Source organism: Rhodobacter aestuarii, assembly GCF_900156655.1.
In the GTDB taxonomy this organism is placed as follows: Bacteria; Pseudomonadota; Alphaproteobacteria; order Rhodobacterales; family Rhodobacteraceae; genus Rhodobacter; species Rhodobacter aestuarii.
On record NZ_FTOG01000007.1, the window covers coordinates 221,806 to 262,259 of the forward strand.

The window sequence follows — 40,454 nt, forward strand, 5'->3', positions numbered from 1 at the left end:
GGAATGCATCAAAGCGGTTTCAAGCCCCTCCACCGCCACGCGTGGCAGGGTCAGCGCGACCGCGCCCGCCGCTGTGGGTAGGGCAGCGGCAAACAAATCCGGGGCGGCGGTGCCGACCGACCAAATCACCGCCTCGGGGGCAACGCCCGCTGCCGCCAAGCGCCGCGCTTCCTTGCGCCATGCGGCGACGGTGCCGATCCGGGGCAGCACCACCTGCATCAGAAAAGGCTCAACTGTTCGGGCGGCGGGGCAAAGCGCGCGCGCAGGTTCGCATCATCTGGCAGGCCACGCGGCGACCAGCCGGGTAGGGTGATGAATGGCTCTGCATTACGGATCACGCAGCCAATCGCGACCAAATCTTCATAGCGCAGGGTGCGATAGCGCCGCGCTTTCAAAATCCGCTCCACGCTACGGGTGCCAATCCCCGGCACGCGCAAAAGCATTTCACGCGGCGCACGGTTCACATCCAGCGGGAAGTGCTGCCGGTTCGCCAAGGCCCAAGCCAGCTTCGGGTCAATTTCCAGATCAAGGTTCTTGCCCGGCGCGGCAATCTCGGGCGCGTCAAACCCATAGTTCCGCATCAGCCAATCGGCTTGATAAAGCCGATGCTCGCGCACCAAGGGCGGGCGGATCAGCGGCAGCATTTTGGACGCATCCGGGATTGGTGAAAACGCCGAATAATAGACACGGCGCAAAGCATAATCGCCATAAAGCCGGGCGGAGCGGTGCAAAATCTCCCCGTCGCTTGCGGGGTCGGCGCCAATGATCATTTGCGTCGATTGCCCGGCTGGCGCAAAGCGTGGCGCGCGGGTGCCGCGTTTGGTGCGGTCTTTTGCGGCTTCGCCACGCGCTTTCACCTCGGCCATTGCGCCGTGGATCGTGTGCACGGATTTCTCGGGCGCCAAACTGCTCAGCGCGTCTTCGGTCGGCAGTTCCACATTGATCGACAGCCGATCCGCCCATTTTCCCGCCTCGGCAATCAGTTCGGGCGCGGCATCGGGAATGGTTTTCAGGTGGATATAGCCGCGAAAATGCTCCCGCTCGCGCAAGGTGCGGGCAACGCGCACCATATCGGCCATTGTCTCATCCGGCGAACGGATGATGCCGGATGAGAGAAACAACCCCTCAATATAGTTGCGCCGGTAAAACTCGAGCGTCAGCGTCACAACCTCTTCCACAGTGAAGCGCGCGCGCTCCACCCCGCTGGAGGCGCGGTTGATGCAATAGGCGCAGTCGTAAATGCAGAAATTCGTCAGCAGGATTTTCAAAAGCGAAATGCACCGCCCATCCGGCGCCCAAGCGTGGCAGATGCCCGCCCCCGTCGTCGAACCAAGGCTTTTGCCCGCACGCGAATTGCGCCGCTCGCCCCCCGACGAGGCGCAGGAGGCATCATATTTCGCAGCATCAGCAAGGATCGCGAGTTTTTCTGAAAGCGCTTTCTGGGCCATTTGTTCATATTATGTTCTTGCCCCTTTTCGCGCAAGACGGTGCGTGTCGCAGGCTCCGTTTAAGGAAAAAACAACGGTGTCGCCCTAATCATGCTGCCAATCCGCCTCGATGCCGGGGCTCCCTCATAGGTTCTTCATGCGCCTTGCTCGTCAGATGATGTCCAGATCCAGATGCGCAGGCGCAGCGGAATGCTGCGAGGGTCTCATGTTAACTAGTCTTCTCTAGAACAGCGATACGCCATGTCTCTGATCAAACGTTTGCTTCTTCCGGTGATGCTGCTCACCGTTTTCGGCTGCATCATTGTGGCAATCCTGTCTTGGCAGGCTTATGCGCTCGGCGGCGAATTGCGGCGCCTGTCTGAGCTGTCGCGCGCGGCGGTTCATGATGCGGTGCAAATTGAAAGCGACTTTCGCGCAGCAGAAGAGGGTTTGCGCATCGCGCTCGACCGTCCCTCGGATCGCGCGATTGAAGACTTTGCCGAGCAAGAGGCTGTGTTGAACGGCCATCTCGAAGGGTTTGCGGTTTACTATTTTGCCAATCAAATCAAACCAGAACTGACCGCTTTGGGCGCCGAGATCGCGCAATGGCATGAACGGGCAAGTGCTCTGCTGGCTGCGGCTGAGCCTGATCCGGCGCAGCTACAAGCCTACGAAAAAGCGCGCGTCGCCGCCGAGGCGCGGTTGGGCAACTTCGATACGCTCGTGGGCGAAGCGGCTGCAAAAAGTGAAGCGGCCAGCGTGTCGCGCGCGGGCTGGAACCTTGTGATTGTGGTATTGCTCGCGGCTTCGGTGATGCTGGGCATGGTCATTGTTTCCATGGTGCTTTCGCGCCGCGTGTCGCGCGCCGTTGTTTGCGTCTCGGATCGGTTGGAAACCATCGCCGAACTGCCGCAAGAGGTGCGCACCGGCTTTGAACTCGACCGGATTTTGCGTGCGGTCGAAGCACTCGAATCAGCCTTGGCCGAGCGTGCGCGCCTGACCGAAAGCCTGCATCAAAGCGAGCAAGAGCAAGCTCAGATGATCCGCGCTGAGGCTGAGGCGAAGCAAAAGCTGATGAAAAGCGAGATCGAGGAAGCCGAGCGGCGGATGGAAGAAACCCGCCAGCGCGAGGCTGAACGTGCCCGGGTTGAAGCGGAACGTCTGGCCGAACGCGAAGCCCAGCAACAGGTGGTGGACCATCTGGCGGCCTCACTGCGCTCTTTGGCCGATGGCAATTTGGATGTCGTGATCAACGAATTCTTCGCCGAGAGCTACAAGAAGCTGCGGATGGATTTCAACGCAGCGGTGCTGTCGCTTAAGAGCATCGTGGCCGAAATTTCGGAATCTGCCACAACGATTGGTGCAGATAGTTCTGCGATCAGCAGTGCGCTGGAAGACCTGTCCAAACGGACGGAGGATTCGGCGGCCTCAATCAACCAAACCTCCGAAAACATGGCGCAGATGAACACGCTTGTGGGGGATACCACTGCGGGCATCCAAGCGGTGCGCGACCTGACCGGCACCGCTGCGCAGCAAGCCGAGGCCAGCATTTCCACGATCCGCCGCACCGAAGAGGTGATGATGCGGATTGAAAGCTCGTCCGAGGCGATCACGCGCATCATTGGCGTGATCGACGATATCGCATTCCAAACCAATTTGCTGGCACTGAACGCCGGGGTTGAGGCCGCGCGCGCGGGCGAATCTGGGCGTGGCTTTGCGGTTGTGGCGTCCGAAGTGCGGGCGCTGGCGCAGCGCGCCGCGGAATCCGCGCATGAGATTGGTGAGCTGATCTCTGAATCGAGCCGCCATGTGAAAGAGGGTGTCGGCGCGGTGCGCGAAAGCGGCACGGCAATGGAAACGGTCACCCGGTCGGTGGGCTCGATTTCTCAGCAGGTGCAGGCGCTCGCCTCTTCGGCCACCGCGCAAAAAGACGGGATTTCAGAGGTCAACCAAGCCGTCGGCATGCTGGATGCCGCCACCAAGCAAAACGCCGCGATGTTCGAAGAAACCTCTGCCGCGACCTATTCGCTCAAACATTCTGTGGCCGAACTCAACGCCCTCGTCAGCCGGTTCCACGGCTGGCAAGATGTGCACAAGGTTGACCGACAAGACGCAGCTTGATGCGCGCACTATCAACCAAAAACGCCCCGGTATCCCGGGGCGCTTTTGTTTTAGCTGTCTGATTTCGGCGCGTCACTGGGCAGGTTGAAGCCGTGTTTATCCATATAGGGGCGGAAGTAGTCGCGGAACGCCTCAAACCCTTCCGTTAGCATCAGGAACTCGGCGCGGTTCATCACCAAAACCTTGGTGTCTTCTTTCGCGCGCACCGTGGTGCGCCGCCGCGTGGCCCCCAAAATGATCCGCTCGCCGAAATGATCGCCGGGGCCAATGATCCGGGTGGTCATTTCGCCGGTTTCCGGATCGGGGCGTTCCATTTCCACCGCGCCCGAAATCACCGTGTAGAACCCATCCGAGCGATCGCCCATCTCGTAAATACGGTCGCCCGCGCGGTAATAAACATAGCGCATCGGCGGTTTGCGGAAGGTGCGCAACTGCACCAAAGACCGCGCCCCGATCAAATCCAGCGTCCAGTTCATCATCACGCGGATCTTGGTGCCAAGCCCGGGCAGCAGCGCCAGATAGTAAGACCGCCAAACAAACCACGCCGGGAAGCCCGTGACCGAGCGGCCCATCAGATCGGCCACGCCACGTTTTGCGCCCAGCGAGGCAAGCGAGCCGCGCGAGGAATAGGCAAAGATCCCGGGCGTCTTGCCCTTGATCGTCGCGGCAATGTTCTTCGCCACGCGCTTCGCCTCACGCACCGCGAATTGCGCGGTGGGCGGGGCAAAATCATGCCGATCTGCCGCGCCCTCTTTCAGTGGGATCAGCGCGCAATCACCCAGTGCCCAAACATCGGGGCGGCTCGGCACTTTCAGGCTGCGGTCCACGATGATCCGGCCCTTGTCCATCGGCAGGCCCATCCGCGTCACCACCGGCAGCGGCGCATTGCCGATCGTCGCGACGATCGTGCGCGTGTCGATCACCTCGCCATCGCTCGTCACCAATTGGCGATGGGTGCAGCTTTTCACCCCAGTTTTCAGCATCAGTTCGATGCCGTGTTTCTTCAGATGCTCGCTTGCGTAATCGGCCAGCTCTTGCGGCATCTCATTCAATATACGCGGCGCATATTCGACCATCAGCACCCGCACTTCCGACGGGTCGATATTGGAGTAGAAGGGCAGCGAGCGGTCGATGAGTTCTTTCATCTCGCCCACGGTTTCCACACCCGAGAAGCCGCCGCCCACCACGGTAAAGGTCAGCGCGCCGCGTTTGGTGTCGGGCAGCGCGGTCACCTGCGCATGTTCCAACTGCTCAATCACATGCTCACGCAGGCGGCGGGCATCTTCGAGCGTTTTCATTTTCAGCGCATGTTCTTCAAGCCCCGGCATGCGCGAGAAATCGGTGCCTTGGCCAAGCGCGATTACGAGGTGATCATAGGGCACCTCGGTCGGGCGGCGCTGAATGCCTTGGAAAACGGTGACCACCTTGCGGTCAAAGTCGACGCTGTCGACCACCGCTTTGCGCACGGCGACGCCCTTGAGGATGAACCGCAAGGGTGACACGGCATGGGCGGGGGTAATCGAGCCCGCGCCCACTTCTGGCAAAAGCGGTTGGAAGACGAAGTAGTTTTCCGCGTTGATGATCTCAATCTCGGCCTTGCGCCCCAATGTGCGCCGCAGCGCCCGGGCCGTATACATGCCGCCGAAACCGCCCCCAAGAACGACTACCCGCATCTGCTCATGCCTCCATGTTGCTGCGCCGCAGCGATAAGGGAAGGATGCTGGGCCGCCGGTGCCCCTTATCTATGCCGTAAGGGCAGCTTTGTCCAACATCCGCGCGGTGTTGGCGCTCACGAAATCAGCACTGCCCTAAAATCGTTCACATTGGTCAGGGTGGGGCCCGTGATCACCTGCGCCCCAAGCGCCGCAAAGAACGGGTGCGCGTCGTTTGCCTCCAGTATCGCGCGGGGGGATAGGCCAAGCGCACGCGCTTGTGCGAGCGTTTCGGGGCTGATCAGCGCGCCCGCCACCTCTGCTGCGCCATCAACGCCATCGGTATCGCCCGCCAGCGCGTAAACGTCGGGCATCCCCTCCAGCGCGAGCGCGAGGGCGAGCAGAAACTCCACATTGCGCCCGCCGTTGCCAGAACCACGCACCGTCACCGTGGTTTCGCCGCCAGACAGCAAAACACACGGCCGGGGGAAGGGCTGGCCGTGGCGCAGAACTTGGCGCGTCATCGCCGCGATCACTTTGGCCACATCGCGCGCCTCTCCTTCCAGCGCATCACCCAGAATATACGCCGGCAGACCTGCCGCACGCGCCACCTGCGCCGCCGCTTCCAGCGCGCCTTGGGGCGTGGCGATCAGATGCGCCGCGTTGCGGGCAAGGCGCGGATCATCGGGTTTGATGCTTTCCAAGGCGCCCGCCGCAAGGGCCGCTTGCAGCCCCTCGGGCAAGGGGATCGCGTAGCGCTCCAGCACCTCCAGCGCATCGGCGCAGGTCGTGGCATCGCCCACCGTCGGGCCAGAGGCGATGATGCACGGCGCATCGCACGGCACGTCAGAAATCATCAGCGTGATCACCCGCGCGGGGGCGCAGGCCGCTGCAAGCCGCCCGCCTTTGATCGCGGACAGATGCCGCCGCACCGTGTTCATTTCACCAATCGTCGCGCCGCTTTTCAAAAGCGCGCGATTGATCTCTTGCTTTTGTGCAAGGTCGAGCCCCGGCGCGGGCAGGGGCAAAAGCGCAGAGCCGCCTCCCGAAATGAGGCATAAAACCGTGTCATCCGCACTTAGGTTGTGCGCCAAATCCAACATCCGCCGCGCGGCCTCTTCGCCCGCCGCATCGGGTACCGGATGCGCGGCCTCAACCACCTCAATCCCTTGGCAGGGCACTGCATGGCCGTAGCGGGTGACCACCAACCCTTCCAGCGGGCGACCGTAATGCGCCTCAACCACCCGCGCCATTTCAGCCGAGGCTTTGCCCGCGCCCAAAACCACCAACCGCCCCCGTTCGGGCCAAGGCGGCAAAAACGGCGGCAGGCATTGCGCGGGTTGGGCCGAAGCAATCGCCGCATCAAAAAGTGCGCGCAACAAGGTTTCAGGATCGGTCATAGGAAAGGCTCCCTTTCCCTCTTCTAAACATCGTGATGGCCCTGCGCCAAGATGCACGCGCCTTCGCCTTGACAGGTGCGGGTGTTCCGCCTCAATAGCGGTCTGCGCGCGCGCCGTGCCGCGCCTGATCCGAACGCATGAGGTTCCGATGAAGCTGCCGTCTTTGATCCCCTGCCTCATTCCCTTGGCTCTTGCGGCTTGTGGCGGTGACGACATGCGGCTTTACCCGCTTGCGGGGCCGATTGCTGCGGAAAACCCGGCGCTTGTGATCCCGGTGACGCTAAGCAGTGATACCGAAACCTCGGGCAAGATCAGCTTCCGTTTGCCAAAGCCTGCGCAAAGCAAATGCACCGGCACTTGGACAAGCGTGGCGCCGCGCGTTACCACACATGAGCGGGGCTTTTCGCTCGGGCTCAAGAATATTGGCGGTAAATACACCAACGCCACCTCCGATGTGGGCGGCGTCAACTCGGGCGAGTTCTATGCGGTGTGCAAAGATGGCACTCGGCTTGAGGGCAGCTTCATCATGGGGTCCGGCACGCAAAGCGGCACAGGCACGGTGAGTGACACGCGCGGCAACAGCTACAAACTGCTGTTCTAAGCCCCTTAGCCCGGCGTCGGCAGCCCCAGTGCAACGGCACAGGTGGCACGATCCAGCGGACGGCTCCACAGATAGCCCTGACCGATGTCAAAACCAAAATCGCGCATCATGCCCGCGGTTTCTTCGGTCTCAACGCCTTCGACCACGGTTTCAATGCCAAGCGCGGCGGCCATCCGCTGCATCGATTCCAAAATCGCGCGGCAGGCCGGCCCTCTGGTCAAACCGCTGACAAAGCTCTTGTCGATTTTCAGCTTATGCACCGGGTGGCGCGCCAAAGAGGCAAGCGATGCATAGCCCGTGCCGAAATCATCAAGCACCAGCCCAACGCCCAGCACACGCAGCGCCGCCAAAGTCTCCGCCGCGTCAGACACATGGGCCAGCGCCGTATCTTCGGTGATTTCGATGTCGAGCAGGTTCGGGGGAAGCCCTGTTTCCTTCAGCACGGTGCTGACCAGTGCGGGCAGAATCTTGCGATCAAATTGCCGGGGGAAGATATTCACGGCAATGGTCAGCGGGCGCGCAAGGTCGCGGTTCCATGCGGCGACTTGCCGACAGGCTTCACGAAGCACCCATTCGCCCACCTGCAAAGACAAGACGCTGTCGCCCAGCACATCCATGAAATCGGCGGGCATCAACAGCCCCCAATCGGGGTGTCGCCAGCGCAAAAGCGCCTCCAGCGCGACCACTTCACCCGTCGCCAGATCGACCTGCGGTTGATAATGCAGTTCAAACTGATCTTGCGCGATCGCGTGGCGCAGGTTCAACAGCACGCGGTTGCGATGCTCCACCTGACTGCGCAGCCCGTGATCATAGGCGACCGGGCTTTTGCGATTTTCAAGCGAAGCTTGCAGCGCCAGCGCGGCATTGGCCAACAGCGCCTCGGCACCAATCCCATCATTGGGGCGGCAGGCATAGCCAACACCAGCATCCAGATGCAAAAGGTTCGGTCCAATGCGCAGTGGCTCCATCAAGGCGGTGCCAAGTGCGGCAAGGGCGCGTTCGGGCGGTTGATGCGGACGCGGCAACACGACGAGGAAGGCGAACCGATTTTCGCCCGCGCGATACAGCCGGATGTGGCGCCCCTGCACGCTGCGCAGGCGCGTCGCGCAGGCCAGCGCCAGCATTTCCGCATGGCGGGTTTCTTCCGTGGCGCGATATTGGGCGAGTTGCTCAAGCTCCGTCAGGATCACCCAAATCGAGCCTTCGCAAGCGGCGCGGTCTGCAAGCAGATCGGCCAAATCTTTGCGCAACCGCTCGGGGCCGGGCAGATGTGTCGGGTCGCCCGGTAAGCCCGCCGGACGGTGCCCAAGCCCCGTGGCTTCTTCAACCGGAAGCATAAAGACGAAATAGCGCCCAGAGCTATCATTGCGCCGCAGCATGAGCTGCATCGGAAAATCATGCCCGTCACTGTGGCGAGCCCGCACAAGCCGCAGCTTGGCGGACGCGGCCTTTTCCGGATCCACTGTCGTCAGCGCGCTACGCAGTTTGGCGTGGCGGTCGCTGCTGCATTGCGGCACCAGTGTCTCGATCATACGCCCAACAAGCGCGCCCTTGGCGTAGCCAAACATCGCTGTTGCCGCAGGATTTGCATAATCAATGCGCCCATGGGCATCCACGCCGATCACGCCATCTGTTGGCGCGCCGCGAAAGGGCCAAGAGAAGTCCATTGCGAATCCGTCAGAGTTTCGGGGGAGGGGACCGACACACTCGTTGCAATACACTCAAGGGTTGTGCCTTGATCTGCGCAGTGAAGCAACACCCAAAAGCCTCGTGATGGATGTCACACTGACGCAGGCGTCAACTTTTTGGCACCTTTCGCCGTTGTTCGCCTCCAAAAGAGGCTGGCCTAAGGCGGGGAGGCAGGATAAACGGCGGCAACCATCGGAAAATTAGCCCTATCGGGGCCAAAACAGCGGGAAAAGGTCATGGCGCGGCATCTCATCACCTCGGCGATTCCCTATATCAACGGCATCAAGCACCTTGGTAACCTTGTGGGCAGCCAGCTGCCGGCCGATCTTTATGCGCGCTACCTGCGTGGGCGCGGCAACGAGGTGATGTTCATCTGCGCCACCGATGAACACGGCACGCCCGCAGAACTGGCCGCCGCAAAAGCGGAAAAGCCCGTCGCGGATTATTGCGCCGAGATGCACGACGTTCAGGCCGAGATTGCGGCGGGCTTCCGGCTGAGCTTTGACCATTTTGGCCGCTCGTCTTCCGCGCAAAACCGCGCGCTTACACAGCATTTCGCGAAGGTGCTGGCCGAGCAGGGCCTGATCCGCGAAGTGACCGAGCAGCAGATGTATTCGAAGGCCGATGGCCGCTTCCTGCCCGACCGCTACATCGAGGGCACCTGCCCGAACTGCGGTTACGACTCGGCGCGTGGCGACCAATGCGACAATTGCACCAAGCAGCTTGACCCGGTCGACCTGATCAACCCGCGTTCGGTGATTTCGGGTTCGACCGATCTGGAGATGCGCGAAACCAAGCATCTGTTCCTGCGCCAATCTGCGATGAAAGACAAACTCGCCGCTTGGATCGACAGCAAAGCTGACTGGCCGGTGCTGACGACCTCGATTGCGAAGAAATGGCTCTTTGATGGTGACGGCCTGCAAGACCGTGGCATCACCCGCGATCTGAGCTGGGGCGTGCCCGCGCAATTTGAGGGTGCGCCTTGGGAAGGCATGGAAGGCAAAGTCTTCTATGTGTGGTTCGATGCGCCGATCGAATATATCGCGGCCACGCAAGAGCTCAGCGCGCAAGACGGCACCGATTGGGCGCGCTGGTGGCGCACCGATGCGGGCGCCGAAGACGTGACCTACACCCAGTTCATGGGCAAAGATAACGTGCCGTTCCATACGCTGAGCTTCCCGGCCACGATCCTTGGTGTGAACGCCGCCGAGGGCGAAAACTGGAAGCTGGTCGATTACATCAAATCGTTCAACTACCTGAACTATGACGGCGGCCAATTCTCCACCTCGCGCGGGCGCGGCGTGTTCATGGATCAGGCGCTGAGCCTCTTGCCGGCCGATTACTGGCGCTGGTGGCTGCTGAGCCACGCGCCCGAAAGTGCTGACAGCGAGTTCACTTGGGAGAACTTCCAAACCTCTGTGAACAAAGACTTGGCAGACGTTCTGGGCAACCTTGTGAGCCGCGTCACCAAATTCTGTAATTCCAAATTTGGCACCGAAGTGCCCGCCGAAGTTGTGCTGACCGAACGCGAAGAGGCGCTGCTGGCGCAATTCCGCGAGGGGCTGGCGGCTTATGAAAAGGCGATGGATGCGATCCAAGTGCGCCGCTCGGCAGAAGAGTTGCGCGCGCTTTGGGTGCTGGGCAATGAATATCTGCAGGCCGCTGCACCGTGGAGCGTGGTCAAAACCGACGAGGCTGCCGCGCGCGGGATCATCGTTTTTGCGCTCAACCTGATCCGGCTTTATGCGGTGCTGTCGCGCCCCTTCATCCCGGATGCGGCGCAAGCGATTATGACGGCGCTCGATTGCGAAGATTGGTCTTGGCCCGAAGATCTCGACGCGGCGATCCGCACGCTTCCCGCAGGCCACGCTTTCACCGTGCCGGAAAACCTGTTCCGAAAAGTGACAGATGACGAACGCGAAGACTGGGCCAACCGCTTCGCCGGGCGGCGCGACTAAGCATCGGGGGGCACGGCCCCCCTTTTCTTTGGCCAGCCCCCGCCTAGCTATGCCGCAAAGGAGAGTGCCATGAGCCAAACCTGCATCTTGATCGGGGCGCCTGTGGACAGCGGGCAAAAGCGGGCGGGTTGCCTGATGGGGCCAGCCGCTTTCCGCGTTGCGGGACTGGCCGAGGCGCTCACCGGGCTGGGCTATAAGGTGATTGATCGCGGCGATGTCGTGCCGCGACCGCATCCACCGATGGATCACCCAAACCTTGCCGTGCATCACTTGGCCGAAACCCTGGGCTGGACCGAAGCTTTGACCGAGGTCGGGCAGGCGGCAGGTGCGCTTGGCTTTCCAATCTTTTTAGGCGGCGATCATTCGCTCTCGCTTGGGTCCGTCGCGGGGATGGCCGCGCGGGCGCAGGCTTTCGGGCGTCCGCTCTTTCTTTTGTGGCTCGACGCGCATACTGATTTTCACACCCCCGACACCACGCAATCGGGCAATCTGCACGGCATACCGGTCGCTTATATCGCCGGGCGCACGGGGTTTGAGATGTTCCCGCCTTTCCCCGCGCCGCTGCCGGGGCACCGGATCTGCATGTTGGGCATCCGCTCGGTGGACCCAGAGGAACATGCCGCGCTGATCCCCGAAGAGATCGAGATCGCCGATATGCGGGTGCTGGATGAGCGCGGCATTGGCGCGCCGTTGCGCGATTTTCTAGACCGGGTGCGGGCCGAAAACGGGATGCTGCATGTCTCGCTCGATGTCGATTTTCTGGACCCGTCGATCGCGCCTGCCGTGGGCACCACCGTGCCCGGTGGCACCACCTTCCGCGAAGCCCATCTGGTGATGGAACTCTTGCACGAATCCGGGCTTGTGACCTCGCTCGACCTTGTGGAGTTGAACCCCTTCTTGGATGAGCGGGGCCGTACCGCGCGGCTGATGGTGGAGCTTGTTGCTTCGCTGATGGGCCGCAAGGTGTTTGATCGCCCCACGCGCCAATTCTAAGGCCCGTCTCGCGCCAAAAGCTCTGTCAACGCGGGGTTGTCGGGGCGGACTGCGCCCGCGACCGTTTGCGGCGCATCGGTCGGCACCGAGGTGCGGTTGCGGTAATAATGCGCCTCGCGTGCGCCGAAGTAGAACCCGACAATCGCACCCAAAAGCCACCAAAGCGGCTCTGGCACATAGTTGAGCCCCACCATCCGCTGTGCGAACCCCACCGGCTCCACCATCGCATAGACAAACAATCCCAAGGTGCCCAAGGCGAGCATTGGCCGGGGCAGGCGGTTGAGCCCGTTCACGAACCGATCAAAAAGCCCCGGCCGTGCAAATTGAAACTCCGCCCCGTGTTCATCCAAAGCCGCCAGATAGGCCGCGGCATCAGCTTCCATCTTTTTCGTGGCATTGGGGGTGAACACCTCGGCCACGCTGCTCACCGCCCCGCCAAGCGCGGTTGTGGCGGCGGGGCCGCCCAGAACTTTGCCAATCAACCCCATGCCGCCACCTTTGCGCGATGCTCGGCCTCACTCAAATGAAAGCGGGGGGAGATGAACTCTTCCGCGCGGCGAATCCAGCCGCCCTTTTGGCCCTGCTTCGTGGTGGCATATTTGCGGCTTTTGGGGCGGCGCGCGGCCAGATCGTAATAGTAATTGCGTTGCGCAATTCCGTAGGCATCGGCAAAAAGCGGCGGGTCCGGGGCAGCAGCCTGATGTGCGGCGGCGGCGGTTTGCGGGCCAATGGCCCCATCCACGCTGACCGTATGCCCGGTCTCATTCAAAAGCTTTTGCAAAATGCGCACCGCATTCGCGCCGGCATTCACCTGCATGTCAAAGACCGAGGCTTGTACCGCTTCGGGCAAGAGCTGGATTTGCGGCCGCTCATAGTAATGGCGGATGAAGATCTGCACGGCTTGCGCTCGGCTGAGAAGCTTCACATCCGCCGCGCTCACCACCCCGTCATGGTTCAAATCCACCCCAAGCGCTTGCAATGTGCCAAGCGTCACGCCCCATTTCGTGGCCCCACCAGGGTCATCCGGGTCGTTCACATAGCCGCCTTCGCGGGCAACAATCTCTTGGGCAATCTGTTCAACGGTTTTCATCGTTTTCCCCTTCTTGCGTAAGGGGAAAGGGTGCTTAAAACCCGTTAAAAGAGTTCAGCGGCAGCGCGCGCTTAGCTGTTCGGGTCGCGGTAGACGCCCTGCTCTTTAAGCGCGTCGGTCACTTCTTTGGGCATGTAATTCTCGTCATGTTTGGCAAGAATTTCGCGCGCCACAAAGACGCCATCCACCATCGTGCCAGTGCCGACCATGCCTTTGTCTTCGCCAAAAAGATCGGGCAGCACGCCGGTGAATTTAACGGGGATCGAGGCCCCGCCATCGGTCACCGAAAAGGTGATGTCTTCGCCTTGGCCGCGCACCAACGTGCCGGTTTCAACAAGCCCGCCCAAGCGGAATACTTCCCCTTCGGCGGGCGGCGCGGCCACCACTTCGGCGGGCGAGCGGAAGAAGTTGATCCCGTCTTTGAAGCCATAGCCGATCAGCCCCGTCGCCAAGACCAGCGCAAACCCGGCTGCAATCAGCACTTGGATCCGCCGCTTCTTCTTCAGGTTCTTCATCGCCTCGCCTCCCGTTACGCGCTGCGCCCCAAAAGGCGCATGCGCGATAGATATTCCCTGACAGAGATCAAGGGAAGACCGGGGCCAACATCAAGCCCATGGTTTCCGGCAGGCCCAGCATCAGGTTGGCGTTCTGGATCGCTTGGCCCGAAGAGCCCTTGGTGAGGTTGTCAATCGCCACGGTCACAATGGCGCGGCCCGGCAAACGGTCGCCCGTCACGCCCAAATGCACGAAGTTCGACCCCGCGACCGAGCGGGTCGAGGCAAGCGTGCCAAAGGGCAGCACTTCAAGGAACACTTCCTCGGCATAGCGCGCGGCCAAGGCGGCGTGAATTTCCTCAGCATTTCCGCGCACATAAACGGTGCCCAAAATGCCCCGGTTGAACGGCATCAGGTGCGGCGTGAACTGCACCAAAACCGGGCGGCCCGCGAGTTTGGAAAACTCCTGGTCGAACTCGCCCAAATGCCGATGCTTGCCGCCCGCCGAATAGGGCATGGTCCCGCCCGACAATTCGGCATGAAGAAGGTTCTCTTTCAGGCTGCGGCCCGCGCCGGAAACGCCCGCTTTGAGGTCGATCACGATCTCGTCAAGGTCGATCACACCCGCCTCAATCAGCGGACGGATCGCATATTGCCCCGCCGCCGCGTTGCAGCCGGTGCCCGCGCACAGCCGCGCGGCGCGAATCTCATCACGGTAAAACTCGGTCAGCCCGTAGACGGCCTCTTTTTGCAACTCGACCGCGCTATGCGGCTTGCCATACCATTTTTCATATTCCGCCGGATTGCGCAGCCGGAAGTCGGCGGACAGGTCCACCACTTTCTGATCCAGCGGCAGTTCCGCAATCACCGCTTGCGAAGTAGCATGAGGCAGGGCGCAAAACGCCAAATCGACGTTTGAGAAGTCGATCTCTTCGATTTTGCACAGATCGGGCAGGCCAAGGTGGCGCAGATGCGGAAAGACCTCGCCCATTTTCATGCCCGCCTTTCGGTCCCCCGACAGCGCGACGATCTCCATTTCTGGATGGGTGGCGATGATCCGGGCAAGCTCTGCCCCGGTATAGCCCGAAGCCCCGAGGATGGCGATTTTCTGGGTCATTTCAGTCTCCGCAGTTGTGACCCTGTGTTGCCTCAGGCTAAGTTGCCACGCAAGCAAAGTTTGCATGAGGATCTCGATGACGAAGGCGTGGCATTACGCGTGGCAGGGCAAATCCGAAGGCCCGGTGGATGAAGCCATGATGGGCGATTTGATCCGAGCCGGGCGGGTGCGGGCCGATACGCTCATTTGGGCGGAGGGGATGGGAGATTGGGAGCGCGCCGATGTGCATTTCCCCTTTGCTCCCGTGCGGCCTGCTGCCCCCGCCTATGTGCCGCCTCCGCCCGCAGGGCCGCCGCCACTGGGGCGCGAGAGCGCATATGGCCCCTATGAGGGGGCGCCGCCGCGCGATTTCATTGAAGCGATCAAGGTCTGTTTTCGCAAATATGCCACCTTCAAAGGCCGGGCGAGCCGGTCGGAATTTTGGTGGTTTCAGCTGTTCATCATTGGTGGGTCACTCCTGACCGGGCTTTTGGAAAACGGCATGGGCCGTGACGGAGCGGTGCTCAACGGGTTGTTTTCGTTGGCCACTTTCCTGCCTGCGCTCTCCGTGCAGGTGCGCCGCTTGCACGACACAGACCGATCCGGCTGGTGGATCGGTGGCTTCTATCTGGCGATCATCCCTGGGGTCGTGGTGTTGGGAGTGCTCGCCGCGATGGTCGAAGGCGGTGGTGGCAACGATATGGCATTGGGCGCCATCGCCATTGCAATGGGCGTCGCGGTGCTCGTCTATTCGATCTTGATGTTGGTCTTTCTGGCCAGCCGCAGCACGCCCGGCCCGAACCGCTTTGGTTAAGCGGCCTCAAAGGTGATCTGGCGGCGAAGGAACTGCGTCGCATGCACCGAAACCGAGGCCGGATCGCCGGTGGTCAGATATTTTGATACCTGTCCCGCGCCTTTGAAATCGGGCCGCCGCTCCAGATAATCGGCCAAGCTTTCCGCCACGAGGTTGGCTTGGCTATAAACCTTCACCTGCTCGCCAAGCGCCTGCTGGAAGGTTTCTTGCATCAGCGGGTAATGGGTGCAGCCCAGAATCGCCGCCTCCGGATGCGGCATCCGCCGTTTGAGCGCCTCGACATGGCTTTTCACCAAAGCCTCGGCCAGAATTTCATCGCCCGCTTCAATCGCATCGACCACGCCGCCGCAGGGCTGCGCCTCTACATCCACGCCAATTGCGCGATAGGCCAATTCGCGCTGAAAGGCACGGCTGGCCACTGTGGCGGGGGTGGCGAACAAAGCCACATGCTTCACCGCCACTTCGCGCGGCGGGGAGTTGTCGCCCCATTTGCGTTCGGTCAGGGCCTCAATCATCGGCACAAACACACCCAAAACCCGCTTGTTCTTCGGAATCCAGGTTTCCTGCATTCGTTTGAGCGCCGCCGCAGAGGCGGTGTTACAGGCCAAGATCACCAGATCGCAGCCCTCATCCCAAAGCCGCTCAACGCCTTTGCAGGTCAGTTGGAAAATGTCTTCGGCATCGCGCACGCCATAGGGGGCGTGTTGGTTGTCGCCGTAATAGACAAAGGCCATGTCCGGCAGCCGCTTTGAAACCGCCTGATGTACGGTCAGCCCACCGAGACCACTGTCAAAAACGCCTACCGCCATGCCTGCCTCCACACCTGCCGCTACAGCCTTTGCGGCCTTTCTTCCGTTCTAAGCCTCTCTCAGACGGAAATAAACGCCTATTGCATCCGCATCTGTGCCGCGACTGCCCGCTGCGGTGCAGATGCGCCGCAGCTACGAAAAAAGTTTAGGCGCTAACAAGGAATTCGGTTGAAAGGCATTTGTTAAATCCGAGAGGTTTAGATATGCAACGGACGCAAGACTGGTATGAAAAGGCGCGCGCGTGCAGGGAATGGACTGGGACAAGCTGAGAATATTTCACGCGGTGGCCGATGCGGGCTCCCTGACCCATGCCGGTGACGCGCTGCACTTATCGCAATCGGCGGTTAGCCGTCAAATTCGTGCGCTGGAAGATTCGCTTGGAACCACGTTGTTTCACCGCCATGCGCGCGGGCTGATCTTGACCGAACAGGGGGAACTGCTGTTCGACGCCACCTCCACCATGGCGAAAAAGCTCGATTCTGCCGCTGCGCGCATTCGTGACAGCGAAGAGGAAGTCTTTGGCGAATTGCGTGTCACCACGACGGTGGGCTTTGGCACGATGTGGCTCGCGCCGCGCCTCGTGAAGCTTTACGAGCGCTATCCGGAACTAAAAATCGACCTGCTGCTGGAAGAGCGCGTGTTGGATTTGCCGATGCGGGAGGCCGATGTGGCGATCCGCATGAAGGAGCCGGCGCAGGCGGACCTTGTGCGCAAGCGGCTTTTGAACATCCGCATGCGGCTTTACGCAACGCCGGAATATTTGGCGCGCGCTGGGCGACCGAGCCGGATCGAAGAGTTTGGTGCGCATCGGTTGATCTGTCAGAACCCGGCCACGCCGCAGGTTCAGGCTGGCGCGCATCTAACGCAAAGTGTGATGGCGCATGGCGTGCATTCCACGCTGATGGTGAATAACTACTTCGGCGTTTTGCAGGGTGTGCTGAACCATGTCGGCATTGGTGTGCTGCCCGATTATCTTACGGCGGATTTCCCGCTGCTTGAGCGGGTGCTGCCCGAGGTGGAATCGGTCGAGGTTCCGGTGTTCCTTGCCTACCCCGAAGAGCTGCGCTCCTCGCGCCGGGTCAACGCTTTCCGCGATTTCGTGCAGGAAGAAATTCTCGCCTATCGCCGTGCGCAAAGCGGCGAAGCCGCGGTCGAGTGACAAGAGCGACACTTTAAAGAAGCCAACCGACGGTTGCGTTTCGGCATGTGCGCAGCGCATATCTGCCATGCTGCATCTGCGACATGATTCCGCTTGAATGGTTCACACTCTGCCCATAAATCGGGCGAAGAGGGTGGCGAGCAGAGGAATCTCTCATCATCTTCTACCTCCCTGTTGGACTAAGGCCGAGCTTGTCTCGGCCCTTTTTTTATTCCGGGGCAGACTTCAGAACATTTTTCGATGCATGCGCTAAGGGCGCGAGAAACGGCGCCTTTTCGCCTTCTGCTTGTGAAATGGTTCCATCAAAGTTGTTCAAATCGGTTCACGCAAATGCGTCTGAACTTCTGGCCGATCTGCGGCGTTCTCTCACCATGAACACGATGCGACGGCCTACGGCACAGCCCCAAGGCCACGTCTGAAAGGAGATCAGAGATGAAACGCATGAACAGCACGCTCACCAGCCTTCTTGTTGCCGGTATCGTTGCGGCGCCCGTTGCCGCGTTTGCCACGAGCGATAACCCCTATGGCCTGATCGACTATAAAATGGGTATTGCCACACTCCCGACCGCTGGTTCGCAAGGCGACGTTGCCCCGCCGCTTCCGGATCAATACGGGATCGCTGATGTGAAAACCGGGACGGTCAAAGCCACCGACACCTCGGCGGCGACCTCGAATGGCCTCGACAATCGCCCGATCCAAACGCTGCTTGTGGATCAATCGGGGATCGCGCTGAACAAAGGCCAAGCCCAAGCTGCTGGCGCAGTGGTAACGGCGGATGGCGGTGCGGTCGGTACGATCTCGCGCGTGGTGCCGGGTGAACAAGTGGACACCGTCTATGTGCGCGCCTCGAACGACATCAAGCAGCGCACCTTCTCGATGTTTAAGGTGAATGTGCCGAAGGGCGCGCTGAAAGGCGACCAACTGCATCTGCAAATGACGATGGCCGAGCTGATCGCCGAATTGAATGGTCAAAGCTGATCCAGAACGGGCGAGACCCGGTCTGATGCAAAGGGGTGGCAACTGCCACCCCTTTTCGCATGCCTTCCCCCTTTCCCCGCAGGCGCACATGCACTAAGGGAAACGCAACATGCCGATGCCGGAGGACCCGATGACCGAGCCGCAAATCACCCCCGACCTGATTGCCGCCCACGGCCTCAAACCCGACGAATATGAGCGCATCTTAGAAATTCTGGGTCGTGCGCCGACTTTCACCGAGCTGGGCATCTTCTCGGCGATGTGGAACGAGCACTGCTCGTACAAATCTTCCAAAATCTGGCTGCGCACGCTGCACACCGAAGGGGAGCAGGTGATTTGCGGCCCCGGCGAAAACGCGGGCGTTGTCGATATTGGCGACGGTCAGGCCATCGTCTTCAAGATGGAAAGCCACAACCACCCCTCCTACATCGAACCGCACCAAGGCGCAGCGACCGGCGTGGGCGGCATTTTGCGTGACGTTTTCACCATGGGCGCGCGCCCTATTGCGGCGATGGACAGTCTGTCCTTTGGTCTGCCCAGCCACCCCAAAACCCCGCATCTGGTCAAAGGTGTGGTGGAAGGTGTCGGCGGCTACGGCAACTGCTTTGGTGTGCCGAATGTTGGCGGCGAAGTGCGTTTCCACGCCTCGTATAACGGCAACTGCCTTGTGAACGCCTTTGCGGCGGGCCTCGCGCAGACTGACAACATCTTCTATTGCGCGGCTTCGGGCATTGGGATGCCGGTGGTGTATCTGGGCGCCAAAACCGGCCGCGATGGCGTGGGCGGGGCGACGATGGCCAGCGCCGAATTCGACGATACGATCGAAGAAAAACGCCCGACCGTGCAAGTCGGCGACCCCTTCGTGGAAAAATGCCTGATGGAAGCCTGCATGGAACTGATGCAGACCGATTCCGTCATTTCGATCCAAGACATGGGCGCGGCGGGCCTGACCTGTTCCGCCGTGGAAATGGGCGACAAAGGCGGGCTTGGGATCAAGCTCAACCTTGATGCGGTGCCGCAGCGCGAAGCGCGCATGACTGCTTACGAGATGATGCTTTCGGAAAGCCAAGAGCGGATGCTCATGGTGCTCAAGCCCGAAAAAGAGGCCGAAGCCCGCGCGATCTTTGAAAAATGGGATCTCGATTTTGCCATCGTCGGTGAAACCATCGCCGAAGACCGCTTTGTCATCATGCATGGCAACGAAGTGAAGGCGGATATTCCGCTTTCCAAACTCTCCTCGGCCGCGCCGGAATATGACCGCCCTTGGGTGGAAACGCCTGCCGCCGCGCCGCTGGGTGCGCTGCCCGAAATCACCCCGATTGCGGCACTCAAAGCGCTGATCGGCTCGCCGAACTATGCGGCGAAGAACTGGGTGTTTGAGCAATATGACACTCAAGTTATGGCCGATACCGTGCGCCGTCCGGGACTTGGGGCCGGGGTTGTGCGCATCCACGGCACCAACAAAGCGGTTGCCTTCACCTCGGATGTGACGCCGCGCTATGTGAAGGCGAACCCGTTCGAGGGCGGCAAGCAAGCGGTGGCGGAAGCCTATCGCAACCTCTGCGCCGTGGGCGCGCTGCCGCTCGCCACCACCGACAACATGAACTTTGGGAACCCCGAAAAGCCCGAAATCATGGGGCAATTCGTCGGCGCGATCAAAGGTATCAGCGAAGCGTGCAAAACGCTCGACTTCCCGATCGTCTCGGGCAACGTCTCGCTTTACAACGAAACCGATGGCTCGGGCATTCTGCCGACCCCGACGATTGGCGCGGTTGGCCTGCTGAAATCGTTGGACGATCTGATCGGCGGGTTGCCCGAGGCCCGCGACATCGCGCTTTTGATCGGCACGACCCACGGCCATCTTGGTCAATCTGCGCTGGCGGCGGAAGCCTTTGGGCTGGAAGAGGGCGATGCCCCGCCGGTCGATCTGGCCGATGAGCGCAAGCACGGCGAGTTCCTGCGTGCCAATGGTCGCGTGGTGAAAGCCGCTGCCGATTTGGCCGATGGCGGCTTGGCGCTTGCGGCCTTTGAAATGGCCGAAGCGGCGGGCATTGGCATCCAGCTAGATGAAGCGGGCATCGCCGCGCTTTATGGCGAAGATCAAGCCCGCTACCTCGTCGCCTGTGATGAGGCAGGGGCCGAGGCGCTGGAAGCCGCCGCGCAGGCCGCGGGTGTGCCGCTGGAACGCGTGGGCGTTTTTGGTGGCGCCGAGGTGATCTTTGGCGCTGACCGCGCCCCGATGGCTGAGCTTTCGACCCTCTATCGGTCCGCTTTCGCTGCGGCGGTAGAAGGGTGAGGCGGGGCCGGTGGCCCGCATGATCTCGGTTACGCTTATGGTCGGCGCGCATAAAACCGCGTCGACACATCTTCAGACGACGCTTTTATCCGTGCGCGAACGGCTGGCCGCCGAAGGGGTCGGCGTGATCGGCCCGAAAGAGGTGCGCGAGTTTTTGCGCCCGGCGATGCAGCCCGGTCAGTTGTCGCCGGTTGAGGCGCAGGTGCTGGCGCGTGCCGCGATTGGGCAGCTTTGCCCCGGCGCGCGCCATGTCGTGGTGATGGAAGAAAACGTGCTTGGCGTGCCCACCCGCAATTTCCTGCTGGGGCAGGGCGGGCTGATCTACCCCTTTGCCACGCGGCGGTTGCGCGATGCCTTGGCCTGTTTTGGCGGGGCCGAGGTCCGGGTGGGGCTTGCCATCCGCAATCCGGCGAATTTCCTTGTTTCTTGCTGGAGCGAGCAATTGCTGCTTGCGCCTTGGACCCCGTTTCGGGATTTCGTCGCGGGCATTCCGCCCGATATGCCGCGCTGGCTGTGGCTGACCAATCGCATGTTGCAGGCAACCGATGATCTGACGATCTGGACCTATGAGGATTATCCCGCCGTCATGCCGCAGATCATCGACTGGGCCACCGGGCTCAAAGGGTTTGGCGCGACCGTCACCCCCTATGATCTGCGCATGCGCCCGGGGCTGAGCCATCGCGCCGCCAACTTTTTGCACAACCGAATGGAAAACGACCCGGAGCGCGACCACAAAATCGTGATGCGTCGGGCGCGTCGGATTGCCCCGCTAGATGGGAACAACCCCCGCTATGATCCGTGGAGCGCAGAGGAGCGCGCCAAGTTTGATGCGGTTTATGCCGATGATTTGCTGGAATTGGCGACCGCCTCGCCGGTGCATTGGTTGACCCCGCCGCAGCCCTAACCGCTTGGCACGCTACGTGCCGAGTGCTTGCGTGGCCTCTTGCCGCAGCCAGCGCCGCCGCCTAGATTGAAGCCAACACGAAGGAGTGCCTCATGCCGATGGAAGCGACCGACATTGAAGCCCTGATCCGCGCCGGGTTCCCCGAAGCAAAGATCACCATCACCGACCTTGCGGGTGACGGGAACCATTGGGGGGCCGAGGTGATCGACGCCTCTTTCAAAGGGATGAACCGGGTGCAACAGCAACGCGCCGTTTTCGCCGCGCTCAAAGGTGCGATGGATGGCCCGGATGCGCCGCTCCATGCGCTGGCGCTGACCACGAAGGCCCCGGAGTGAGTGGGGATACTCCTTGAACTGATTTTTGGGCTGTCCCGCCTGATACAGATTTTCTTTCAAGGATTTCCGCGCCTTTTCAGACACGGTCTTCGCGGGTTGCGCGAGGGCGGAGCAAAGGAACCAGATCATGACCGCAATCGACCAAATCAAGGCTGACATCGAAAGCAATGATGTTGTGCTTTACATGAAAGGCACCCGCGAGATGCCGCAATGCGGGTTCTCGAGCCGCGTGGCCGGGGTGCTGAACTATCTTGGCGTGGCCTATAAAGACGTGAACGTTCTGGCCGATTCCGAGGTGCGCCAAGGCATCAAAGAGTTTTCCGACTGGCCGACGATCCCGCAGCTTTACGTGAAGGGCGAATTTGTCGGCGGCTGCGATATCGTCACCGAGATGACGCTGTCGGGCGAGTTGGACAAACTCTTTGAAGACAAAGGCATCGGCTATGACAAAGGCCGCGCCGACCAAATCCGCGCCGCCAACGCCTAAGACGCGCGCACATGAAACAAAAGAAAGCCCCGCATTGCGGGGCTTTCTTTTTTGAGGGGGGGGATCGGCTAGACTCTTGGGGGCTTGTCCGGTTTGAGCCCTTTGCGGGCATTCGACACATGCTTGGGTCAAGCAGGTATACCTTGTTTTTCAAGGATGCGAAGTGTGATCCAAACGATGCCCGTCATGATAAGAACGGAGATGCCAATTGCCGCCAAGAGTTGACCGATCCGACCAATGCGGGATCTGCCAGCGCGTGAGATTTCTTCGTTCATGAAAAGAGAAGCGCGCCTCATTCTTTCGGAGTAAGGCTCCGAAAGGCTGTTCAACCATGTTCCTCCCAAAACGAAGCGAAGGACCATCGGAAAGAGCAGAAAGGCGAAACCGAGCCAGGTCGTCAGAAAACCCACGAGAAAGCCGATTTCAACGATTGCTTGGCTCATGTTCCCGTCCCAGCGTTCAAGCGTCTGTCATATCATTGGATGATATCGGGATGTTGTCCAATGGCACGTGCGGACTCCATGTGACCTAATGTCCGCATTGCCTCCGTATCCCCTTCCTCAACGCTTACCCCCCAAAAAACAAAAAAGGCCGCGGCAAATGCCCCGGCCTTCCTTCGTTCAATCGCTTGTCGCCTCAGGCTTTGCGCAGGCGGATCACCACATCAACGCGGCTCACTTCGGTGCCGGGTGGGGCGGCGGGAACGCGGACGAGTTCCAGCTCTTCCACCGGCGCGTCAGAGATGCGGTTTTCCCCCTCCCAGAAGAAGTGGGGGTGATCGTCCATCCTCGTGTCGAAATAGCTGCGCCCGGCGTCCACGGTGATCTCATGCATGATCCCGGCATCGCAAAAGGCGCGCAGCGTGTTGTAGACGGTGGCCAGAGAAACTTTCTCGCCCGCTTCAAGGGCGGAGGCATAAAGCCCTTCGGCCGTGACGTGGCGATTATGGCCATCGCCCACCAGCAAAGACGCCAAAGACATGCGCTGCCGGGTCGGCCGCAAACCGCCAGCCGAAAGCCAGCGCAGACCGCGTTCCTGTTCGATCGTCTTCATGACATCTCACCCCTACGCTACCTGTAACTAATATAAGAACAAGTAGAACCCAAAAACAACGAGATTCTGACGCAGCTTTCCGCCAGGGGCGGCCCTTGCGCGCCCGGTAAGGGGGGTGCTAGAGGGGGTGAACAAAGTCAAGGGGGGAAAGCCGATGTCAGCCTATCCGACCAGCTTCGGCAAGGAAGATCTGCTCAAATGCGCGCGTGGTGAGCTTTTTGGGCCGGGCAATGCCCAGCTGCCCGCACCGCCGATGCTGATGATGGACCGTATCACCGAGATTTCGGAAGATGGTGGTTTGCACGGCAAGGGCCATGTTGTGGCCGAGTTCGATATCACCCCCGATCTGTGGTTTTTTGATTGCCACTTCCCCGGCAATCCGATCATGCCGGGCTGCCTTGGCCTTGATGGTCTGTGGCAGCTTACGGGTTTCAACCTTGGCTGGCGTGGCTGGCAAGGGCGGGGCTATGCGCTTGGCGTGGGCGAAGTGAAGCTCACTGGCATGGTGCGCCCCGATCGCAAAATGCTGACCTACAAGGTCGATTTCACCAAAGCCCTGCAAACGCGGCGGCTGACGATGGGCGTCGCCGATGGTATCGTCGAGGCCGATGGTGAAGTGATCTACGTGGTCAAAGACATGAAGGTCGCGCTCTCCGAGAGCTGACCCCGAAATTACAGGAGGCCCCCATGCGGCGTGTCGTTATCACCGGTCTGGGCATCGTCAGCCCCATTGGCAATAATGCCGAGGAAGTCACCGCAAGCCTGCGCGCCGGGCGCTCGGGCATTGTTTTTGCCCCCGAATATGCCGAGCGTGGCTTCCGCAGCCAAGTGCATGGCGCGCCGCAAATTGTGCTCGAAGACCATATCGACAAGCGCAACCTGCGGTTCATGGGGCGCGGCGCGGCCTATAACTTCCTGTCGATGGAGCAAGCGATTGCCGATTCGGGGCTGGAAGAAAGCGATGTGTCGAACCCGCGCACGGGTCTGATCATGGGCTCGGGTGGCCCCTCGACCTCCAACTTCTTTGATGCGCACCAGATCGTTGTGCAAAAAGGCTCGCCCAAGCGGATGGGCCCGTTCATGGTGACGCGCTGCATGTCGTCCACCAACTCGGCTTGCTTGGCGACGCCTTTCAAGATCAAGGGTGTGAACTATTCGATCACCTCGGCTTGCTCCACCTCGGCGCATTGCATCGGCAATGGTGTTGAGCAAATCCAAATGGGCAAGCAAGACATCGTCTTTGCGGGCGGCGGCGAGGAACTCGACTGGACGCTGAGCTGCCTGTTCGACGCGATGGGCGCGATGTCGTCGAAATACAATGACACGCCGACCACCGCGAGCCGCGCCTTCGACGTGACGCGCGATGGTTTCGTGATCGCGGGCGGCGGTGGCGTTGTGGTGCTTGAAGAGCTTGAGCATGCCAAAGCGCGCGGCGCGAAAATTTATGCCGAAGTCACCGGCTACGGTGCCACCTCGGATGGCTACGACATGGTGGCCCCCTCGGGCGAGGGTGGCGAGCGCTCGATGCGCCTTGCCATTGGCACGCTGCCCGAAGGCCGCAAGATCAGCTACATCAACGCGCATGGCACCTCGACTGTTGCGGGCGACGTGACCGAGGTGGAAGCGGTGCGCCGCGTCTTCGGTGAAGGCAATGTGCCGCCGATCTCCTCGACCAAATCGCTGACCGGACACAGCCTCGGCGCGACCGGCGTGCATGAAACGATTTACTCCCTGCTGATGATGCAGGGCAAATTCATCACCGGTTCGGCCAATGTGACCGAACTGGACCCGGCGATCAAACCCGAGGAAATCTGCACCGAAACGCGCGAAAACGTCGAATTCGACTCCGTGCTTTCCAACAGCTTCGGTTTCGGCGGCACCAACGCCACGCTGGTGATGAGCACCTATCGCGACTGATCTTGCAGGTTTGACATGGCGGATTTGATGAAGGGCAAGCGCGGGCTTGTCATGGGCGTTGCCAACGAGCGCTCGATTGCTTGGGGCATCGCCTCGGCTTTGGCCGCAGAAGGGGCAGAGCTGGCGTTTTCCTATCAGGGCGAAGCGTTCGGCAAGCGGGTGGAACCGCTCGCCGCCTCGGTGGGCGCGTCTTTGCTCGTTGATGTAGACGTGAACGACGATGCCTCGCTTGATGCCGCCTTTGCGAAGCTGAAAGAGGAATGGGGCACGATTGATTTCGTGGTCCATGCCATCGCCTATTCGGACAAGAACGAGTTGACGGGGCGTTTCATCAACACCTCGCGCGAGAACTTCAAAAACTCGCTGGCGATCTCTTGCTACAGCTTCATTGACGTGGCGCGCCGCGCCTCCGAACTGATGCCCGAGGGCGGTTCGCTGATCACGCTCACCTATGGCGGTTCGAACCGGGTGACGCCGTTCTATAACGTGATGGGTGTGGCGAAAGCGGCGCTGGAAAGTGCCGTGCGCTATTTGGCCAACGACCTTGGCCCGCAAGGCATCCGCGTCAATGCGATCTCGCCCGGCCCGATGAAAACGCTCGCGGGGGCCGCCATTGGTGGCGCGCGCAAGACCTTCCGCCATACCGAGGCAAACAGCCCGATGCGCGCCAATGCGACGCTTGAAAGCATCGGCGGCACGGCGGCTTATCTGTGCTCAGATTACGGGGCGTGCACCACGGGCGAGGTGCTGATGGTCGATTGCGGCTACCACGTGTTGGGCATGCCGCAACCGGAAAACATCTAAGCGAAATGGGCGCCTTCGGGCGCCCTTTTTAATCGGTGTCTTGGTCCAAATCGCGCAACGCGCGGCGCAGTTTCGGGCTTTGCTTTTGGAACCCCTCGGCATCGCCGAAATCGCAGAAATTGCCGTAATAGGGATGCACGCCCTTCACCCGCTGGGCATGTTTGATCGGGCACCAATATTGTTCGGTCCGCGCGGCGACCTCGCGCACATAGGACACAACGCCATTGCCATAACCGCAATACATGCAGTTCACCTTCTGCACGATGTTGAGATAGGCAAGGTTCTGGCGGTCAATCACCACATGATCGCGCCGTTTCACCAGCGCGATGCCGTAAACCGGAAAACAGACGCGCTGATAAATCGTCACGAACAGATCCAGCAGCACAAACGGGATGAAGACCGCATAGATAAAGGGGGCGGTCAGCACCACCAACAGCCGGGTGCGGCGCAAAAACAACCACCATCGCACCCGTGCCATACGGTGCGCATCGCGCACGCCTTCTTCAAACTCGATCCGGCCTTGGGTGAAGCGGTAGCGCCATTGCGCGCGGCTTTGCTCCCAAGCCTCTTCGACCTGCGCCTCTATCTCGGCAAGGCGCGCTTGCAATTGTTCTAGCCTGTTGTCGCTCATGGTTTTCCCCGCCCCAGTCGCTATGATGGCGTGATAATGCGCGCATCATGGGGGGAAGGCTATGGAGTTGCAGCAGTTTATCGCGCCCGACGGGGCAAAATTGGCATGGCGTGATCAGGGCGAAGGCGCGGCGTTGATTATGTTGCCGGGGCTCACGCGCACGGGGGCCGATTTTGACTATCTGCTGCCGCATCTGCCGGGCGGGCTGCGGGTGATCCGCCCCGATTATCGTGGCCGGGGTGGCAGCGATTGGACAGGGGCCGCCAGCTACACCGTGATCCAAGAAGCCGCCGATCTGGTGGCGCTGATGGATCATCTGGGGCTCGAGAAGGCGGCGCTGCTGGGCACCTCGCGCGGCGGGATGATCGCCATGTATATGGCGGCGGTGCCCGAGATGCGCGCACGGCTTACGGGCATTTGTCTCAATGATATTGGCCCGGTGATCGAACATGACGGGCTGATGCGGATTTTTGATTATCTGGGCCGCAATCCGGTCGCCAAGACCTATGCGGAGCTTGCCGAGGCTTTGCCGCGCCTGATGGCAGGCTTTGCCAATGTGCCCGCCAGCCGTTGGGCCGAAGAGGTTACGCGGCACTATCATGAGACCGCGCAGGGGCTGCGTATCAATTACGACCCGGCGTTGCGCGAGTCTTTCCTTGCGGCCTTTCAGGGCGGTAAGGTGCCAGCGGCTTGGCCGCTTTTTGAGGCCTGCGCGGGCCTACCTTTGGCGCTGTTGCGGGGCGCGAATTCAGACCTGTTGAGCCGGGATACGGTGGCCGAAATGCGCCGCCGCCGCCCCGATATGCTGTTTGCCGAGGTGCCCGACCGCGCGCATATCCCGTTTCTCGATGAGCCCGAGAGTATCGCGCTCATCCGTGAGTGGCTGGCTCAGATCAGCGCCTGAGCCTCGGCGCCAACCCACCCCAAAGCGCCATAAGCGCCGCCGCCAAAACCGAAAGGCCCACCGCAGCGGCCAAGAAACTTGCGGTGTCCAAGCTGCCCGCTTGCAACCATGCCCAAGCGAGCATGGCTTGCCCCACAACCACGGCCCCCATCGCCCCCCAAAGTCCTTGCCGAACAGCGGCGGGGCTTTGCGGTGCTTGGGCAAGCCGTAGCGCGGTTTTCAGTGCCAGCGCGGCATCATGGCGGATCACCATCAGCGCGGGCACCAATGTGAGCACAATAAAGAACCCGGTGCTCAGGCCATAAACCAGCGTCACCACCGTGGGTTTGAGAAACAAAGATTGCCGACTTTGTTCAAACATCAGCGGCGCAAGTCCCAAGACGGTGGTGAGTGTGGTCAGCATAATTGGGCGTAGCCGCTCGCGCGCGGCGATGCGCGCGGCCACCGCCATCGGCAGGCGTTTGGCATAGTCTTGGATCGTGGTCACCAAGACGATGGCATCGTTGATAATGATCCCCGACATGCCGATTAGCCCGATGATCGTGAAAAGCGACATGGCAAGGCCGAAGTCCAGATGCCCCCAGACCGTGCCAATCAGGCCAAAGGGGATCACGCTCATCACAATGACCGGCGTGGTCCAACTGCCAAAAATCCAGCCGAGCACGAGGTAAATGCCCAAGATACACATGGCAAAGCCCAAGATTGCCTCATCCAAGAAGGCATCTTCTTGCAGCGCCAGCCCGCCCAGATCCCAATCAAGGTTGTAGCGTTCCGCAATGCTGGGCAGGATCTCGTTTTGCAGCGTGCGGGCAATTTCGCTGGCGCGTTCGGGATTATCTTCCGACAAAGCGCCTGTGACGGTGATCAGCCGCCGCCCGTTTTCACGGTTCACGGTGGAAAAGGCGATTTCGCTTTTGGCCGTCACAATCTCGCCCAAGGGCACATAGGCGCCCGCTGGGCTGCGCATCAGGGTGGATTGCAGGAAATCGGCGTTTAGTTCGGCCTTTGGCGCGCCCACCTCAATCGCTGTGGTGCGGGTGCCTGCGGGAAATTCTGCCGCTGTGATGCTGCCCAGCCGGGCAAACAGTTCTGCCCCAACGGCCTCGGTGGAAAAGCCAAGCGCCTCGCCTGCGGGGGTGAGCGTCAGCGTGACATCGTTTTTGCCATAGGGCAGGCTGTCTTGCAGCCCCGTCACTTCGGGAAAGGCGCCAAGCGCGGCCATCAGGTCTTCGGCGGCGGCTTTGAGGGTGAAACTATCCGCCCCGTAGAAATTCACCGAAAGCGAGTCGCCTCCCGGGCCCAGGCCCTGCGTGCGGAAGTTCAAGATCGCCAGACCGGCGGGGCGGTTGAGTTCTTGCTGCACCTCGCGCACAAATTCGAGCGCGGTGAAATTGCGTTCATCCGCCCCCACAAGGCCAATGTCGATGGCGCCCAGCGTGTCTGGGTCCATCGTTTCTTCGCCGGGCAGGCCCTTCGCGGTGGTGCCGCCCACTTGGGTCAGCGCATGCACCACCGGGTTGATGCCGCTTTCGGCCTCGTGCCGTTTTGCCACCACATCGACCGCGCGGGCCAATTCGCGGGTCATTGCGCGGGTTTCTTCGCGCGTCGCGCCGGGCAGGAAGGCGAAATTGCCGCCGACCGAGCCACTTTCCGGCGCGGTGAAGAAGGTCCAGACCACCTCGCCGCGCAAGATCATCGCAACCGAGAAAGACAGCACCACGATCATGGCTGCCGCCACAAGGTAGCGCAGCCGGATCACCCAGCCGATCAGCGGCTCAAATACCCGCGCCGCCATCACGTCAAAGCCGTGGTTGAACCAGGCGCTGGGCTTGTCATACCAGCGCGGACGGTCACTGGCGGCGAGCGCGTGATACATGTGATTGGGCAGGATCAGGAAGCTTTCGACGAGCGAGGCCAAAAGCACCGCCGAGACAACAAAGGGAATGTCGATGATCAGGCTGCCAAATTCGCCGCCCACGAACAAAAGCCCCAAGAAGGCCAAAACCGTGGTGGTGGTGGAGCTGAAGACCGGGCCCAGCATCCGACGCACCGCCTGCACCGGCGCCGAGGCGGCATCCGCCCCGCGATGGCGGTAGCGAAAATCGGCATGTTCGGCAACCACGATGGCGTCATCGACCACGATGCCAAGCGTGATGATCAGCGCAAAAAGCGACATCATATTGATGGTCAGCTCCATCGCATACATCGCGCCAATGGCCGCCAGCATCGAGACGGGAATGCCCATCGCCACCCAAAGTGCGGTGCGCGCCGACAGGAACAAAAAGAGCGTGCCGAGTACCAGAATAAGCCCGGTCAGGCCGTTTTGCATCAGCACATCAAGTCGGTCGGTGATGTCTTGCGCGCGGGTGTTGACAAGGCGGATGTCCACCCCCTCGGGCAATTCGGGGCGCAGGCTCTCTGCCAAGGCGCGCACTGCGGCCTCAATCTTGATTGCATCGCCTTCCGAGGTGCGATCTACCCGGATCAGAACCGCAGGTTGATCATTCAGGTAATAGGCGCGCTCCGCATCGGCGCCGGTGACCGAAACTTTCGCCACATTGCGCACATAAAGCTTGGAGCCATCGGGGTTGGTGCGCAGCACAAGGTTGCGAATGCGCTCTGCTTCGCGCGCCTCATCGCCCGCGCGCAGCCGCGCGGCACTTGCCGCCATATCGCCTGCGGGGCGCGCCTCCACTTGGCGGGCAATCGCGTCAGCAATATCGCGCAAGGTGATGTCATGGCGCAGCCGCGCCAGCTCTGGCACCGAAACCTCGATTTGCGGGGCCGCGACCCCGGTGATGGTGGTGCGGGTGATCCCGGCGCGAAACAGCCGCGCCACGAAATCATCGCCCAAACCCGCCAGTTGATCGGGTGCAATCGGGCCAGAGATCACCACATCGGTGACCTTGTCCTTCCAAACCCCGCGCCGCACCACGGGTTCTTCGGCGGTATCGGGCAGGGTTTTCACCGTTTCGACGGCGGCTTTCACATCCTCGGTGGCCCGCGCCATATCCCAGCCGGGTTCAAGCGTCAGGGTGATCGTCGTTGCGCCTTCCTTGGAAACAGCGGCGGAACTCACCACCCCCTCAACGCCCTGAAGGGCCGGGTCCAAAAGAGCAACAACGGCATTATCAAGCTCTTCGGGGCCTGCGCCGTCCCACTCCACGCTTACGGTGACCGTGTCGATCACCACATCGGGAAAGAACTGCGAGCGGATCTTGGTGGTGGCAAAAAGCCCAAGCGCCAGCATTACCACCATCAAAAAGGTGGCGGCGGTGGCGTGGCGGGTGAAATAGGCAAGAATGCCGGTGTCGTTGCGCTCCATCAGCTTGCCCCTGTCACTGGCTTTCAGCCATTTTGGCTTCAAACTTTTCGACCGTGGCGCGCGGGACCGCCTCGCGGCTGAGTTCCTCTAGGAACTTCTCACGCATCTCAGGTTTCATCGTGGCACTGGCTTCGATGAAGGCAATGATCTTGGCGCGGCGTTCGGGGTTTAGTGTGACCGTCTCCGCCTCGGGGGCAGGCGCCGGGGCCGCACCGGGCGCAGGCGGCGGGCCGACGGGGGTGACCTGAATACCCGCCCCCAATTGCAGCGCGCGGCGCTCCACATAGCTGCGGCCAAAGGGCACCTCGCCCACGATCAACCTATCGCCTTGCTGGCGCAGAAGTTTCGCTTGCACCTCTTCCAGCCGGTTGCCTTCGCCCAAAAGCAAGATGCGCCCATCGGCAGAGGCCGCCGCCGCCGGGATCATCGCGACATTGCTGAGCGGTTTTTCCGCGACCTCAACACTGACAAAATCACCGGGGCGGATTTGCGTCGGGTCCGGCTCAACCAGCCGCGCATAAACGAGCCGCCCCACTTGCCCGGTGCCGGTTTCGGCCCCGGCACGTTCCAACGTGGCTTGCCACGTGCTGCTTTGCTGCCCGCTTTGCGCCCGGATCGTTACTTCTGCTTTGCGCAAATTGCCTTGCCCATTCAAAAGCCGCGAAAACTGGGTGTTGGTGACACGGAAAGCCACCTCAAGGGCTGCCGGGTCCAGAAGGCTCGCCAGTTTTTCGTTGGCAGAAACCAGCCGCCCCTCGACCGCCGCCACCTCGGTGACTTGGCCCGCGAAAGGCGCGCTCACCGTGGCATCGCGCAAGGCGCGTTCAGCATCGGCCAGCGCGATTTTGCGCCGATCAAGGGTGATTTTGGCTTGAGCGAGCCGCGCTTCATCCCCGGCGACAATTTGCAGGCGGTTCACCCATGTTTGCTCAGCAGCGGCCTTGGCAAGTTTTGCCGCTTCCAGATCGGCTGCGGTAGAGACACCCCGATCTGCTAAACCTTTCTGGCGGGTGGCGGCCTCGGCCCGAATATCGCGTTGCTCTTGCGCGACAGCGGCTTCCATCCGCGCGAGTTCCAGCGCAGAGCCTGCCTCGGCCAGTTCGGCTTCGGCCTCGCGCAGGTCATTCGCGGCGAGTGCAACCGCACTTTCGAGCCGGGCCGGGTCAATGCGGAACAGCAATTCGCCTGCTGCAACCGCGCCGCCATCGCGGAAATTTGGCGAAAGCTCCACCACGGTGCCCGCCACCGCGCTGCGCAATTCAAGGCTACGACCACTTTCCACCAAACCATAAGCGGTGATGATTGGCGTCACCTCTTGCGCAACAAGCGGGGCAACGGTGACCGAATAGGCGCGCTCGCGCGGGGTTTTGCCGGGGGGCGTGATGCGCGGGCCGGTCGCGGCGCTGTAGATCATATTGCCAGCAACCAACAGCAGCGCGAGGCTGATGCCCCAGATTGCCACGCCAAAGGCGGCCCGATTGATGCTTTTCACGATGCGCTCCTGAACGTTCCGACCCGCCAAAAGGATAGGCGGGGTTCAGGGCTTTCTCCAAGGGGGCTTTGATGCAGGAACGATATTTATTTTGATCTTAGAATGTGTCGGCGAGGGCCGCAGTCTCGAGCCCTTCGTGCGCCAACAGCCGTGCGGCTGTGAAGCGATCGGTCACCAGCACGTCAATCACTCCGGTGCGCAGCGCGCCCGCAATCGCCGCGACTTTGCTTGGCCCCCCGGCCAAGGCCAGCACACGATCCACTTTTTGCAGCGCATCAAGCGGCATCCCGATCACGCGTTCATCAAGCGCGGTGATCACGGGCTGGCCCTGCGCATCAAAGAAGCGCAGCCCGATGTCGCCCACCGCGCCCGCCTCGGCCTCTTCTTGCAATTCGGGCGCGGAGAAAACGTTGCCCGAACGCGCCAGCATCCGCGAAGGTTCGATGCTGCCGATGCCGATCACCGCTAAAGTGACGCGCGAAAACAGTTCCAACGTTGCGCGGACGTAAGGGTCAGAGATCATCGCGTCTTTCGCCGCGCGCGATTGCGCCACGCCCGGCGCGGCCAGCAAGCGCGGTTCCGCGCCCGTGAGTTTGGCAAGCCGGGTGGTGAGTTGTGTCGCCTCCGATTGCATCGCGGGTTCCCCCATGCCGCCCAAAATCTGCACCACAAAGCGCGCTTTGGGGCCTTTCAGCGGATGGATGTTGTCGACCATTTTCAAGATGGTTTCCGACCAGCTAGAGACGCCGATGATCTCATCTGCCTGCATCGTGGCTTCCAGAAAATGCGCTGCCGCCTCGCCAATGCGCGCCATGATCGCCCCATCGCGCTCTTCCGTACAAGGGACGACAATGGCCTCATGCAGCCCAAAATGGGTGCGCAGCGCGCCTTCTAAGGCGGAATAAGTGCCCGGTGGCGCAACAACGGTGGTGCGCACGATCTCTTCTTCGACCGCGCGTTTGAGCATCCGCGAGACGGTGGCTTGCGACACCCGCAGATGTTTGGCGATCTCGGCCTGACGTTGCTTTTCGACGTGATACATCTGGGCAACGCGGGCGATCATCCGCAATTCGTTGCTGCGCGACACCGGGGCGGGCTCCGTCAGGTCCGCGCGGTGGCGCGCCGGATCGCGCTGCCCCATGTGGCGAGCGCCTCGGCCCGCTTTTCAGAGGCCATCTGCGGGGCCAGCGCCGCATCATGCGGTTCAAGCTGCGCCACGGTTTCAAGATCTGGCCACAGCCCCACAGCAAGACCCGCGAGATAGGCCGCGCCGCGCGCCGAGGCATCGGGGCTTTCCGAGGTGGTGACCGCATGGTCGATAATGTCGGCCACCATCTGCATCAGCTTGCGGTTTTGGCTCGGGCCACCATCAACGAAAAGGCGACCGATCTCTTGGCCGGCATTTGCGCGCACAATCTCGAACACGTCATTGACCTGATAGGCGATGCTTTCCACCGCCGCGCGCGCCACATGGGCGGGGCCTGCGCCGAAGGTCAGGCCCGAAATCAGCCCGCGCGCTTCGCTATCCCAATGCGGCGAGCCAAGGCCCACATGCGCGGGCACGAGCGAGACGCCAAGGGTCGTATCCAATGTTTCCGCCAAAGCGATCAACGCATCCACCGAGGGCAGGCCCAAAAGATCGGCCGTCCAAGGCAGGATCGAGGCAGAGACCAAGATATTGCCCTCAAACGCATAGGTGATCTGGCCCGCATATTTCCAAGCGATCGTGGTGGTGATGCCTTTGGGCGGTATGACAAACTCGGGCACGGTGGTCATGATCGAAGAGCCGGTGCCAAAGGTCACTTTGCCATCGCCCGCTGTATGCGCGCCATGACCGAAAAGCGCGGCATGGCTGTCGCCAATCGCGGCCGCGACGGGCAGACCATCGGGCAGGCCTGCCACGCCACTGGTGGTGCCAAAGACGCTCGCACTGTCATAGACATTGGGCAGCATCTGCATATCAACGCCAAAGAGCGCGCAAAGCTCCGCATCCCAAACGCCTTCGGCAATGTTGAACAATTGCGTGCGCGCGGCGTTCGATGCATCGGTCGCATGCACGGTGCCGCCGGTGAATTTCCAGATCAGCCAGCTGTCTACCGTGCCGATGCAAATGTCCTCCGGGGCGCGGCCTTGGGCATGGTTTTCCAACAGCCAGCCGACCTTGGTGGCGGGGAACAATGGGTCAAGCGGCAGGCCGGTGCGGGCGATCACCTGATCTTCTTTGCCCGCGGCTTTGAGCGCCTCGCAAGCTGCGGCAGAGCGGCGGCATTGCCACGTAACCACGGGGCCGAGCGGTGCGCCCGTGGCGCGATCCCAGATCAGGATCGACTCGCGTTGGTTGGATATCCCGATCGCCGCAATCTCGTTGCCCGGAGCCTTTTCAAGGCAGGCGCCAATCGCCGCAACCGTTGCGGCCCAAATCTCTTCCCCGTCTTGTTCCACCCAACCCGGCTGTGGGTGGCGAATGGGCACCGGTTGCGACCCGGTGGCGAGCACCGCACCGGTTTGGGAAAACAGGGCCGCCTTGGAGTTGGTGGTGCCTTCATCAATGGCAAGGATCGTGCGCGCGGTCATGGCCGGACCTCAAAATTTGCGGGCGAGGGGGTAGACGGGCCGCGCCGCTCCCGCGGCGGCGCAGTGTCATGGCCGCAAGGCGTGAAGTTTCTTGCGGCACTGAATAATAATTCCACCATAACTAGGCATTCGTGCCGCTGAGCTGTCAAGGCGCCAGCGCGGGGAATTATTTGGCCAAATCTGTGCGGCGGTTGTGGTGAGTGGAATTGGGTGCCTCGGCACAAGCCATGGCAAAGCGCCCGCGAGACGCGGGCGGTTTGGTACTTTATTTGTGAATTAGTCGAGCGCCGCGATCTGGCGGGCAAGTTGTTGGAGCGCGCGGGCTTGGGCGGCGGCTACCGCGGCGGGGCCTTGGCCCTCAAGTGGGACAGAAATGTTGAAGCTGCGCGCCACATCGCGCCCCGGGCCCATCACGGGTGTCACAAAATACTGCCCGCTCAGGTGAAAAAGCCCGTCCGCCCCGGCCAAAATCTGCGAAACGCGGATGTTCAATTCGCGGTCTGGCCCTTGGCTCAGCGGCCAAGGTTCGGGCACTGCCGTCGCCCCGCTCAGCGCCGAGATTTGACCCGCCAGCACGCGCGTGACCGCCGCAGCAGGCGCATCGGCCCAAAGCGCGTAGGGCTGGGCGCGCAGCGCGCCATCGGCCTCTTGCATCGTGACTTCGGGCGCGGTGGCATATTGTGGCAGCACGACCTCGCGCAGTTCCACCCGGCCCAAACGGTTGGGAAGCTCTTCACCGGGCAAAGGCGGTTCCACCAGATAAAGCGCCGAATTATCTCCGCAGCCAGCCAGCGTGCCGCAGACCAGAAGGCTCAGGATCAGGGTCTTGGTGCCAAGGGGAAATGTCATGTCTTACCGCCCGAGAATGATGGATTGCGGATTGCGCTGAATCATTCGGATCAGCGTGTCGAAAGAGGCGGCGGTTTTGCGCAATTGGCGCAGGGTCGCCACCGTCTCGGTGTTGAAATCAGACCGCTCACCATAGCTCGCCAAAACGCCATCCAAATTGCGGATCACCCGTTCCAGCTTGGTGGTCAGGTCTGGCAGTTTGGTGCTGGCCTCGGCCACCGCATCGGCGGCCTCGCGCGCCGAGCCAAGGGTTTGGTTCAGGTTCTCTGTGGCCCCGCCTTGCTCAAGATCTTTGAGCATGACGGTGAGCGCATCCAAAGATTCAGTCAGCGATTTTGGCAGCGCTTCCATATCTGCCGAAGAGGCGAGCTTGTTGAGCGAGGCGGTCAGATCAGCGGCGTTTTGGGTGATTTCTTGCAATGGCAGCGTCTTTGCCGTTTCGCCAATCTCATTGAGCGTATCAATCAGCTTGGGCACGCCCGCCACGCTGTCTGTCACCGCCTGCGCGGCTTCGCTCGCTGTGGTCATGGCGCCGGTGATACTGTCCACCGTGCCCGCTTCGGCAAGATCGGCCATAAAGTCGCCGGTTTCCTCCAGCGCTTTGCGCAACGCGGCGGGGGCGGCTTGCAGATCGGGGGAGCTGATCACCCCACGCGCATCCTCGACAAGACCCAAGATTGCGCCGGGCACTTGTTGCGTTTCTTCCTGCCCGATCAGCTTCGTCGTGGTGTCGAGCAGCGAGATGGTCGAATCCATCACCTCTTCGATTGGCAGGGCATTGATACGCGCCAAAACACCCTCGGCCGAGGCCGAGAAGTCGGAAATATCCGGGGCGGTGGTCGGCAGCACCGGGTTTGGCTTGGCATCAAGGTCGATGCTGGCGGGTTCGGCATCTTTCACCGCGACCAGTTCGACCACGAGCGAGCTGCCAAGAAGCCCGCTGCTCGCCACCCGTGCGCGCAGGTTCTTTTGGCTGACCTCTTCCGAAAGCAGCGCGAGCACTGCCTCCGTATCGCTTTTGCGCGGTAATCCCAGCCGTTCGGGCGTCACCGCAAAGTCGACGCGCTGCACCACGGTTTCATCGCCCTCGGTCCCGGTGACCGTTTCGATCCCGATATTGATGATCTCACCGACTTTCACCCCGCGCAGGTTGACCGGATCGCCAAGCGCCAAGCCACGGATGGAGCCATCAAGCCGGATCGAAAGCGCGACGCGTGCCTCTGCCGTATCGGCAAAGATAGAATCGCGGGCGGTTTCTTCGTCGGTAAAGATCGGAAACGAGGGGCTGTCGCCGAGTGGGGCACCGCCCGTGACCAGCGTATTGAACTCCACCCCACCTTGGATCAGCGAAGACAGGCTGCGCACATTCAGTTTGACGCCCGAAGCCCCAAGCGAGACCGAAAAGCCCGAGGTGTTCCAAAATAGCGTCGAGGAGGTGAGCCGCTTATCATAAGGTGCCTCGATAAAGGCATTGATCCGCACCCCATCGCCGGTGGGGTTGACGCGCAGGTTGCGCAACTGGCCAACCTTGATGCCGCGATAGAGCACCGGCGCGCCTTCGATCAAAGAGCCGCCATCCGGTGCGGTGAGCGTGATCCATGTGCCCGAGCCCGGCGTAACGGCGAGCGGCGGCGTTTCCAGCCCCTTAAAAATCGCAGGCGGAGGGCCGGCAAAGCGTTTGTCCCATAGACCCTCGATAAAAGCGCCCGACAGAACCGTATCGAGACCGGAAATCCCGCTAAAGCCAATCTGCGGGCGCGCGAGCCAAAACTGCGCTTCGCTGTCAATATGCGCGGCCATGTCTTGATCCACGCGCACGGTCACAAGGGCGGCGGTCAGGTCTTCGGTAAAGCCCACCTTCTCGACCTTGCCGACCACGACTTGGCGATATTTCAGCACGGATTGTCCCGGCACCAGCCCGGCGGCATCAGAAAAGGTGATCTGGATCGGCACGCCCCGGTCGTGGAAGGTTTTCCACGCGACCCCAAGCGAGACGATCAAGGCCAAGATCGGCACCACCCAAACGATCGAAAATCGGCTCAGCCAAGAGGCCGGGGCGGCGGTGATCTCGGGCTGCGCGGGGGTGGAGGGCTGGTTTGGGTCGATACTCACGCGCTTGGTCCTTGGTCTTTTTCCCAAATCAATCTGGGGTCGAAACTTTGCGCCGCCAGCATGGTGAAGGCGACCGAAAGGGCGAACAGGGCGGCGGCAGGGCCGGGATGGATACTGACCACATAGCCCAGTTGCACCAGCGAAGACAGGATCGCGACCACGAAAACATCGACCATCGACCAGCGGCCAATGAAATCCATGATCTCGAGCAGTCGGTGTCGGCGGTGGCTGGAAAGCCGCGCATGGCTGCGCAGGCTGAGCGCCAAAACCGCAATCGCGATAAATTTGGCCATCGGCACCACGACAGAGGCGCCAAAGACAATGGCGGCCACGCCATAGGCATGGTGGTGAAGAAGCTCGACCACACCGCCAACAATGGTGTTTTCGGCCGTGCCGGTGGCCACGGTGGCGGTGCGCAGCATTGGGTAGAGGTTTGCGGGGATGTAGCAAATGACCCCGGCGGCCAACCATGCCCAGACGCGCTGGAGGCCGAAGCCGCGATTGGGCTCTAGCCGCCCGCCGCAGCGTGGGCAGATATGGGTTTGTCCGGGCGAAACCCGGCCACAGGCGCGGCATCCAATCAGCCCGGCGGCCTTGGCGGTTAGCGTGGGGTGTCGAGCGCTTGCCATAGGGTCCAATCGCAAATGAGATTGTCTTTCACGGTGACCACCACCACCAAAAGGCCAAAGGCCCAAAAGGCGGGGCCGAGTGTAACTGTGGCAAGGCCCGCCAATTTCACCAACGCCACCACAGCGCCCACAACGAAAATCTCGGCCATCGACCAAGGTTGAATGGCTTCAGAAAAATGCATTGCGCGGCGGGCTTGCGGCCACGGGCGGTGGCCTTGGGAAAGGGGCCAGAGCGTATAGATCAAAAGCGTGACCCGCAGCATTGGCAACACCACGATCAGTGCCATCACCGCCACGGAAAGCGGCAGCAAAAGCCCATCAGAAAATGCGAGCGCCGCGTCAAAAATCGAACTTGCATGGCTGATGCCGCCTGCCGAGATTTGCAAAAACGGAAAGAACACCGCCCCCACCATCAAGATCGCGACGGTGAGCGAAAGCGCGATCACCTTGGCAAAGATCTGTTTGCGCGGCGCGTAAAGCAGGTGGTGGCAGCGCGGGCAGCGGCAGCGCGTTTCGGAGGTGAGCTCTGGAACGCTCATGAGCAAGTCGCAGGCCGGGCAGGCGACCAGCGTTTCAAGCGGGGGCAATGCCGCTTGGGCCGTTGCAGGGGTGTTCGGTGCAGACATGGGGAAAGTGTAGTGCGCGGGCAAGGTCTCGGAAAGGGGTTTGCCGGGCTTCCATCTGGCGCGCGATGGATTACTTCTTTGCTATGGGCCGGATGGGCTGGCCCTTTTAGGAGCGCCGCCGGTGTCTTCTGTCGTGGAACAGACGAGCTATTTCGCCGAACGGCGCGCCCGTGTTGCGGGTTTTGTTGCGCAGCATTTGCAGGGACGCGGCAGTTTTCGGCTGCATGGGGCCGCGCTGGGCGCAGATGTTGTGCGCGCGCCGATCAATATCGTCCTCTCGCCGGTGCTTTTGCTGGTGCGGGCCGCGGCGCTGCTGCTGGACCGATTTGGCGCGTCGCAGGTCGCGCAATGGCTCCGCGCGCGCCCGATTTTGCTGCGCACTTCTGTTTCTGCACGGGTTGAAGCCGCGCTTTTGCGTGATTTGTTGGAGGTGCCTCTTGGGGACGACGCGACGCCAGCGCGCCATGAGATGACTAAAGCGCTTTGCAGCGCGCACCCGCTGGGGGATTTGATCCGCCAGCATGGGGAGGATGCGCCTTTGGTGGCGCAACGGGTGATGCGCGCGGTGGGGGAGTATACCGGCACCCGTTCTGCGGTGGCCGAGGGCACCACAGCCTTGTTGACGCTGGCGATTGGCGGGCTTTTATTTCACGCGCTGACACCGGGGATGATTTCGATGGCCCCCGATGTGGCCGAGGCTGTCTCCACCGAAACAGCGGTTTCCGCCTTTCCCTTGGGCGCGGCCTTGGGCGGGGTTTGGTATGGTCTGTTTCCGGCAGCACCGCCGGTTTGGATGATTGTCACGACCGGGCTTGCCCTCGTTTGCCTTGGTGCGGTGGTGGCGAGTTTCGCGGGGCTTTTGGCTGATCCGCTGCAAGCCGCATTTGGTCTGCATCGCCGCCGCTTGATGCGCTTGCTCGATACGGTGGAAAGCATCGTGGTGAGCACGAAAGAACGCCCCTTTGTGGCGCGCGAGCATTTGTTCGTGCGGGTGTTCGATTTGTGGGATGCGGCGCTGTCCGCTTTGCGGCTTTTTAAGGGGTGATGGGCGGGCGATAGGTCGCAGCCAGATCGGCGCTTGGCGCGGCTGTGGTTCTAGGAACCCTAGGGCAAGGGCGCTATCTTCGCGCCGAATTTGACCGAAAAGGAACCCCTCATGGCCGATCTCGACGACATCAAGGAAGGCAAGGATTTCGGGCTCGACCAGCCTGCCGACCTGCAAGGCTTCTACCTGAAAG

At 61.4% G+C, this 40,454-nt stretch carries 37 protein-coding genes (1 of these 37 running past the window's edge); 16 read left to right on the forward strand and 21 right to left on the reverse strand.

The genetic code is table 11. From position 1 onward, the window contains the following. Window positions 1-219, reverse strand: partial view of a TIGR03915 family putative DNA repair protein gene (locus BW967_RS11710; protein ID WP_076485250.1) — the 5' end (the start) only. The gene continues 618 nt to the left of window position 1, outside the view; 219 of the gene's 837 nt are visible here — the first part of the coding sequence; the start codon lies at window positions 217-219; its stop codon lies off the left edge, out of view. Then, entirely contained in the window at window positions 219-1,448 is a 1,230-nt protein-coding gene (locus BW967_RS11715) for a putative DNA modification/repair radical SAM protein (protein ID WP_076485251.1), read from the reverse strand. The genes BW967_RS11710 and BW967_RS11715 overlap by 1 nt, the downstream gene beginning before the upstream one ends. A 240-nt stretch (window positions 1,449-1,688) precedes the next feature. Between BW967_RS11715 and BW967_RS11720 the strand changes: the two genes are divergently transcribed. Continuing rightward, window positions 1,689-3,548 (forward strand): methyl-accepting chemotaxis protein, encoded by a 1,860-nt coding sequence (locus tag BW967_RS11720; protein WP_076485252.1) that lies wholly within the window; start codon window positions 1,689-1,691, stop codon window positions 3,546-3,548. Window positions 3,549-3,598: 50 nt separating this feature from the next. Here the strand turns inward: BW967_RS11720 and BW967_RS11725 are convergent, their stop codons facing one another. Both BW967_RS11725 and BW967_RS11730 read right to left on the reverse strand, forming a co-directional pair. Beyond that, the gene (locus tag BW967_RS11725; RefSeq protein ID WP_076485253.1) at window positions 3,599-5,221 is read right to left on the reverse strand and encodes an FAD-dependent oxidoreductase; all 1,623 of its coding nucleotides are present in this window, start codon (window positions 5,219-5,221) and stop codon (window positions 3,599-3,601) included. Between the two features lie 116 nt (window positions 5,222-5,337). Next, entirely contained in the window at window positions 5,338-6,600 is a 1,263-nt protein-coding gene (locus tag BW967_RS11730; RefSeq protein ID WP_076485254.1) for a glycerate kinase type-2 family protein, read from the reverse strand. Window positions 6,601-6,748: 148 nt separating this feature from the next. Between BW967_RS11730 and BW967_RS11735 the strand changes: the two genes are divergently transcribed. Further along, window positions 6,749-7,201: a hypothetical protein gene (locus BW967_RS11735; protein ID WP_076485255.1), complete on the forward strand. Its 453-nt coding sequence runs from the start codon at window positions 6,749-6,751 to the stop codon at window positions 7,199-7,201. A gap of 5 nt (window positions 7,202-7,206) precedes the next feature. On the opposite strand, the gene BW967_RS11740 is transcribed toward BW967_RS11735, so the two are convergent. After that, entirely contained in the window at window positions 7,207-8,868 is a 1,662-nt protein-coding gene (locus BW967_RS11740; protein ID WP_076485256.1) for a sensor domain-containing protein, read from the reverse strand. 258 nt (window positions 8,869-9,126) lie between these two features. On the opposite strand from BW967_RS11740, the gene metG reads away from it, so the two are divergent. Both metG and rocF read left to right on the forward strand, forming a co-directional pair. Next, window positions 9,127-10,848 (forward strand): methionine--tRNA ligase, encoded by a 1,722-nt coding sequence (gene metG, locus BW967_RS11745; protein ID WP_076485257.1) that lies wholly within the window; start codon window positions 9,127-9,129, stop codon window positions 10,846-10,848. 69 nt (window positions 10,849-10,917) lie between these two features. Next, window positions 10,918-11,841 carry an arginase gene (gene rocF / locus BW967_RS11750; protein ID WP_076485258.1) on the forward strand — a complete coding sequence of 308 codons (924 nt, stop codon included), beginning with the start codon at window positions 10,918-10,920 and terminating at the stop codon, window positions 11,839-11,841. Here rocF and BW967_RS11755 read toward each other — a convergent pair. The 4 genes from BW967_RS11755 to argC all read right to left on the reverse strand — a co-directional run bounded on the left by BW967_RS11755 (window position 11,838) and on the right by argC (window position 14,542). After that, the gene (locus tag BW967_RS11755; RefSeq protein WP_076485259.1) at window positions 11,838-12,329 is read right to left on the reverse strand and encodes a holin family protein; all 492 of its coding nucleotides are present in this window, start codon (window positions 12,327-12,329) and stop codon (window positions 11,838-11,840) included. The genes rocF and BW967_RS11755 overlap by 4 nt on opposite strands. Beyond that, on the reverse strand, window positions 12,320-12,931 hold the full coding sequence (locus BW967_RS11760) for a holin-associated N-acetylmuramidase (RefSeq protein WP_076485260.1): 612 nt from the start codon (window positions 12,929-12,931) through the stop codon (window positions 12,320-12,322). Before BW967_RS11760 ends, BW967_RS11755 begins: the two co-directional genes overlap by 10 nt. A 71-nt stretch (window positions 12,932-13,002) precedes the next feature. Further along, window positions 13,003-13,446 (reverse strand): cytochrome c maturation protein CcmE, encoded by a 444-nt coding sequence (ccmE, locus tag BW967_RS11765; RefSeq protein ID WP_076485261.1) that lies wholly within the window; start codon window positions 13,444-13,446, stop codon window positions 13,003-13,005. Between the two features lie 67 nt (window positions 13,447-13,513). Next, window positions 13,514-14,542 carry an N-acetyl-gamma-glutamyl-phosphate reductase gene (gene argC, locus BW967_RS11770; protein WP_076485262.1) on the reverse strand — a complete coding sequence of 343 codons (1,029 nt, stop codon included), beginning with the start codon at window positions 14,540-14,542 and terminating at the stop codon, window positions 13,514-13,516. A gap of 76 nt (window positions 14,543-14,618) precedes the next feature. On the opposite strand from argC, the gene BW967_RS18390 reads away from it, so the two are divergent. Next, complete coding sequence (locus BW967_RS18390; protein WP_175610453.1) at window positions 14,619-15,335, forward strand: DUF805 domain-containing protein; 717 nt, start codon at window positions 14,619-14,621, stop codon at window positions 15,333-15,335. Here BW967_RS18390 and murI read toward each other — a convergent pair. Then, window positions 15,332-16,144: a glutamate racemase gene (gene murI, locus BW967_RS11785; RefSeq protein ID WP_076485263.1), complete on the reverse strand. Its 813-nt coding sequence runs from the start codon at window positions 16,142-16,144 to the stop codon at window positions 15,332-15,334. The two genes, BW967_RS18390 and murI, sit on opposite strands and share 4 nt — an antisense overlap. Before the next feature lie 250 nt (window positions 16,145-16,394). Between murI and BW967_RS11790 the strand changes: the two genes are divergently transcribed. The 6 genes from BW967_RS11790 to grxD all read left to right on the forward strand — a co-directional run bounded on the left by BW967_RS11790 (window position 16,395) and on the right by grxD (window position 22,300). Continuing rightward, window positions 16,395-17,303, forward strand: coding sequence for a LysR family transcriptional regulator (locus BW967_RS11790; protein WP_076485264.1), 909 nt, complete (start codon window positions 16,395-16,397; stop codon window positions 17,301-17,303). A 432-nt stretch (window positions 17,304-17,735) separates the two neighbouring features. Then, a complete protein-coding gene (locus tag BW967_RS11795) occupies window positions 17,736-18,281 on the forward strand; it encodes a hypothetical protein (protein ID WP_076485265.1) in 546 nt (181 codons plus the stop codon). Window positions 18,282-18,411: 130 nt separating this feature from the next. Next, window positions 18,412-20,574 (forward strand): phosphoribosylformylglycinamidine synthase subunit PurL, encoded by a 2,163-nt coding sequence (purL, locus tag BW967_RS11800; protein ID WP_076485307.1) that lies wholly within the window; start codon window positions 18,412-18,414, stop codon window positions 20,572-20,574. A gap of 10 nt (window positions 20,575-20,584) precedes the next feature. Continuing rightward, window positions 20,585-21,478 (forward strand): hypothetical protein, encoded by an 894-nt coding sequence (locus BW967_RS11805; protein ID WP_139327828.1) that lies wholly within the window; start codon window positions 20,585-20,587, stop codon window positions 21,476-21,478. 92 nt (window positions 21,479-21,570) lie between these two features. Continuing rightward, complete coding sequence (locus tag BW967_RS11810) at window positions 21,571-21,813, forward strand: BolA/IbaG family iron-sulfur metabolism protein (RefSeq protein WP_076485267.1); 243 nt, start codon at window positions 21,571-21,573, stop codon at window positions 21,811-21,813. A gap of 127 nt (window positions 21,814-21,940) precedes the next feature. Beyond that, complete coding sequence (gene grxD / locus BW967_RS11815) at window positions 21,941-22,300, forward strand: Grx4 family monothiol glutaredoxin (protein WP_076485268.1); 360 nt, start codon at window positions 21,941-21,943, stop codon at window positions 22,298-22,300. A 128-nt stretch (window positions 22,301-22,428) separates the two neighbouring features. Here the strand turns inward: grxD and BW967_RS11820 are convergent, their stop codons facing one another. Next, window positions 22,429-22,743 carry a hypothetical protein gene (locus BW967_RS11820; protein WP_076485269.1) on the reverse strand — a complete coding sequence of 105 codons (315 nt, stop codon included), beginning with the start codon at window positions 22,741-22,743 and terminating at the stop codon, window positions 22,429-22,431. A gap of 193 nt (window positions 22,744-22,936) precedes the next feature. Next, entirely contained in the window at window positions 22,937-23,353 is a 417-nt protein-coding gene (gene irrA / locus BW967_RS11825; protein WP_076485270.1) for an iron response transcriptional regulator IrrA, read from the reverse strand. Between the two features lie 154 nt (window positions 23,354-23,507). Here irrA and fabA point away from each other — a divergent pair, with 154 nt between their 5' ends. Genes fabA through BW967_RS11840 form a run of 3 tightly spaced genes read left to right on the forward strand, consistent with a single transcriptional unit; the run spans window position 23,508 to window position 26,074 of the window. Next, the gene (gene fabA, locus BW967_RS11830; protein ID WP_076485271.1) at window positions 23,508-24,017 is read left to right on the forward strand and encodes a bifunctional 3-hydroxydecanoyl-ACP dehydratase/trans-2-decenoyl-ACP isomerase; all 510 of its coding nucleotides are present in this window, start codon (window positions 23,508-23,510) and stop codon (window positions 24,015-24,017) included. A gap of 23 nt (window positions 24,018-24,040) precedes the next feature. Next, a complete protein-coding gene (fabB, locus tag BW967_RS11835) occupies window positions 24,041-25,270 on the forward strand; it encodes a beta-ketoacyl-ACP synthase I (RefSeq protein ID WP_076485272.1) in 1,230 nt (409 codons plus the stop codon). Window positions 25,271-25,285: 15 nt separating this feature from the next. Then, entirely contained in the window at window positions 25,286-26,074 is a 789-nt protein-coding gene (locus tag BW967_RS11840; protein ID WP_076485273.1) for an enoyl-ACP reductase FabI, read from the forward strand. A gap of 28 nt (window positions 26,075-26,102) precedes the next feature. Here BW967_RS11840 and BW967_RS11845 read toward each other — a convergent pair whose 3' ends face one another. Continuing rightward, window positions 26,103-26,705 (reverse strand): hypothetical protein, encoded by a 603-nt coding sequence (locus tag BW967_RS11845; RefSeq protein ID WP_076485274.1) that lies wholly within the window; start codon window positions 26,703-26,705, stop codon window positions 26,103-26,105. Between the two features lie 61 nt (window positions 26,706-26,766). Here BW967_RS11845 and BW967_RS11850 point away from each other — a divergent pair, with 61 nt between their 5' ends. Continuing rightward, a complete protein-coding gene (locus tag BW967_RS11850; RefSeq protein ID WP_076485275.1) occupies window positions 26,767-27,609 on the forward strand; it encodes an alpha/beta fold hydrolase in 843 nt (280 codons plus the stop codon). Here the strand turns inward: BW967_RS11850 and BW967_RS11855 are convergent. From BW967_RS11855 to BW967_RS11890, 8 genes are all read right to left on the reverse strand, one after another. Further along, window positions 27,599-30,934 carry an efflux RND transporter permease subunit gene (locus tag BW967_RS11855; protein ID WP_076485276.1) on the reverse strand — a complete coding sequence of 1,112 codons (3,336 nt, stop codon included), beginning with the start codon at window positions 30,932-30,934 and terminating at the stop codon, window positions 27,599-27,601. The two genes, BW967_RS11850 and BW967_RS11855, sit on opposite strands and share 11 nt — an antisense overlap. A 13-nt stretch (window positions 30,935-30,947) precedes the next feature. Further along, window positions 30,948-32,426 (reverse strand): efflux RND transporter periplasmic adaptor subunit, encoded by a 1,479-nt coding sequence (locus BW967_RS11860; protein ID WP_076485277.1) that lies wholly within the window; start codon window positions 32,424-32,426, stop codon window positions 30,948-30,950. A 97-nt stretch (window positions 32,427-32,523) separates the two neighbouring features. Beyond that, the gene (locus BW967_RS11865) at window positions 32,524-33,567 is read right to left on the reverse strand and encodes a sugar-binding transcriptional regulator (RefSeq protein WP_245826540.1); all 1,044 of its coding nucleotides are present in this window, start codon (window positions 33,565-33,567) and stop codon (window positions 32,524-32,526) included. Then, entirely contained in the window at window positions 33,528-35,000 is a 1,473-nt protein-coding gene (locus tag BW967_RS11870; protein ID WP_076485278.1) for an FGGY family carbohydrate kinase, read from the reverse strand. Before BW967_RS11870 ends, BW967_RS11865 begins: the two co-directional genes overlap by 40 nt. Window positions 35,001-35,276: 276 nt before the next feature. Continuing rightward, the gene (locus BW967_RS11875) at window positions 35,277-35,849 is read right to left on the reverse strand and encodes a PqiC family protein (protein WP_076485279.1); all 573 of its coding nucleotides are present in this window, start codon (window positions 35,847-35,849) and stop codon (window positions 35,277-35,279) included. A 3-nt stretch (window positions 35,850-35,852) separates the two neighbouring features. Then, window positions 35,853-37,961 (reverse strand): MlaD family protein, encoded by a 2,109-nt coding sequence (locus BW967_RS11880; protein WP_175610454.1) that lies wholly within the window; start codon window positions 37,959-37,961, stop codon window positions 35,853-35,855. After that, window positions 37,958-38,590: a paraquat-inducible protein A gene (locus tag BW967_RS18530; protein WP_076485280.1), complete on the reverse strand. Its 633-nt coding sequence runs from the start codon at window positions 38,588-38,590 to the stop codon at window positions 37,958-37,960. Before BW967_RS18530 ends, BW967_RS11880 begins: the two co-directional genes overlap by 4 nt. Next, window positions 38,563-39,129 carry a paraquat-inducible protein A gene (locus BW967_RS11890; protein ID WP_245826541.1) on the reverse strand — a complete coding sequence of 189 codons (567 nt, stop codon included), beginning with the start codon at window positions 39,127-39,129 and terminating at the stop codon, window positions 38,563-38,565. The genes BW967_RS18530 and BW967_RS11890 overlap by 28 nt, the downstream gene beginning before the upstream one ends. Before the next feature lie 208 nt (window positions 39,130-39,337). Between BW967_RS11890 and BW967_RS11895 the strand changes: the two genes are divergently transcribed. Further along, window positions 39,338-40,261, forward strand: coding sequence for a DUF6635 family protein (locus tag BW967_RS11895; protein ID WP_076485310.1), 924 nt, complete (start codon window positions 39,338-39,340; stop codon window positions 40,259-40,261). Window positions 40,262-40,454 lie beyond the last annotated feature (193 nt).

Coding starts and splice junctions, on each gene's coding strand:
- BW967_RS18530 (WP_076485280.1), bottom strand. CDS start 38,590: ATGGCAAGCGCTCGACACCCCACGCTAACCGCCAAGGCCGCCGGGCTG.
- BW967_RS11865 (WP_245826540.1), bottom strand. CDS start 33,567: ATGGGGCAGCGCGATCCGGCGCGCCACCGCGCGGACCTGACGGAGCCC.
- BW967_RS11875 (WP_076485279.1), bottom strand. CDS start 35,849: ATGACATTTCCCCTTGGCACCAAGACCCTGATCCTGAGCCTTCTGGTC.
- BW967_RS11795 (WP_076485265.1), top strand. CDS start 17,736: ATGAAACGCATGAACAGCACGCTCACCAGCCTTCTTGTTGCCGGTATC.
- fabB (WP_076485272.1), top strand. CDS start 24,041: ATGCGGCGTGTCGTTATCACCGGTCTGGGCATCGTCAGCCCCATTGGC.
- BW967_RS18390 (WP_175610453.1), top strand. CDS start 14,619: ATGACGAAGGCGTGGCATTACGCGTGGCAGGGCAAATCCGAAGGCCCG.
- BW967_RS11840 (WP_076485273.1), top strand. CDS start 25,286: ATGGCGGATTTGATGAAGGGCAAGCGCGGGCTTGTCATGGGCGTTGCC.
- BW967_RS11715 (WP_076485251.1), bottom strand. CDS start 1,448: ATGGCCCAGAAAGCGCTTTCAGAAAAACTCGCGATCCTTGCTGATGCT.
- BW967_RS11725 (WP_076485253.1), bottom strand. CDS start 5,221: ATGCGGGTAGTCGTTCTTGGGGGCGGTTTCGGCGGCATGTATACGGCC.
- BW967_RS11730 (WP_076485254.1), bottom strand. CDS start 6,600: ATGACCGATCCTGAAACCTTGTTGCGCGCACTTTTTGATGCGGCGATT.
- BW967_RS11755 (WP_076485259.1), bottom strand. CDS start 12,329: ATGGGGTTGATTGGCAAAGTTCTGGGCGGCCCCGCCGCCACAACCGCG.
- BW967_RS11850 (WP_076485275.1), top strand. CDS start 26,767: ATGGAGTTGCAGCAGTTTATCGCGCCCGACGGGGCAAAATTGGCATGG.
- rocF (WP_076485258.1), top strand. CDS start 10,918: ATGAGCCAAACCTGCATCTTGATCGGGGCGCCTGTGGACAGCGGGCAA.
- BW967_RS11740 (WP_076485256.1), bottom strand. CDS start 8,868: ATGGACTTCTCTTGGCCCTTTCGCGGCGCGCCAACAGATGGCGTGATC.
- BW967_RS11870 (WP_076485278.1), bottom strand. CDS start 35,000: ATGACCGCGCGCACGATCCTTGCCATTGATGAAGGCACCACCAACTCC.
- BW967_RS11820 (WP_076485269.1), bottom strand. CDS start 22,743: ATGAGCCAAGCAATCGTTGAAATCGGCTTTCTCGTGGGTTTTCTGACG.
- BW967_RS11845 (WP_076485274.1), bottom strand. CDS start 26,705: ATGAGCGACAACAGGCTAGAACAATTGCAAGCGCGCCTTGCCGAGATA.
- grxD (WP_076485268.1), top strand. CDS start 21,941: ATGACCGCAATCGACCAAATCAAGGCTGACATCGAAAGCAATGATGTT.
- BW967_RS11720 (WP_076485252.1), top strand. CDS start 1,689: ATGTCTCTGATCAAACGTTTGCTTCTTCCGGTGATGCTGCTCACCGTT.
- argC (WP_076485262.1), bottom strand. CDS start 14,542: ATGACCCAGAAAATCGCCATCCTCGGGGCTTCGGGCTATACCGGGGCA.
- BW967_RS11890 (WP_245826541.1), bottom strand. CDS start 39,129: ATGAGCGTTCCAGAGCTCACCTCCGAAACGCGCTGCCGCTGCCCGCGC.
- BW967_RS11760 (WP_076485260.1), bottom strand. CDS start 12,931: ATGAAAACCGTTGAACAGATTGCCCAAGAGATTGTTGCCCGCGAAGGC.
- BW967_RS11735 (WP_076485255.1), top strand. CDS start 6,749: ATGAAGCTGCCGTCTTTGATCCCCTGCCTCATTCCCTTGGCTCTTGCG.
- murI (WP_076485263.1), bottom strand. CDS start 16,144: ATGGCGGTAGGCGTTTTTGACAGTGGTCTCGGTGGGCTGACCGTACAT.
- irrA (WP_076485270.1), bottom strand. CDS start 23,353: ATGAAGACGATCGAACAGGAACGCGGTCTGCGCTGGCTTTCGGCTGGC.
- ccmE (WP_076485261.1), bottom strand. CDS start 13,446: ATGAAGAACCTGAAGAAGAAGCGGCGGATCCAAGTGCTGATTGCAGCC.
- purL (WP_076485307.1), top strand. CDS start 18,412: ATGACCGAGCCGCAAATCACCCCCGACCTGATTGCCGCCCACGGCCTC.
- BW967_RS11790 (WP_076485264.1), top strand. CDS start 16,395: ATGGACTGGGACAAGCTGAGAATATTTCACGCGGTGGCCGATGCGGGC.
- fabA (WP_076485271.1), top strand. CDS start 23,508: ATGTCAGCCTATCCGACCAGCTTCGGCAAGGAAGATCTGCTCAAATGC.
- BW967_RS11810 (WP_076485267.1), top strand. CDS start 21,571: ATGCCGATGGAAGCGACCGACATTGAAGCCCTGATCCGCGCCGGGTTC.
- metG (WP_076485257.1), top strand. CDS start 9,127: ATGGCGCGGCATCTCATCACCTCGGCGATTCCCTATATCAACGGCATC.
- BW967_RS11855 (WP_076485276.1), bottom strand. CDS start 30,934: ATGGAGCGCAACGACACCGGCATTCTTGCCTATTTCACCCGCCACGCC.